Annotated in this window: 58 protein-coding genes and 1 pseudogene (1 of these 59 cut by a window edge); 28 read left to right on the forward strand and 31 right to left on the reverse strand. The window is 71.1% G+C overall.

Annotation, left to right across the window (positions count from 1 at the left end; all coding sequences use genetic code 11):
* A partial coding sequence (locus ABZ934_RS13210; RefSeq protein ID WP_361312205.1) for a biotin/lipoyl-containing protein occupies positions 1–493 on the forward strand: 493 nt, incomplete at its 5' end.
* A 176-nt stretch (positions 494–669) separates the two neighbouring features.
* Here the strand turns inward: ABZ934_RS13210 and ABZ934_RS13215 are convergent.
* Together ABZ934_RS13215 and ABZ934_RS13220 are read right to left on the reverse strand one after the other, a co-directional pair.
* Positions 670–1,620: a DeoR/GlpR family DNA-binding transcription regulator gene (locus ABZ934_RS13215; RefSeq protein ID WP_361312206.1), complete on the reverse strand. Its 951-nt coding sequence runs from the start codon at positions 1,618–1,620 to the stop codon at positions 670–672.
* A gap of 175 nt (positions 1,621–1,795) precedes the next feature.
* Entirely contained in the window at positions 1,796–3,235 is a 1,440-nt protein-coding gene (locus tag ABZ934_RS13220; RefSeq protein ID WP_361312207.1) for an NAD(P)H-quinone dehydrogenase, read from the reverse strand.
* Between the two features lie 219 nt (positions 3,236–3,454).
* Between ABZ934_RS13220 and ABZ934_RS13225 the strand changes: the two genes are divergently transcribed.
* The 3 genes from ABZ934_RS13225 to ABZ934_RS13235 all read left to right on the forward strand — a co-directional run bounded on the left by ABZ934_RS13225 (position 3,455) and on the right by ABZ934_RS13235 (position 6,695).
* Positions 3,455–3,892, forward strand: a complete 438-nt coding sequence (locus tag ABZ934_RS13225; protein ID WP_136217134.1) for a gamma-glutamylcyclotransferase — start codon at positions 3,455–3,457, stop codon at positions 3,890–3,892.
* A gap of 297 nt (positions 3,893–4,189) precedes the next feature.
* A complete protein-coding gene (locus ABZ934_RS13230; protein ID WP_361312208.1) occupies positions 4,190–4,996 on the forward strand; it encodes a purine-nucleoside phosphorylase in 807 nt (268 codons plus the stop codon).
* 46 nt (positions 4,997–5,042) lie between these two features.
* On the forward strand, positions 5,043–6,695 hold the full coding sequence (locus ABZ934_RS13235; protein WP_361312585.1) for a phospho-sugar mutase: 1,653 nt from the start codon (positions 5,043–5,045) through the stop codon (positions 6,693–6,695).
* 428 nt (positions 6,696–7,123) lie between these two features.
* Here the strand turns inward: ABZ934_RS13235 and ABZ934_RS13240 are convergent, their stop codons facing one another.
* Genes ABZ934_RS13240 through afsQ1 form a run of 3 tightly spaced genes read right to left on the reverse strand, consistent with a single transcriptional unit; the run spans position 7,124 to position 9,913 of the window.
* Positions 7,124–7,735, reverse strand: coding sequence for a hypothetical protein (locus ABZ934_RS13240; RefSeq protein ID WP_361312209.1), 612 nt, complete (start codon positions 7,733–7,735; stop codon positions 7,124–7,126).
* Between the two features lie 10 nt (positions 7,736–7,745).
* Positions 7,746–9,239 carry a HAMP domain-containing sensor histidine kinase gene (locus ABZ934_RS13245; RefSeq protein WP_361312211.1) on the reverse strand — a complete coding sequence of 498 codons (1,494 nt, stop codon included), beginning with the start codon at positions 9,237–9,239 and terminating at the stop codon, positions 7,746–7,748.
* Entirely contained in the window at positions 9,236–9,913 is a 678-nt protein-coding gene (gene afsQ1, locus ABZ934_RS13250) for a two-component system response regulator AfsQ1 (protein ID WP_361312213.1), read from the reverse strand. The genes ABZ934_RS13245 and afsQ1 overlap by 4 nt, the downstream gene beginning before the upstream one ends.
* Before the next feature lie 171 nt (positions 9,914–10,084).
* Here afsQ1 and ABZ934_RS13255 point away from each other — a divergent pair, with 171 nt between their 5' ends.
* The gene (locus ABZ934_RS13255) at positions 10,085–10,777 is read left to right on the forward strand and encodes a SigE family RNA polymerase sigma factor (protein ID WP_361312214.1); all 693 of its coding nucleotides are present in this window, start codon (positions 10,085–10,087) and stop codon (positions 10,775–10,777) included.
* A 629-nt stretch (positions 10,778–11,406) separates the two neighbouring features.
* Here the strand turns inward: ABZ934_RS13255 and ABZ934_RS13260 are convergent.
* Entirely contained in the window at positions 11,407–12,039 is a 633-nt protein-coding gene (locus ABZ934_RS13260; RefSeq protein ID WP_361312216.1) for an ATP-binding protein, read from the reverse strand.
* A 159-nt stretch (positions 12,040–12,198) separates the two neighbouring features.
* On the opposite strand from ABZ934_RS13260, the gene ABZ934_RS13265 reads away from it, so the two are divergent.
* Positions 12,199–12,549 (forward strand): hypothetical protein, encoded by a 351-nt coding sequence (locus ABZ934_RS13265; protein ID WP_361312217.1) that lies wholly within the window; start codon positions 12,199–12,201, stop codon positions 12,547–12,549.
* A gap of 73 nt (positions 12,550–12,622) precedes the next feature.
* Here the strand turns inward: ABZ934_RS13265 and ABZ934_RS13270 are convergent, their stop codons facing one another.
* Genes ABZ934_RS13270 through deoC form a run of 3 tightly spaced genes read right to left on the reverse strand, consistent with a single transcriptional unit; the run spans position 12,623 to position 15,916 of the window.
* On the reverse strand, positions 12,623–13,519 hold the full coding sequence (locus ABZ934_RS13270; RefSeq protein WP_361312218.1) for an aldehyde dehydrogenase family protein: 897 nt from the start codon (positions 13,517–13,519) through the stop codon (positions 12,623–12,625).
* The gene (locus tag ABZ934_RS13275; protein WP_361312220.1) at positions 13,512–14,948 is read right to left on the reverse strand and encodes an aldehyde dehydrogenase family protein; all 1,437 of its coding nucleotides are present in this window, start codon (positions 14,946–14,948) and stop codon (positions 13,512–13,514) included. Before ABZ934_RS13275 ends, ABZ934_RS13270 begins: the two co-directional genes overlap by 8 nt.
* A 5-nt stretch (positions 14,949–14,953) precedes the next feature.
* Positions 14,954–15,916, reverse strand: coding sequence for a deoxyribose-phosphate aldolase (gene deoC / locus ABZ934_RS13280; RefSeq protein ID WP_361312586.1), 963 nt, complete (start codon positions 15,914–15,916; stop codon positions 14,954–14,956).
* Between the two features lie 177 nt (positions 15,917–16,093).
* Here deoC and ABZ934_RS13285 point away from each other — a divergent pair, with 177 nt between their 5' ends.
* The 3 genes from ABZ934_RS13285 to ABZ934_RS13295 all read left to right on the forward strand — a co-directional run bounded on the left by ABZ934_RS13285 (position 16,094) and on the right by ABZ934_RS13295 (position 17,643).
* Positions 16,094–16,726, forward strand: coding sequence for a PH domain-containing protein (locus tag ABZ934_RS13285; RefSeq protein ID WP_361312221.1), 633 nt, complete (start codon positions 16,094–16,096; stop codon positions 16,724–16,726).
* 102 nt (positions 16,727–16,828) lie between these two features.
* Positions 16,829–17,389: a VanZ family protein gene (locus tag ABZ934_RS13290; RefSeq protein ID WP_361312223.1), complete on the forward strand. Its 561-nt coding sequence runs from the start codon at positions 16,829–16,831 to the stop codon at positions 17,387–17,389.
* Positions 17,390–17,430: 41 nt separating this feature from the next.
* A complete protein-coding gene (locus tag ABZ934_RS13295) occupies positions 17,431–17,643 on the forward strand; it encodes a PspC domain-containing protein (protein WP_361312224.1) in 213 nt (70 codons plus the stop codon).
* Positions 17,644–17,673: 30 nt separating this feature from the next.
* Here ABZ934_RS13295 and ABZ934_RS13300 read toward each other — a convergent pair whose 3' ends face one another.
* From ABZ934_RS13300 to ABZ934_RS13310, 3 genes are all read right to left on the reverse strand, one after another.
* On the reverse strand, positions 17,674–18,450 hold the full coding sequence (locus ABZ934_RS13300) for a hypothetical protein (protein ID WP_361312225.1): 777 nt from the start codon (positions 18,448–18,450) through the stop codon (positions 17,674–17,676).
* 162 nt (positions 18,451–18,612) lie between these two features.
* A complete protein-coding gene (locus ABZ934_RS13305; protein WP_361312226.1) occupies positions 18,613–18,876 on the reverse strand; it encodes a hypothetical protein in 264 nt (87 codons plus the stop codon).
* A 138-nt stretch (positions 18,877–19,014) separates the two neighbouring features.
* Entirely contained in the window at positions 19,015–20,163 is a 1,149-nt protein-coding gene (locus tag ABZ934_RS13310) for an adenosine deaminase (protein WP_361312228.1), read from the reverse strand.
* A 114-nt stretch (positions 20,164–20,277) separates the two neighbouring features.
* Here ABZ934_RS13310 and ABZ934_RS13315 point away from each other — a divergent pair, with 114 nt between their 5' ends.
* From ABZ934_RS13315 to ABZ934_RS13325, 3 genes and pseudogenes are all read left to right on the forward strand, one after another.
* Positions 20,278–21,027: an alpha/beta hydrolase gene (locus ABZ934_RS13315; RefSeq protein WP_361312229.1), complete on the forward strand. Its 750-nt coding sequence runs from the start codon at positions 20,278–20,280 to the stop codon at positions 21,025–21,027.
* Positions 21,028–21,121: 94 nt separating this feature from the next.
* Positions 21,122–21,490, forward strand: a complete 369-nt coding sequence (locus tag ABZ934_RS13320; protein WP_361312231.1) for a cupin domain-containing protein — start codon at positions 21,122–21,124, stop codon at positions 21,488–21,490.
* 168 nt (positions 21,491–21,658) lie between these two features.
* A pseudogene (locus tag ABZ934_RS13325) lies at positions 21,659–21,784 on the forward strand (LuxR family transcriptional regulator); the annotation flags it as partial.
* Between the two features lie 113 nt (positions 21,785–21,897).
* On the opposite strand, the gene ABZ934_RS13330 reads toward ABZ934_RS13325, so the two are convergent.
* Positions 21,898–22,824 (reverse strand): LysR family transcriptional regulator, encoded by a 927-nt coding sequence (locus tag ABZ934_RS13330; protein ID WP_361312232.1) that lies wholly within the window; start codon positions 22,822–22,824, stop codon positions 21,898–21,900.
* A gap of 99 nt (positions 22,825–22,923) precedes the next feature.
* Between ABZ934_RS13330 and ABZ934_RS13335 the strand changes: the two genes are divergently transcribed.
* From ABZ934_RS13335 to ABZ934_RS13345, 3 genes are all read left to right on the forward strand, one after another.
* On the forward strand, positions 22,924–24,204 hold the full coding sequence (locus ABZ934_RS13335; RefSeq protein WP_361312234.1) for an MFS transporter: 1,281 nt from the start codon (positions 22,924–22,926) through the stop codon (positions 24,202–24,204).
* A gap of 180 nt (positions 24,205–24,384) precedes the next feature.
* The gene (locus ABZ934_RS13340) at positions 24,385–25,050 is read left to right on the forward strand and encodes a L,D-transpeptidase family protein (RefSeq protein ID WP_361312587.1); all 666 of its coding nucleotides are present in this window, start codon (positions 24,385–24,387) and stop codon (positions 25,048–25,050) included.
* Positions 25,051–25,124: 74 nt separating this feature from the next.
* Positions 25,125–26,132, forward strand: a complete 1,008-nt coding sequence (locus ABZ934_RS13345; protein WP_361312235.1) for a sigma-70 family RNA polymerase sigma factor — start codon at positions 25,125–25,127, stop codon at positions 26,130–26,132.
* Here the strand turns inward: ABZ934_RS13345 and ABZ934_RS13350 are convergent.
* From ABZ934_RS13350 to ABZ934_RS13400, 11 genes are all read right to left on the reverse strand, one after another.
* A complete protein-coding gene (locus ABZ934_RS13350) occupies positions 26,019–26,387 on the reverse strand; it encodes a hypothetical protein (protein ID WP_361312237.1) in 369 nt (122 codons plus the stop codon). The two genes, ABZ934_RS13345 and ABZ934_RS13350, sit on opposite strands and share 114 nt — an antisense overlap.
* 134 nt (positions 26,388–26,521) lie before the next feature.
* A complete protein-coding gene (locus ABZ934_RS13355; protein ID WP_361312239.1) occupies positions 26,522–27,799 on the reverse strand; it encodes a thymidine phosphorylase in 1,278 nt (425 codons plus the stop codon).
* Positions 27,800–27,895: 96 nt separating this feature from the next.
* Positions 27,896–28,294 carry a cytidine deaminase gene (locus ABZ934_RS13360; RefSeq protein ID WP_361312240.1) on the reverse strand — a complete coding sequence of 133 codons (399 nt, stop codon included), beginning with the start codon at positions 28,292–28,294 and terminating at the stop codon, positions 27,896–27,898.
* Positions 28,291–29,556, reverse strand: coding sequence for an ABC transporter permease (locus tag ABZ934_RS13365; protein WP_361312242.1), 1,266 nt, complete (start codon positions 29,554–29,556; stop codon positions 28,291–28,293). The genes ABZ934_RS13360 and ABZ934_RS13365 overlap by 4 nt, the downstream gene beginning before the upstream one ends.
* Entirely contained in the window at positions 29,553–30,668 is a 1,116-nt protein-coding gene (locus ABZ934_RS13370; RefSeq protein WP_361312243.1) for an ABC transporter permease, read from the reverse strand. Before ABZ934_RS13370 ends, ABZ934_RS13365 begins: the two co-directional genes overlap by 4 nt.
* Complete coding sequence (locus ABZ934_RS13375; protein WP_361312589.1) at positions 30,665–32,263, reverse strand: ABC transporter ATP-binding protein; 1,599 nt, start codon at positions 32,261–32,263, stop codon at positions 30,665–30,667. Before ABZ934_RS13375 ends, ABZ934_RS13370 begins: the two co-directional genes overlap by 4 nt.
* Positions 32,264–32,468: 205 nt before the next feature.
* Positions 32,469–33,533: a BMP family ABC transporter substrate-binding protein gene (locus ABZ934_RS13380; RefSeq protein WP_361312245.1), complete on the reverse strand. Its 1,065-nt coding sequence runs from the start codon at positions 33,531–33,533 to the stop codon at positions 32,469–32,471.
* Between the two features lie 228 nt (positions 33,534–33,761).
* A complete protein-coding gene (locus ABZ934_RS13385; RefSeq protein ID WP_361312591.1) occupies positions 33,762–35,006 on the reverse strand; it encodes an amidohydrolase in 1,245 nt (414 codons plus the stop codon).
* A gap of 173 nt (positions 35,007–35,179) precedes the next feature.
* Complete coding sequence (gene leuE, locus ABZ934_RS13390) at positions 35,180–35,824, reverse strand: leucine efflux protein LeuE (RefSeq protein WP_361312247.1); 645 nt, start codon at positions 35,822–35,824, stop codon at positions 35,180–35,182.
* Positions 35,825–35,910: 86 nt separating this feature from the next.
* Positions 35,911–37,503 (reverse strand): methylmalonyl-CoA mutase family protein, encoded by a 1,593-nt coding sequence (locus tag ABZ934_RS13395; protein ID WP_361312248.1) that lies wholly within the window; start codon positions 37,501–37,503, stop codon positions 35,911–35,913.
* Positions 37,504–37,671: 168 nt separating this feature from the next.
* Positions 37,672–37,923: a hypothetical protein gene (locus ABZ934_RS13400; protein ID WP_361312250.1), complete on the reverse strand. Its 252-nt coding sequence runs from the start codon at positions 37,921–37,923 to the stop codon at positions 37,672–37,674.
* Here ABZ934_RS13400 and ABZ934_RS13405 point away from each other — a divergent pair.
* Entirely contained in the window at positions 37,922–38,542 is a 621-nt protein-coding gene (locus ABZ934_RS13405) for a L,D-transpeptidase family protein (protein WP_361312251.1), read from the forward strand. The two genes, ABZ934_RS13400 and ABZ934_RS13405, sit on opposite strands and share 2 nt — an antisense overlap.
* 238 nt (positions 38,543–38,780) lie before the next feature.
* On the opposite strand, the gene ABZ934_RS13410 is transcribed toward ABZ934_RS13405, so the two are convergent.
* Both ABZ934_RS13410 and ABZ934_RS13415 read right to left on the reverse strand, forming a co-directional pair.
* On the reverse strand, positions 38,781–39,806 hold the full coding sequence (locus ABZ934_RS13410) for a hypothetical protein (RefSeq protein ID WP_361312253.1): 1,026 nt from the start codon (positions 39,804–39,806) through the stop codon (positions 38,781–38,783).
* The gene (locus tag ABZ934_RS13415; protein WP_361312592.1) at positions 39,806–40,567 is read right to left on the reverse strand and encodes an RNA polymerase sigma factor; all 762 of its coding nucleotides are present in this window, start codon (positions 40,565–40,567) and stop codon (positions 39,806–39,808) included. Before ABZ934_RS13415 ends, ABZ934_RS13410 begins: the two co-directional genes overlap by 1 nt.
* A gap of 329 nt (positions 40,568–40,896) precedes the next feature.
* Between ABZ934_RS13415 and ABZ934_RS13420 the strand changes: the two genes are divergently transcribed.
* The 7 genes from ABZ934_RS13420 (at position 40,897) to ABZ934_RS13450 (ending at position 46,599) form a co-directional block, all read left to right on the forward strand.
* Entirely contained in the window at positions 40,897–41,598 is a 702-nt protein-coding gene (locus tag ABZ934_RS13420) for a 2-oxo-4-hydroxy-4-carboxy-5-ureidoimidazoline decarboxylase (RefSeq protein WP_361312255.1), read from the forward strand.
* A 152-nt stretch (positions 41,599–41,750) separates the two neighbouring features.
* Entirely contained in the window at positions 41,751–42,131 is a 381-nt protein-coding gene (sdhC, locus tag ABZ934_RS13425) for a succinate dehydrogenase, cytochrome b556 subunit (protein ID WP_361312256.1), read from the forward strand.
* 5 nt (positions 42,132–42,136) lie between these two features.
* Entirely contained in the window at positions 42,137–42,619 is a 483-nt protein-coding gene (locus ABZ934_RS13430; protein WP_361312258.1) for a succinate dehydrogenase hydrophobic membrane anchor subunit, read from the forward strand.
* A gap of 24 nt (positions 42,620–42,643) precedes the next feature.
* Positions 42,644–44,398: a succinate dehydrogenase flavoprotein subunit gene (sdhA, locus tag ABZ934_RS13435; RefSeq protein ID WP_361312260.1), complete on the forward strand. Its 1,755-nt coding sequence runs from the start codon at positions 42,644–42,646 to the stop codon at positions 44,396–44,398.
* Entirely contained in the window at positions 44,398–45,165 is a 768-nt protein-coding gene (locus ABZ934_RS13440; protein ID WP_361312262.1) for a succinate dehydrogenase iron-sulfur subunit, read from the forward strand. The genes sdhA and ABZ934_RS13440 overlap by 1 nt, the downstream gene beginning before the upstream one ends.
* Positions 45,166–45,631: 466 nt before the next feature.
* Positions 45,632–46,015 (forward strand): Uma2 family endonuclease, encoded by a 384-nt coding sequence (locus tag ABZ934_RS13445; protein ID WP_361312263.1) that lies wholly within the window; start codon positions 45,632–45,634, stop codon positions 46,013–46,015.
* Positions 46,012–46,599: a Uma2 family endonuclease gene (locus ABZ934_RS13450; protein WP_361312264.1), complete on the forward strand. Its 588-nt coding sequence runs from the start codon at positions 46,012–46,014 to the stop codon at positions 46,597–46,599. The genes ABZ934_RS13445 and ABZ934_RS13450 overlap by 4 nt, the downstream gene beginning before the upstream one ends.
* Here ABZ934_RS13450 and ABZ934_RS13455 read toward each other — a convergent pair.
* Together ABZ934_RS13455 and ABZ934_RS13460 are read right to left on the reverse strand one after the other, a co-directional pair.
* Positions 46,596–46,838, reverse strand: a complete 243-nt coding sequence (locus tag ABZ934_RS13455) for a DUF397 domain-containing protein (RefSeq protein WP_361312265.1) — start codon at positions 46,836–46,838, stop codon at positions 46,596–46,598. The two genes, ABZ934_RS13450 and ABZ934_RS13455, sit on opposite strands and share 4 nt — an antisense overlap.
* Positions 46,835–47,662 (reverse strand): helix-turn-helix transcriptional regulator, encoded by an 828-nt coding sequence (locus ABZ934_RS13460; RefSeq protein WP_361312266.1) that lies wholly within the window; start codon positions 47,660–47,662, stop codon positions 46,835–46,837. Before ABZ934_RS13460 ends, ABZ934_RS13455 begins: the two co-directional genes overlap by 4 nt.
* An 83-nt stretch (positions 47,663–47,745) precedes the next feature.
* Between ABZ934_RS13460 and ABZ934_RS13465 the strand changes: the two genes are divergently transcribed.
* The 4 genes from ABZ934_RS13465 to ABZ934_RS13480 all read left to right on the forward strand — a co-directional run bounded on the left by ABZ934_RS13465 (position 47,746) and on the right by ABZ934_RS13480 (position 49,830).
* Positions 47,746–48,159, forward strand: coding sequence for a hypothetical protein (locus ABZ934_RS13465; protein ID WP_361312268.1), 414 nt, complete (start codon positions 47,746–47,748; stop codon positions 48,157–48,159).
* A gap of 79 nt (positions 48,160–48,238) precedes the next feature.
* The gene (locus ABZ934_RS13470; RefSeq protein ID WP_361312269.1) at positions 48,239–48,643 is read left to right on the forward strand and encodes a hypothetical protein; all 405 of its coding nucleotides are present in this window, start codon (positions 48,239–48,241) and stop codon (positions 48,641–48,643) included.
* Between the two features lie 6 nt (positions 48,644–48,649).
* Positions 48,650–49,084: a DCC1-like thiol-disulfide oxidoreductase family protein gene (locus ABZ934_RS13475; RefSeq protein ID WP_361312272.1), complete on the forward strand. Its 435-nt coding sequence runs from the start codon at positions 48,650–48,652 to the stop codon at positions 49,082–49,084.
* Positions 49,085–49,095: 11 nt separating this feature from the next.
* Complete coding sequence (locus ABZ934_RS13480; RefSeq protein WP_361312274.1) at positions 49,096–49,830, forward strand: TetR family transcriptional regulator; 735 nt, start codon at positions 49,096–49,098, stop codon at positions 49,828–49,830.
* A gap of 22 nt (positions 49,831–49,852) precedes the next feature.
* On the opposite strand, the gene ABZ934_RS13485 is transcribed toward ABZ934_RS13480, so the two are convergent.
* The 3 genes from ABZ934_RS13485 to ABZ934_RS13495 all read right to left on the reverse strand — a co-directional run bounded on the left by ABZ934_RS13485 (position 49,853) and on the right by ABZ934_RS13495 (position 53,014).
* Positions 49,853–51,409 carry an ABC transporter substrate-binding protein gene (locus ABZ934_RS13485; RefSeq protein WP_361312276.1) on the reverse strand — a complete coding sequence of 519 codons (1,557 nt, stop codon included), beginning with the start codon at positions 51,407–51,409 and terminating at the stop codon, positions 49,853–49,855.
* Positions 51,410–51,497: 88 nt separating this feature from the next.
* Entirely contained in the window at positions 51,498–52,772 is a 1,275-nt protein-coding gene (locus ABZ934_RS13490) for a metallophosphoesterase (RefSeq protein ID WP_361312278.1), read from the reverse strand.
* Complete coding sequence (locus tag ABZ934_RS13495) at positions 52,769–53,014, reverse strand: hypothetical protein (RefSeq protein WP_361312280.1); 246 nt, start codon at positions 53,012–53,014, stop codon at positions 52,769–52,771. Before ABZ934_RS13495 ends, ABZ934_RS13490 begins: the two co-directional genes overlap by 4 nt.
* A gap of 121 nt (positions 53,015–53,135) precedes the next feature.
* On the opposite strand from ABZ934_RS13495, the gene ABZ934_RS13500 reads away from it, so the two are divergent.
* Positions 53,136–54,154, forward strand: partial view of a D-alanyl-D-alanine carboxypeptidase gene (locus ABZ934_RS13500; RefSeq protein ID WP_361312282.1) — the 5' portion only. It continues 241 nt past the right edge of the window; the window shows 1,019 of its 1,260 coding nt (coding positions 1–1,019); it begins with the start codon at positions 53,136–53,138; its stop codon lies beyond the right edge, outside the window.

Here is a 54,154-nt window from a genome sequence, read left to right on the forward strand (position 1 = left end):
CGACCCGGCGTTCGCCCCGACCGACGGGACCCCGTTCACGATCCACACCCGCTGGATCGAGACCGAGTTCGTCAACGAGATCCCGGCCTTCACGGCGCCCGCCGCCGAGGACTCCGACGAGGAGCCGGGCCGCGAGACGGTGGTCGTCGAGGTCGGCGGCAAGCGCCTGGAGGTCTCGCTGCCGTCCTCGCTGGGCATGACGCTGGCCCGTACGGCCGCCGCGGGCGGTGCGAAGCCGAAGCGCCGCGCCGCGAAGAAGTCCGGCCCGGCCGCCTCGGGCGACACCCTGGCCTCCCCGATGCAGGGCACGATCGTCAAGGTCGCGGTCGAGGAGGGCCAGCAGGTCAACGAGGGCGACCTGATCGTCGTCCTGGAGGCCATGAAGATGGAGCAGCCGCTGAACGCGCACCGCTCCGGCACCATCGTCGGCCTCACGGCCGAGGTCGGCGCCTCCCTCACCTCCGGCGCCACGATCTGCGAGATCAAGGACTGACTTGACGACCCGAAGGTCCCCGCCCTGGAGGGCGGGGACCTTCGGGTCTTTTCAGCCCCGGCGGGGTTGAGGCGGTCGTTTCAGCCCCGCCGGCGCTTGAGGCGCGGGGTGCGGGGCGCCCCGCGAAGCCCGGCGCAGCCGGGGCCGCGCAGCGCAACGGCGCCGCGGCCGGACACCTAGCGCCGCCGCAGGTCCGCGACCCGCGCCCGCTCCCCCGCCTGCGGCTCCAGCAACCCGCCCGGCGCACTGCGCAACTGCGCCGTCGGCCCGCCGCGCCGCTGCACCGGCAGCGGCGACTCCCGCCGCGGCCGGCGGCCCGCCATCCCGTCCCCGCCGGAGGCCGCCGCGCCGCCCGCGACCGTGATCTGCACGCCCTGGTCGGCCAGCGCCTGCAGCTCGGTGGCGGCTCGGTCGTCGTGCGGCGGCGGCTCGTCGGTCACCAGCCGCGTCATGACGTCCGTCGGCACGGTCTGGAACATGGTGTCGGTGCCCAGCTTGGTGTGGTCGGCGAGGACCACCACCTCCGCCGCCGCCTGCACCAGCGCCCGGTCCACGCTCGCGGAGAGCATGTTGGAGGTGGACAGCCCGCGTTCCGCCGTCAGCCCGCTCCCGCTCAGGAAGGCCCGCGACACCCGCAGCCCCTGGAGGGACTGCTCGGCGCCGCTGCCGACGAGCGCGTAGTTGGAGCCGCGCAGGGTGCCGCCGGTCATCACCACCTCGACCCGGTTGGCATGGGCCAGCGCCTGGGCGACGAGCAGCGAGTTGGTGACCACGGTCAGCCCGGGTACCCGCGCGAGCCGGCGGGCCAGCTCCTGGGTGGTGGTACCCGCGCCGACGACGATGGCCTCGCCCTCTTCGACGAGGCCGGCCGCGACATCGGCGATGGCCGTCTTCTCCGCGGTGGCGAGATGGGACTTTTGCGGAAAGCCGGACTCCCGCGTGAAACCGCCCGGCAAGACCGCACCGCCGTGTCGGCGGTCGAGGAGTCCTTCGGCCTCCAGTGCCCGCACGTCCCGCCGTACGGTCACTTCGGAGGTCTGGACGACGCGGGCGAGCTCCCGGAGCGATACCGCTCCGTTGGCCCGCACCATTTCGAGGATCAATTGGCGACGTTCTGCAGCGAACACGAAACTGACAGTAACCCGGGCGACCGACTGCTTTCAGCTGCTTCCGCCGGAATACCGAAGTTGTCCATAAGGTGGGGCGACAAGTGGTATACGCGGTCGGACAGTTGCGTGAACAGTCCGCCACAACCCCACGCGTCGCCCCAAACCCCTTGTGGAACAGGGCGGTTCGCGGCGGTTACGCCTCCCCGGCGACCTTCCGGGTGTGCAGTTGGCGCGCCACCTCGGCGATCGAACCGGACAGGGAGGGGTACACGGTGAACGCGTTTGCGATCTGCTCGACCGTCAGGTTGTTGTCGACGGCGATCGAGATCGGGTGGATGAGCTCGCTGGCGCGCGGTGCGACGACCACACCACCGACCACGATCCCGGTGCCCGGGCGGCAGAACAGCTTCACGAAGCCGTCGCGGATGCCCTGCATCTTCGCCCGCGCGTTGCGCAGCAGCGGGAGCTTCACGACTCGGGCGTCGATCTTGCCGGCGTCCACGTCGGCCTGGGTGTAGCCGACGGTGGCGATCTCGGGGTCGGTGAAGACGTTCGAGGAGACCGTCTTGAGGTTCAGCGGGGCCACCGCGTCCCCGAGGAAGTGGTACATCGCGATCCGGCCCTGCATGGCGGCGACGGACGCCAGCGCGAAGACGCCGGTCACGTCACCGGCCGCGTACACGCCCGGCGAGGACGTGCGCGACACCTTGTCGGTCCAGATGTGCCCGGACTCCTTGAGCCGGACCCCGGACTCCTCCAGGTTCATGCCCTGCGTGTTGGGGACGGCGCCGACCGCCATCAGGCAGTGCGTGCCGCTGATGACCCGGCCGTCGGAGAGGGTGACCTCGACCCGGTCGCCGACCCGCTTGGCGGACTCGGCGCGGGAGCGGCCGATGACGTTCATGCCGCGGCGGCGGAAGACGTCCTCCAGGACGGCGGCGGCGTCGGGGTCCTCGCCCGGCAGCACCCGGTCGCGGGAGGACACCAGCGTGACGCGGGAGCCGAGGGCCTGGTAGGCGCCCGCGAACTCGGCGCCGGTCACGCCGGAACCGACGACGATGAGCTCCTCGGGGAGCTCGTCGAGGTCGTAGACCTGGGTCCAGTTCAGGATGCGCTCGCCGTCGGGCATCGCGTCGGGGATCTCGCGGGGGTGGCCGCCGGTCGCGATCAGCACCGCGTCGGCGGTCAGGATCGTCTCGGAGCCGTCGGCCGCGGTGACGATGACGTCCCGGGTGCCGTCGGTGCCCTGCGGCCCGCCGAGCTTGCCGCGACCGCGCAGGACGCGTGCGCCCGCCCGGGTGACGGAAGCGGTGATGTCGTGCGACTGGGCGAGCGCGAGGCGCTTGACGCGCCGGTTCACCTTGCCGAGGTCGACGCCGACGACGCGCGCGGCCTGCTCGATGTGCGGGGTGTCGTCCGCGACGACGATGCCGAGCTCCTCGTACGACGAGTCGAAGGTCGTCATGACCTCGGCGGTCGCGATGAGGGTCTTGGAGGGCACGCAGTCGGTCAGTACCGAGGCTCCGCCGAGTCCGTCGCAGTCCACGACGGTCACCTCCGCGCCGAGCTGGGCCCCTACGAGGGCCGCCTCATACCCGCCGGGTCCGCCGCCGATGATCACGATCCGGGTCACGAAAACTCCGCCTCACGTCTACCCGGCCGGCTGCCGCCCCGGCCGGGGCTTCCGGGGGGTCTCCCCGGGGGATGCATTCCGTGCCCCATTGTCCCGCACGCTTCAAGGTGCTTCACGCCCGGTCCCGCCGTCCGCTCCGCCGATCCGGTCGTCCCGGGTCGTCCCCGGTCATCCCTCCGGGCACGCCGCCCGGGCCGCCCCTCCCGTACCCTCGACCTCATGTCGCTCTACGCCGCGTACGCCGGCAACCTCGACCCGCGGCTGATGACGCGCCGCGCTCCGCATTCGCCGCTGCGCGGCACGGGCTGGATCAACGACTGGCGGCTGACTTTCGGCGGCGAGCAGATGGGCTGGGAGGGGGCGCTGGCGACGATCGTCGAAGCGCCGCGCCAGCAGGTCTTCGTGGCTCTGTACGACATCGCGCCGCTCGACGAGGACTCGATGGACCGGTGGGAGGGCGTCGGGCTCGACATCTACCGCCGGATGCGGATCCGGGTGCACACCCTGGACGGCGAGGAGGCCGCCTGGGTGTACGTCCTGAACGGCTACGAGGGCGGCCTGCCCTCCGCGCGCTACCTCGGGGAGATCGCGGACGCGGCCGAGTCCGCGGGCGCCCCGCACGACTACGTGATGGAACTCCGCAAGCGCCCCTGCTGACTCCTTGTGCACGCCCCTCGCACCCCTCGGCGCCGGGGCGCCTCCCGTGCTTCGGGCCGCTGCGGCGGACTCCGTCCTCGCCCTGCGCACCGGTTTCTCCAGCCTCGTGGGGATCCCTCCCAGCGTGGGCCGGGGGAGTTCGAGGCGCGCGGTCCGGGGCGGCCCCGGGAAAAACCCGGCTCCGTCGAGGGACGGGAACCCTCGGGGACGATTCGGCGGAAACGACAAGGCAACGATCCGAACACCGTGAGCTGTGCCATCTACGCGCGTAGGCCGAGAGCGGTTACGCTCGTCGGCGTGAACGCATCTGTTACCGACCCCTTCGCCGACGCCACCGCCGCGGCCGCCCGCCTGCGCGAGCTGACCGGCGCCGAAACCCACGATGTCGCCCTCGTCATGGGCTCCGGCTGGGCCCCCGCCGCAGAGGCGCTCGGTGCGCCCGAGGCCGAGTTCCCCGTCACCGAGCTGCCCGGCTTCCCGCCGCCCGCCGTCGAGGGCCACGGCGGCAAGATCCGCTCGTACAAGATCGGCGACAAGCGCGCGCTGCTCTTCCTCGGCCGGACCCACTACTACGAGGGCCGCGGCGTCGCCGCCGTCGCCCACGGCGTCCGTACCGCCGTCGCCGCCGGCTGCAAGACCATCGTGCTGACCAACGGCTGCGGCGGTCTGCGCGAGGGCATGAAGCCCGGCCAGCCGGTCCTGATCAGCGACCACCTCAACCTGACGGCCACCTCGCCGATCGTCGGCGCGAACTTCGTGGACCTCACCGACCTCTACTCGCCGCGCCTGCGCGCGCTGTGCAAGGAGATCGACGAGACCCTCGAAGAAGGCGTCTACGTCCAGTTCCCCGGCCCGCACTACGAGACCCCGGCCGAGATCAACATGATCCGCGTCATGGGCGCGGACCTGGTCGGCATGTCCACCGTCCTGGAGGCCATCGCCGCCCGTGAGGCCGGCGCCGAGGTGCTCGGCATCTCCCTGGTCACCAACCTGGCGGCCGGCCTGTCCGGCGAGCCGTTGAACCACGAAGAGGTGCTCCAGGCCGGCCGCGACTCGGCCTCGCGCATGGGCAAGCTGCTGACCCAGGTCCTCGCCCGCATCTGAGGACCGTACGAGTCGTACGAGAGGTAAGGCGGAAGTAGTGCAGGAAGTGCAGGACGATCTGATCACCCGGGCCCGCGCCTGGCTGGCCGAGGACCCGGACCCGGAGACGGCGGCCGAACTCGCCGAGCTCATCGAGGCCGGCGACACGGCGTCGCTCGCGGACCGCTTCTCCGGAATGCTGCAGTTCGGCACGGCGGGGCTCCGCGGGGAGCTCGGCGCGGGCCCGATGCGGATGAACCGCGCCGTGGTCATCCGGGCCGCGGCGGGTCTCGCGGCCTACCTCAAGGCCCGCGGCCACGCCGGCGGCCTGGTCGTCGTCGGCTACGACGCGCGCTACAAGTCGGCGGACTTCGCCCGCGACACCGCCGCCGTGATGACCGGCGCCGGGCTGCGCGCGGCCGTCCTGCCCCGCCCCCTGCCGACGCCCGTCCTCGCGTACGCCATAAGGCACCTGGGCGCCGTCGCCGGCGTCGAGGTGACCGCGAGCCACAACCCGCCCCGGGACAACGGCTACAAGGTCTACCTCGGCGACGGCTCCCAGATCGTCTCCCCGGCGGACGCCGAGATCGCGGCGGAGATCGAGCGGATCACCACCCTCGATTCCGTGCCGCGCCCCGAGTCCGGCTGGGAGGACCTCGGCGACGAGGTCCTGGAGGCGTACCTGGCGCGTACGGACGCGGTCCTGACTCCCGGCTCCCCCCGGGGCGTGCGGACCGTCTACACGGCCATGCACGGCGTCGGCAAGGACGTCGTGATGGCCGCCTTCGCCCGGCACGGCTTCCCGACCCCGGTCCTGGTGGCCGAGCAGGCGGAGCCGGACCCGGCCTTCCCCACCGTGGCCTTCCCCAACCCGGAGGAGCCGGGGGCGATGGACCTGGCCTTCGCGACGGCCGCCGAGGCCGGCCCGGACATCGTGATCGCCAACGACCCGGACGCGGACCGCTGCGCGGTGGCCGTGCCGACCGAGGGCGGCGCGGACGGCGGGTGGCGGATGCTGCGCGGCGACGAGGTCGGCGCGCTGCTGGCGGCGCACCTGGTCCACAAGGGCGCGCGGGGCGTCTTCGCCGAGTCGATCGTCTCCTCCAGCCTCCTGGGCCGGATCGCGGACGCGGCGGGCCTGCCGTACGAGGAGACCCTCACCGGATTCAAGTGGATCTCCCGGGTCGAGGGCCTGCGCTACGGGTACGAGGAGGCGCTCGGCTACTGCGTGGACCCCGAGGGCGTCCGCGACAAGGACGGCATCACGGCCGCGCTCCTCGTCGCCGAACTGGCCTCGCAGCTCAAGGAGCAGGGCCGCACCCTGACCGACCTGCTGGACGACCTGGCGATGGCCCACGGCCTGCACGCCACCGACCAGCTGTCGGTCCGGGTCTCGGACCTGTCGGTCATCAGCTCGGCGATGGCGGCGCTGCGGTCGCGGCCGCCGGTGTCACTGGCGGGCCTGCGGGTCGTCTCGGCGGAGGACCTGAACGAGGGCACGGAGTCGCTCCCGCCCACGGACGGCCTGCGCTACTACCTGGAGGGCGACCACAAGGCCCGGGTGATCGTCCGCCCGTCGGGCACGGAGCCGAAGCTGAAGTGCTACCTGGAGGTCGTGGTCCCGGTGGCCGACGCCTCCGACCTCACCTCGGCCCGCACCCGCGGCCAGGAGATCCTGGACGCGATCAAGAAGGACCTCTCGTCGGCCGCCGGCCTCTGATCCATCCCGGCGCCGGGGCGCCTCACCGGCTCCGCGCCGCTCCGGCGGACCTCGTCCGCCGGTCGGCCGGTACCCGTACGGGCCCCACGCCCCCCGAGCCTTCCGGTCCGGGGGGCGTCGCCGTCCCCCGGGCCGGTACCCGTACGCCCCGCCGGCACCCCATCCCCGCCGCCGTTTGAGGCACGGGGTCTGGCACGGCGCCCCAGGAAACGGCGGGCGGCCGGGCCACGGCGACCGGCCGACGGGGCCGACGGGGCCGACGGGGCCGACGGGGCCGACGGACGGAGTCCGGCGCAGCGGCGCGAAGCCCGGGAGGCGCCCCCGCGCCGAACGACGCGAGCGGCGCGTCAGGAAGGAGTCGGACGGAGTCCGGCGCAGCGGCGCGAAGCCCGCGAGGCGCCCCCGCGCCGAACGACGCGAGTGGCGTGTCAGGAAGGGGTCGGGCGGACGACGTCGCCCAGCGTCGGCACCGATTCCGGCCGCGAGCGGACAGCGTCACCGCACTCCCACGCCCGCGGCGGGTCCGCGTCCGGACCGCCCAGGACCACCGGGCCCGGGCCCGCCGACACCGCCTCGCTGTCGGACAGCGTGCACACGATCTGCGACAGCGCGACCGGCGGCAGGTCCTCCGGCTTCCGGCTCAGCCGGACCGTCCCCGTCGGGTCGCCCGCCCGCGTCGGCACCGCCGACAGCCCGGCGGGGACCCCGGTCGTGAACCCGGCGTCCCGCTCCTGCGCCGACGGCTCCCGCTCCAGCGCCTCCAGCAGCGCCTGCGCCGCCAGCACCACCGGGTCCCGCGCCGGTCGCTTCTCCGGCACCGGGACCACCCGCTCCACTCCCACCAGTTGCGACCCGCACACGAGTTCCACCGTCGCCCGGAACCCCGGAACCCCGCTCGGCTGCTGCCCGCTCGGCGCCGCCGGGGTGTCGCACGACACCCGCGAGGGCGCCGCGCCGACGTCCACCGGCACCGTCGTCGCCCGGATCCCGCAACCCGACGTCACCGCCGTCACGGCCGCCAGCACCAGTGCCCCGGCCACGCGCCCCGTCCTACGCCTCACCGGCGATCACCTTTCCCACGTCCACCGGCAGCCGCAGCGTGAACAGCGCCCCGCCCTCGGCCCCGTTGGCGGCCGTGATGTCGCCGCCGTGGATGTGCGCGTTCTCCATCGCGATGGACAGGCCCAACCCGCTGCCGTCCGACTTCGGGCGGGATGCGCTCGCCTTGTAGAACCGGTCGAAGACGTGCGGGAGCACCTCCTCCGGGATGCCCGGACCGTTGTCCTTGACCGCGATCACCAGCCACTCCCCCTCCACCCGCACCGACACCCGCACCGGCGAGCCGCCGTGCTTGAGCGCGTTGCCGATGAGGTTGGCCAGGATCACGTCGAGCCGGCGCGGGTCGAGTCGCACCACGATCCCTCGCTCCGCGTCGAGTTCGACGGCGTCGAGCCACGCCCGCGCGTCGATGCACGCCGTGACCTGGTCGGCGACGTCCACGTCGTCCAGGACCAGCCGCGCCGTCCCCGCGTCGAAGCGGGTGACCTCCATCAGGTTCTCCACCAGGTCGTTCAGCCGCCGGGTCTCGCTCACCACCAGGGCCACCGCCGGTGCGATCATCGGATCGAGATCGTCGACCTCTTCCTCCAGCACCTCGGCGACCGCCGTCAAGGCCGTCAGTGGCGTGCGCAGTTCGTGCGACATGTCCGCGACGAAGCGCCGACTGGCCTCCTCCCGCGCGCTCATGTCCGCGACCTTCTTCTCCAGCGCCTCCGCCGTCTTGTTGAAGGTGTGCGACAGGTCCGCGAGCTCGTCGGTCCCCGACACGTCGAGCCGGTGGTCCAGCTCGCCCTCACCCAGCCGCCGCGCCGCGTCGCCGAGCCGCTGCACGGGCTTGAGCACGGTCCGGGCCGCGGCCTGCGCGAGCAGCGCGGAGCCGAGCAGCGCGAGCCCGGTGGCGATGGTCAGGGACCAGCCGAGGGCGTTGAGGTCGTCACGTTCCTGGGCCAGCGACTTGTACATGTAGCCCGTCGGCCCGCCGCCCACGATCCGCGTCCCGCCCACCAGGTACGGGTTGCCGTGCGGCTTCGTGCGCTGCCAGTACATGTGGTACTCGGCGTCGTTGGCGGCTGTCGTCTTCTGCCGGTCGTTCACGGCGTGCTGGAGTGACTTGGGTACGTCGTTCAACCCGAAGGAGTCGGGGCCCGCAGCGCCGAACACCTTGCGGCCGTCCTTCAGTTCGTCCACCAGCAGCACGCTGTACCCGGGACTGCTGCCCGCCATCAGCTCGGCGGTGCGCTGCAGTTCGTCGGGCGTCGGATCGGCGGGCAGGGCCGCGGCGCGGTTCTGCATCTCCTGGCGGAAGTCGCCGAGCGCCGCGTCCTGGGTACGGGTGAGCACCGCCTCGCGGTTCAGCCAGTAGGCGATCCCGGAGGCGGACACGGCGGCGGTCAGCGCGACGAGGGCGAACACCACGAGGAGCCGCAACCGCAGACTGGTCCAGCGCCGGCCCGCGAACAGCCCTTTGAGGAACTGCTTGGTCACTGCGGGGAGTCCAGGCGGTAGCCGACACCCCGCACGGTACGGATGAGGGTGGGCGACGACGGGACTTCCTCCACCTTGGCGCGCAGCCGCTGTACGCAGGCGTCGACGAGCCGCGAGTCCCCGAGGTAATCGTGCTCCCAGACCAGGCGCAGCAACTGCTGCCGCGACAGCGCCTGGCCGGGCCTGCGGCTGAGTTCCAGCAGCAGGCGCAGCTCCGTCGGGGTGAGCTGGAGGTCCTCGCCGTTCTTCGTCACCGTCATGGCGGCGCGGTCGATGACCAGGGACCCGAACACGGCGGAGTCACTGGCCTCGCGTTCGCCGCGGCGCAGTACGGCGCGGATGCGGGCGTCCAGCACCCGTCCCTGGACGGGTTTGACAACGTAGTCATCGGCTCCGGACTCCAGCCCGACCACCACGTCGATGTCGTCGCTGCGCGCGGTCAGCAGGATGATCGGCAGCTGGTCGGTGCGCCGGATCCGCCGGCACACCTCGAAGCCGTCGATCCCGGGCAGCATCACGTCCAGCACGATCAGGTCCGGCCGCTGCTCGCGCAGCAGTTTCAGGCCGTCCTCGCCCGTCGCCGCGGTGGCCACACGGTGGCCCTGGCGTGACAGGGAGATTTCGAGGGCCGTGCGGATGGCGTCGTCGTCCTCGATCAGCAACAGGAAGGGCACGGGCTCATTCTGTCCCATCGGCCGTCGGGACTCGACCGTCCGTCGTGCGGGGTTGCGGCGGCGGGCCGCTGTGACAGGGCTGTGACAGTCGCAGGACACCCCGGTTAAGTCGGCGGGGCAGGCTTCTACCAACGAACGGACCGAAGCAGACTCCACGACGGGGGGCGCGAGATGAACACGCTGCACAGCACCACGACCAGCGCGGTTGTCACGCGGCTGCACGATGCGAACCGCCGGGCGGCTGCCCGTACGGCGACGGTCGCCCGTCAGCGGCCGACGCATCCTGTAGCCATTGACGCGAACACGTACCAGGCGGTTCCCACTCCGCGTCTTCCTTCCTCCTCGGAGGCGGAATTCACGGCGTACGTACGGGAACGCCGGGCGGCGCTGTTCGCGACGGCGTTCCACCTCACCGGCGACCGGTACGAGGCGGAGGACCTGCTCCAGAGCGCGCTGTTCTCGACCTACCGGGCGTGGGACCGGATCAGCGACAAGGCGGCGGTCGGCGGTTACCTGCGCCGCACGATGACGAACCTGCACATCAGCGCGTGGCGTCGGCGGAAGCTGAACGAGTACCCGACGGAGGAGCTGCCGGAGACGGCCTCGGACACGGACGCGATGCGCGGTACGGAGCTGCGGGCGGTGTTGTGGCAGGCGCTGGCCCGGATTCCGGAGCCGCAGCGGACGATGCTGGTCCTGCGGTACTACGAGGGCCGTACGGATCCGGAGATCGCGGAGATCCTGGGCATCAGCGTCGGCACGGTGAAGTCCAGCATCTGGCGGTCGCTGCGGCGGCTGCGCGAGGACGACGTCCTGAGCTTCGGCCGGGACGAGGCGGAGTCCTTCGGGGAACTCGTCGCCTGACGTCGGCGCGTGACGAAGACCATCGGGCCGAGGGGGTCCGTCCTACGGGGGTAGGGCGGGGGCCGCGGGGGGAAAAGGCGGGATCAAGCGGTCGGGGGTCCGCATGATCCCGCCTTTTCGCATGCGCGGCGTTACCCATCCCCCGGGCGAGCCACCCCCGGGCTACCGGGCAGGTTCAGCCTCGCCGGACAGCGAGCCGACGCGGCGGATGGGCGCGGCACGGCCGCAAGCCGAGGCCGGCAGGCCGGGGTTGCCCCGCCTGCGTTTTGAGGCGCGGGGACGCACTTCCAGCCCCGCCGGCGTTCGAGGCGCGGGGTCTGGGGCGGCGCCCCAGGAAACCCGGCTCCGCCGGGCACCGGGCTTCCCCCGGACCCTCCCCCCCGGACCCCGTCCGGGGAGCCCCACTCAAACCCCGGCGACGCTGAATCTGCCCACCCCGCCGGCCGGACGGCGCGCGGACGCGCGGATAGGCGCGGCACGGCCGCAAGCCGAGGCCGCAGGCCGGGGTTGTCCCGGCCCGGCCGGAAGCGAGGCGGCTCAGCCGCAGACGTGGCCCGGCCCCGCCGGACGGGACCGTGGCGTGGCCGCAGGGGTGGCCCGGTGAAAGGGTGGCGCGGCCCCCGGAGGGGTCAGGCCGGGGTGGGGGTGCGGTGGCGGCCGGCCGCGCAGGCGGCGAGGCGGCCGAGGGCTTCGTCCCGCGCACACGGCACCGCGCCCAGCGCCGCGTGCCGCGCCACGATCCCCCGCTCCGCCCGCATCAGCCGCCAGCCCCTGCGCAGCAGGAACGGAACCGACTTGCGCCCCTCGCGCAGATCCCGCGCCAACCTCCGGCGGAACGTGGTCGACGGCCGCCCCCGCAGGCAGATCGCGTCCGCCAGCAGCCCCAGCTCCCGGCAGCGGGCCACGATGTCGGCCGCGAAGATCCCCTCCGCGATGAACAGCGGCGTACGCGCTATGTCCAGCGTCTCCGCACCCGTCCGCGACGACGTCGCGATGGAGTACACCGGCACCTCGGTCCGCCCCGCCGCGCACAGTTCCGCGATCGCGGCGACCGCCGCCTCGGCGTCCCACGACAGCGGCGAGTCCCAGTCGATGTCCGAGCTGCCCTCGACCAGCGGCAGCGTCGGGTCGTCGCCCTCCTTGTAGAAGTCGTCCAGGCGCAGCACGGGCAGGCCCGAGCGGGCCGCGAGCGACGACTTGCCGGAGCCCGAGGGCCCGGTCAGCAGGACGACGCGCGTGGGGAGGGGAGAGGAGGAGCTCACGGGTCACCAGTGTGAGGCATGACCTCCCGTATGGGTACATCGGTGACGCGTCCTGCGAGCACTCTCACATCCGTCCGCGCCGCACGGCCGGTTGGAAACCGGAGCCGCACCTCCACTACGCTGCGTGCGCACGCGACTACGACCACAGGCGGGAACCTCATGGCACGTCACGCAGCCCCCGGCAACGGCGCACTCCGTACCGCCGGCCTCACCCTCTCGATGGCCGGTGCGGCCCTGGCGATGGCCGCCGGCGGCGCGCAGGCCGGCGAGCTCTCCGTCCCGGCGGCCCTGTCCGGCGTCACCGACCCGATCACGAACCTCAAGGTGAACCCGCTGGCCCACACCGGCGTGGACCCCCTCGACAACGGGGTGGGGACGAAGGTCGCGGACTTCCCGGCGGTCGGCACCACCATGGTCACCGGCGTCCTGACCCAGGGCCCCTCGGTCGGCGAACTGCCCACCGCCACCGCGGGTTCGCTGCTCGGCCCGCTGCTGCCGGGACGGAAGTAGCGGCGAGAACGCCGAAGGCCCCGACAGCGCGGGGGTCGCTGCCGGGGCCGGTTTCGAGGGCCGCTCTACGGGATCAGTAGGACGAGCCGGACGCGCCCAGCGACCCCGTGGGGTGCCAGACCGTCTTGGTCTCCAGGAACGCCGTCATGCGCGACGTGCCCGGGTCGGCGGTCCAGTCGTCCACAGGCTGTGGACGCAGGACGCGCTTGAGGTTGTCGGCCGCGGCGATCTCCAGTTCCTTGGCCAGCGCCGCGTCGGCGCCCGCCAGGTCGATCGCGTTGACGTCCTGGTGGGATGCCAGGTGCGGGCCCATCTCGGCGGCCTTGCCGGACAGGATGTTGACCACGCCGCCCGGCAGGTCGGAGGTGGCCAGCACCTCGCCCAGGGACAGGGCGGGCAGCGGTGACTTCTCCGAGGCGATCACCACCGCCGTGTTGCCCGTCGCGATGACCGGGGCGATGACGGAGACCAGGCCCAGGAAGGACGACTCCTGGGGGGCGACGACGGTGACGACGCCGGTCGGCTCCGGGGTGGAGAGGTTGAAGAACGGGCCCGCCACCGGGTTGGCCGCGCCCACGACCTGGCCGATCTTGTCGGTCCAGCCCGCGTACCAGACCCAGCGGTCGACGGCCGCGTCCACGACGGCCGCCGCCTTGGACTTGGACAGCCCCTCGGCCTCGCCGACCTCGCGGACGAACTGCTCCCGGCGACCCTCCAGCATCTCGGCGACGCGGTAGAGGACCTGCCCGCGGTTGTACGCGGTCGCGCCCGCCCAGCCGCCGAACGCCTTGCGGGCGGCGACGACCGCGTCACGCGCGTCCTTGCGGGAGGACAGCGGCGCGTTGGCCAGCCAGTTGCCCTTCGAGTCGCTCACCTCGTACACCCGGCCGCTCTCGGAGCGGGGGAACTTGCCCCCGACGTACAGCTTGTAGGTCTTGAAGACGTTCAGACGCACAGAGGACTCAGACATCGAGGTAGGACTCCAGACCGTGGCGGCCGCCCTCGCGGCCGAAGCCCGACTCCTTGTAGCCGCCGAAGGGCGAGGTCGGGTCGAACTTGTTGAACGTGTTGGCCCACACCACACCCGCCCGGAGCTTGCCCGCGACCGCGAGGATGCGCGAGCCCTTCTCCGTCCAGATACCGGCGGACAGGCCGTACTGGCTGTTGTTGGCCTTCGCGACGGCCTCGTCGGGCGTGCGGAAGGTCAGAACGGACAGCACCGGACCGAAGATCTCGTCGCGGGCGACGGTGTGCGCCTGGGTGACGTTGGTGAAGAGCGTCGGCGCGAACCAGTAGCCGGCGGACGGCAGCTCGCACGCCGGGGACCAGCGCTCGGCGCCCTCGGCCTCGCCGGTCTCGGCCAGCGCGGTGATCCGGGCCAGTTGCTCCGCGGAGTTGATCGCGCCGATGTCGGTGTTCTTGTCGAGCGGGTCACCGAGGCGCAGCGTGGACAGCCGGCGCTTGAGTGAGTCCAGCAGCTCGTCGTGGATCGACTCCTGGACCAGCAGGCGCGAGCCCGCGCAGCAGACCTGGCCCTGGTTGAAGAAGATGCCGGTGACGATGCCCTCGACGGCCTGGTCGATGGGGGCATCGTCGAAGACGATGTTGGCGCCCTTGCCGCCCAGTTCCAGGGTGGCCTTCTTGTCCGTGCCCGCGATCTGGCGGGCGATGGCCTTGCCGACCGCGGTGGAGCCGGTGAAGGCGACCTTGTTCACGTCGGGGTGCTCGACGAGGGCCGCGCCCGCGTCCCCGTAGCCCGGGAGGATGTTGACGACGCCCTTGGGCAGGCCGGCCTGGCGGCAGATGTCCGCGAAGAACAGGGCGGACAGCGGGGTGGTCTCAGCGGGCTTGAGGACGACGGTGTTGCCGGTGGCGAGCGCCGGGGCGATCTTCCATGCCAGCATCAGCAGCGGGAAGTTCCACGGGATGACCTGACCGGCCACGCCCAGCGGACGCGGGTTCGCGCCGTAGCCGGCGTGGTCGAGCTTGTCGGCCCAGCCCGCGTAGTAGAAGAAGTGCGCGGCGACGAGCGGGAGGTCCGCGTCGCGGGTCTCCCTGATCGGCTTGCCGTTGTCCAGGGTCTCCAGGACGGCCAGCTCGCGGCTGCGCTCCTGGATGATCCGGGCGATGCGGAAGAGGTACTTGGCGCGCTCGGAGCCGGGCAGCGCGGACCACTTCTCGAACGCCTTGCGGGCGGCCTTGACGGCGCGGTCGACGTCGGCGGCGCCGGCCTGGGCGACCTCGGAGAGGACTTCCTCGGACGACGGCGAGACGGTCTTGAAGACCCTCCCGTCGGCGGCGTCGGTGAACTCGCCGTCGATGAAGAGCCCGTAGGAGGGGGCGATGTCGACGACCGAGCGGGACTCGGGAGCCGGTGCGTACTCGAAGAGGGATGCCATGGTGATCAGTCCACCGTCACGTAGTCGGGACCGGAGTAACGGCCGGTGCTCAGCTTCTGGCGCTGCATCAGCAGGTCGTTGAGCAGGCTGGAGGCGCCGAAGCGGAACCAGTGGTTGCTCAGCCAGTCCTCGCCCGCGGTCTCGTTGACCAGGACCAGGAACTTGATCGCGTCCTTGGTGGTGCGGATGCCGCCGGCCGGCTTCACGCCGATCTGGATTCCAGTCTGCTCCTTGAAGTCGCGGACGGCTTCGAGCATCAGGAGGGTGTTGGCGGGGGTGGCGTTGACGCCGACCTTGCCGGTGGAGGTCTTGATGAAGTCGGCGCCCGCGAGCATGCCGATCCAGGAGGCGCGGCGGATGTTGTCGTACGTGGACAGCTCGCCGGTTTCGAAGATCACCTTCAGGCGGGCCTCGGTCCCGTCGGGCCGTACGCACGCCTCCTTGACGGCTTTGATCAGCTCGTACGTGTCCAGGTAGCGGCCGGCGAGGAAGGCGCCACGGTCGATGACCATGTCGATCTCGTCGGCGCCGGCGGCGACGGCGTCGCGGGTGTCCGCGAGCTTGACGGGCAGCGCGGCGCGGCCGGCCGGGAAGGCGGTCGCGACGGAGGCCACCTTGACGTCGGCGCCGTTCAGGGCGGCCTTGGCGGTGGCCACCATGTCCGGGTAGACGCAGACCGCGGCGGTCGTGGGCGTCGTACGGTCGGTCGGGTCGGGGTTGACGGCCTTGGCGGAGAGCGCCCGCACCTTGCCCGGGGTGTCCGCACCCTCAAGCGTGGTCAGGTCGATCATCGAGATGGCCAGGTCGATGGCGTACGCCTTGGCCGTCGTCTTGATCGAGCGGGTGCCGAGGGAGGCCGCGCGGGCCTCCAGTCCGACTGCGTCTACGCCGGGCAGCCCGTGCAGGAAGCGGCGCAGCGCGCTGTCGGACGTCGTCACGTCAGCGAATGCGGTGAGGGTGGTGGGCATGGTCACAAGATGAGCATATCTACGCGCGTAGCGACCTGTCACCCCCCTGTCCTCATCCGCTATGGAATCGACACCTCCGCCTCCCCAGCCCCCTGTCCCCGTCCTCGGCGGTCCCGTGAGCCGGATCTCCTGGGCCGAACCTCGTGACCCGGGACGGCGTGAGGCAGAATCGGGCGCATGAGCAGCCAGCAGCCCGCCGCCGAGCCGGTATACGCCGATCGCGTCTACCGCTCGTCCATGGGCATCGCAACCGGCGTACTGATCCTCGCGATGATCGTCTGGCTGTGCGCGGACGCCGTGGTCTACGGGGACGGCAGCACGCGCTGGATCGGGCTGGCCGTGGCACTGTGCGCCGTACCGCTGACCGTCGCGTTCACCATCCGGCCGGCCGTCTTCGCCAACGAGGATCGGATGCGGGTCCGCAACCCCTTCCGGGTCATCGAGCTGCCCTGGGCCTCCGTGGACGCGGTGCGCGCCGGGTATTCGGCGGAGGTGCTGGCGGAGGGCGAGAAGTACCAGCTCTGGTCGGTCCCCGTGTCGCTGCGCGAGCGCAAGAAGGCGCAGCGCCGGCAGGGCCGGGACGTCGGGGCGGTGGCCAAGGGCCAGGAGCGGGCGGCGGGCCCGGTGGCGTCCCAGGGATCGCCGCGGGCGCTCGCCGACAAGGTCGTGGACGAACTGCAGGAGCTGGCCGAACGCGGGGCGGCGCGCGCGAGCGCCCGGGGCGCCGTCACGGTCCGGTGGTCGTACGAGGTCATCGCGCCGGCCGCGGCGGGCGCGGTGCTCCTGATCGTGCTGCTCGCCCTGGGGTAGTCGGTGTCACGCCGCTGCGGGTACGGGTGGTGCCCGTCACACCGTCCCGGCCCACCGGAATCGGGCGGAACCGCCGCTACCGGGTGCTGCGTCCTCGCAGGTGTGCAGCGTCATGAGGCCGGCGACACCGCCGCCACAGCCATCCACGTCCGGCTCCGACTCCTCGGCGGGGCCCTGCTGGCCGCCCACCTCCTCCTCGTCGGCTGGCTGACCCTACGGCCGCTGGACGTGCCCTGGGCCGCCGCCGCGAATCTGACTCCGCTGGAGGGCATCCGGGCCGACCTCGCCTACGGGCCGCTGGAGGCGGCCCGCCGGCTCGGCGGGGACCTGGCCCTGCTGGCCCCGCTCGGGGTGCTGTTGCCGCTGGCCGGCGGGCGGCTCGCACGGTCGCCGCTGGCCGCGTGGTCCTCGCTGGCCCGGACGGGGGCCGCGGCCGCGCTGCTCTCGCTGAGCATCGCGATGCTGCAGAGCGGGGTGCCGGGGCAGGTCGTCGACGTCGACTCGGTGCTGCTGAACACGGCCGGTGTGCTGCTCGTCCACGCGGCGGTGGTGCCGGCCCTGAGGTCCAGGCTGCGGCGCTCTCAGGGGCCCACCCCGAGAATTACCAGGGTCGACGTGCGCCCTTGGACCGAGGTTCTGTCGGCGGTTCCCCGCGAGTATTGAGGCATCGCAGGAAAGCGGTTCCGAGATACGAGGAGAAACCCATGAGCGCGATTACCCGCCCCCGTGACGGACGGCTGATCGGTGGCGTCTGCGCCGGTCTCGCGCGACGGTTCGGGATGAAGGCACGGACGATGCGGATCATTTTCGTCCTGTCGTGCCTGCTGCCCGGTCCGCAGTTCCTCATCTACCTGGCGCTGTGGCTGCTGCTGCCGAACGAGAAGCCGGGCGCCGGTTCCGCCCGGACCGCCTGGTAGTCGCGGACCGGGCCCAGTGGCCCGGGGCCCTCAGCCGACCTTGCGGATCTTGTCCAGTTGCTTGTCCGCCACCTCTTGCGGCACCTGCGCCTTCTTCGCGGCGTCGGCCACGTTGAGGGCCATCAGGCGCACGACGGTGGCGCCGTGGCGGACGACGACCAGGTGGACCTGCGCCGAGACGCCCGCGGCGGTGGCCGTGGTGGTCCAGCTGACGTTCTCGTCCCCGCCGGTCTTGTACGCGAGGGGCTTCACGTCGCGGTAGCTGCCGGTCTGCTTCTGGACGGTGGCGGAGAAGCCCGTGCCGCATTCGGCGACGGCGTCGCGCAGCCGGGCCATGAGGCGTTCGGCGTCGGCCTCGGCGTAGGAGCTGACGGAGGCGGAGACGGCGAGACCGACCTGCTTCTGCGAGCCGACGCCCCGGTTGACGGTCTCCCGGGCGGCCGGGTCGGGCTTGTCGCCCATGACGTCGGCGAGGGGCTGGCACGCCTTGCGGTCGGCCTGGGGTTGGCCGGAGGGGGCGTTGGGGTTCTTGTTCTGCGCGGAGATCTGGTAGCCGTCGAGGTCGCCCGGTTCCAGGGCGGACCGCTCCAGCTTGCTCGCGGCGTTCTTGGGGGAGGCCGGTGCGGCCGGGGCCGCCGAGCCGGCGGAGGGCGTGGCCGTCGGGCGCGGCGACGCCGGCGCCTTCGCGTCGGGGGCCGCGGGGCCGTCGGGGGCGCCACCGCATCCCGTGGTGGCGAGGAGGAGGGCGGGGAGCAGGGCGACGCTCGCCTTCCGTGTCCACGTCCGTGCCGTGGACCGTGCCTTCATGCGCATGACCGAGACCCCAAACACCTTGCTTCGGCGGGCAGTTGCCGGTGATCGTGGCACACCGCGCGACGTGGCGCACACCCGTCGAAAGGGTGTGCGCCACGGGTGCGCGCGTGCGGGTGACGCGTGCGGCTCACGCCGTGCGAACGGGCGCGATACCGATCAGTTGCCGAGGTTGTTGAGCGGCACGCCGCCGAGCAGACCGGTCACCGCACCGAGCGCCTCGCCCGGGTCGCTGGCGTCCTGGCCCTCGTGCCCGCTCATCTTCTGCTGGCTGGTGAGCCCCTGGACGGCGCCGGTGGCGGTGCCCAGCGCGTCGGTCAGACCGACGGCCGGTACGGCGGCGGACGCGGAACCGGCGGCGACGGCGGCGAAGGCGGCACCCAGGGCGGCGACACCGAGCGTCTTGGCAGCTGACTTCTTCATCAAAATCGTCCTTGCGACGGGGAATTGAGCGGCTCCGCAAACTAGTCACTTCAAACCCCGACCCGCAAACATCCTTCAATATGAGAAAGCGCCCGGGAATGACTCTTCCCGGGCGCCGCCTTCATGTCATGCCATGGCCTATGCCGAGACAGAACCGCTGGTCGAAGCGGTCTGACGGAAGAGCCACTCGGACTTCAGCTCCGCGTAACCCGGCTTGATCACGTCGTTGATCATCGCCAGTCGTTCATCGAAAGGAATGAACGCGGACTTCATCGCATTGACGGTGAACCACTGCATGTCTTCCAGCGTGTAGCCGAACGTCTCGACCAGGTGCTCGAACTCGCGGCTCATGCTCGTCCCGCTCATCAGCCGGTTGTCGGTGTTGACGGTCAGCCGGAAGTGCAGCTTGCGCAGCAGGCCGATCGGGTGCTCGGCGTACGAGGCGGCGGCGGCCGTCTGGAGGTTCGAGGTCGGGCACATCTCCAGGGGGATGCGCTTGTCCCGGACGTAGGAGGCCAGGCGCCCCAGCTTCACCGAGCCGTCGGCGGCGACCTCGATGTCATCGATGATCTTCACCCCGTGACCGAGGCGGTCGGCGCCGCACCACTGCAGGGCCTGCCAGATCGAGGGCAGGCCGAATGCCTCGCCCGCGTGGATGGTGAAGTGGTTGTTCTCGCGCTTGAGGTACTCGAAGGCGTCGAGGTGGCGGGTGGGGGGGAACCCGGCCTCGGCGCCGGCGATGTCGAAGCCGACCACGCCGTTGTCGCGGTAGCGGTTGGCCAGCTCGGCGATCTCCAGCGCGCGGGCGGCGTGGCGCATCGCGGTCAGCAGGGCCCCGATCCGGATGCGGTGGCCGTTGGCCTTCGCGCGGCGCTCGCCCTCGCGGAACCCGTCGTTCACCGCCTCGACGACCTCTTCGAGGGTCAGGCCGGTTTCCAGGTGCTGCTCGGGGGCGTAGCGGATCTCGGCGTACACGACGCCGTCCTCGGCCAGGTCCTCGGCGCACTCGGCGGCGACGCGGAAGAGCGCCGCCTTCGTCTGCATGACGGCGCAGGTGTGCGCGAACGTCTCCAGGTAGCGCGGCAGGGAGCCGGAGTCGGCGGCTTCCCGGAACCAGACGCCCAGCTTGTCGGCGTCGGTCTCGGGGAGGTTCTCGTAGCCGACCTCGCGGGCCAGCTCGATGATGGTGCCGGGGCGCAGGCCACCGTCGAGGTGGTCGTGGAGGAGCACCTTGGGGGCACGGCGGATCTGATCCGGGGTGGGCAGGTTCGGGGTGTCGCTCGTCATCTGGGCACTCTAGCTCCTACGCGCGTAGAGCGCGGGGTCGGCGTGAGGCGTCGATACGTAACAGTGACCGTACGGACGGGTGGCGTACACCTGTCGGTCTGAGACTGTTCCGCCATGGCACAACATGCGCCGCCGGCGCGCGGGGCCCGCCTGGGGCGGGCGGCCGGCGCGAACGGCTCGGTCTCGACGGTCAGTGGTGTGGTGCTCCTGCTCCCCGGGGCGTCCAGATTCTCCCCGGGTCCCGTGCGTCCGCTCGCCCGGGCGCTGGCCCGGGCGGGCGGGGCGCAGGGACTGGTCGCGCACCCCGTGCTGCACGGGGCGGGCGTTCGCGAGGACGAGGCCCGGTGGGCGGTGGACGAGGTGGTGCGCCGGTACGGCGACGTGCCCGTCTGCCTGGCCGGCTACGACGCCGGCGGCCGGGCGGCGCTGCGGGCGGCGGGGCACGAGGCCGTCCAGGCGGTGCTGGCGCTGGCCCCCCGCCTCGACGGGGGCGGGGCGGACGGGAAAGGCTCCCCGGAATCGGAATCGGAGCCGGCGTCGGAGCCCGTCAAGCAGTTGGCGGGCCGGCAGGTGCTGATCGTGCACGGGACCGACGACGGGCGCTGCGACCCGGAGTCGTCGTTCCGGCTGGCGGCGCGGGCGAAGAAGGCGAATCGTTCCACGTGCCGGTTCGAGGTGCACTCGGACGGGCACGCACTGCGCGAGCACCAGCGGGAAGTCGTCGCCCTCGGGGTGGACTTCGTACTCGGCGCCATGTTCTCGGGCCGGTACTCGCGGCCGGTGACGGACGCGCTCGCCGCGCCCCCGCCGCTGGGCCTGCGGATGCCGCTGGCCTCCGGATTCGGGCGCTCGCCGCGACGGTGAAACACCCCGGGGCGGGGGCGCCGTCCGCGCGTAAAGTGGGAAGTGGACTCGGGTGGTTGTCCTCGGGGGCTTCTTCCACGGGAGGCGATCAGGCATGGCTCAGATCGTGCGCAAGAACTTCGACGACGCGGACGAGACGCGCCCGTTCCAGGACGACAAGGGCCGGCTCGACGTGATCCAAACGTCGGGCGGGGCCGTCGGCCGCGCGGTGTTCGAGCCGGGCTGGCGCTGGTCGGAGCACGTCAAGCCGCTGGCCGGCACGGACAGCTGCGAGGCGGCGCACACCGGATACATGGTGAGCGGTCGGATGAACGTCGTCATGGACGACGGCACGAGCGAGGAGTACGGCCCCGGCGACTTCATGCAGATCGAGCCCGGACACGACGCCTGGGTGGTGGGCGACGAGCGGGTCGTGGTCGTCGACTGGACCGGTTTCGGGGCCTACGCCAAGTCGTCCGGCTGACGCCTTCACCACACCCGGCGGCCCGACGGGCGGCGCGCCGGACCGACCGGGCCGGCCGATCCGCCCCCTCACGGTCGGACGACCGGCCGATCCGGCGCGCCCTCGTCCGGCCTTCCCCCTCGGGCACTGCACCACTGTGCCGGTTCGGCATATGCCATGGGGGATGGGGGGCTGGAGGACAAGGTGATCGCGCGCCGGCTGGGCATGTCGCAGCGGACCTGCCGGCGGCACATCGCGGGGATCATGCGGGCGGCGGGTGCCACGTCGCGTTTCCAGGCCGGGTACCTCCTGTCGGCGGGGGCGGGGGAAACCTCGGGCGCGGGAGGAGGGGGCGCGGGAGTCGAGTCCGCGCAAGCCGGGCCGGCCTGGGCCGGGGGCGGCGCGAGCCCGGCTCGGAGGGCCACCGCTCACAGGTCGGGGATCAGCCGGCCCCGCCGGGACAGCAGGAACCGCTTGAACTCCGCCACCGGCGGCGTGTCGGGGTGTCCGTCGAGCCAGGCGACGCCGATCTCGCGGACCGCGCGGGGCGCCGTCACCGTCAGCTCCACCACGCCGGGCCGGGCCACGGCGGGCGGCGGCAGTAGGGCCACTCCCAGGCCCGCGGCGACGAGGCCGCGCAGGGTCTCCGCCTCCTCGCCCTCGAAGGCGACCCTCGGGGTGAACCCGGCTTCCGCGCACAGGTCGTCGGTGATGCGGCGCAGGCCGTAGCCGGGCTCCAGCGTGACGAAGGTTTCCTCGGCGGCCTCGGCGAGGCGGACCCGCTTGCGGCCCGCCAGGCGGTGGTCGTCGGGCACGACCAGGCGCAGCCGCTGTTCGTCGAGGCGGCGGGCCACCAGGTCGGGGGCGTCGGGGAGCGGGGAGGTCAGGCAGAGGTCGAGTTCCCCGGCCCGCAGCCGCTCCAACATGGCCTCGCCGTAGTTCTGGACGAGGGAGAAACGGATTCTCGGGTGGTCGGCGCGGAAGGCCCGGATGAGGCCGGGTACGGTCTCGGAGCCCAGGGTGTGCAGGAAGCCGAAGGCGACCTTCCCGGAGGCCGGGTCGGCGTCCTGCTGTACGGATTCGGCGGCGCGGGCGATCTCGCCGAGGGCCCGCTGGGCGGAGGCGAGGAAGGTGCGCCCGGCGGTGGTGAGGGCGACGGTGCGGCCCTTGCGGGCGAACAGCGTGACGGACAGGTCCTGTTCGAGGCGGACCATGGCCCGGGAGAGCGTGGACTGCGGTACGCCCAGCTCGTGCGCGGCGCGGGTGACGTGCTCGTGCCGGGCGACCGCGACGAAGTAGGCGAGCCGGGGGGCCAGCAGACTTGTCACGGGGATGTCTTCTTCGTAACGGCTCATTGACATGCACCTCTCTGAGCTGGGCTGATGCATGAGTGGATTGATTATCGCGAATCTGTGCATTGGACGCATGAAACGACCCGGGTCTACCGTCGAAGCATGCCTCCCGCTCATACCGGGGCACCCTCCATCCCGGGTGCCTCCACCCCGTCGTCCCCCGCACCGGAACCCCTCTCCCCCGGCCGCCCCGGCTACCGCCGGATGAGCCTCGCGCTCTTCGCCGCCGGACTGGCGACCTTCGCCCTGCTCTACTCCACCCAGGCGTTGCTGCCCGCGATCTCCGCCGACTTCGGCGTGACGGCCGGTCAGGCCAGTTGGACGGTGTCGGCGGCCACCGGAGCGCTCGCGCTGTTCGTCCTGCCGCTGAGCGCGCTGTCGGAACGGTTCGGGCGGACCCGGATGATGACCTGCGCCATGGTCTTGGCCGTCGGCGTCGGACTGCTCGTCCCGTTGGCGCCGAACCTGGAGTGGCTGGTGGCGCTGCGCGCGCTCCAGGGCGCGGCGATCGCCGGCATCCCCGCCTCCGCGATGGCGTACCTGGCGGAGGAGGTCCGGCCGAAGGCGCTGGTCGGCGCGATCGGCCTGTTCGTGGCGGGCAATTCGATCGGCGGGATGAGCGGGCGCATCGTCACCGGCTGGGCGGCGCAGTTGTGGGGCTGGCGGGCCGGGCTGCTGACGGTCGGGCTGATGGCGCTGGCGTGCGCGGTGGCGTTCCTGGTGCTGCTGCCCCGGGCGCGGTTCTTCCGGCCGGCGTCGCTGGAGCCGCGCGCGGTGGGCCGTACCGTCGCCGGGCACCTGCGGAATCCGCTGCTGCTGCGGCTGTACGGGATCGGCGCGCTGTTCATGACGGTGTTCGGGGCGGTCTACACGGTCATCGGTTACCGCCTGGTGGACGAGCCGTTCTCGCTGGGGCAGGGCGTCGTCGGATCGGTGTTCCTGGTGTACCTGGTCGGCACGGTCTCCTCGGCGGCGGCCGGGCAGTTGGTGGCCCGGATCGGACGGCGCGGCGCGCTGTACCTGGCGGTGACCACGACCGCGCTCGGGCTGCTGCTGTCCCTGGCGGACGCGCTGGTCGCCGTCCTGGCGGGCCTGGTGCTGATCACGGCCGGTTTCTTCGCGGGGCACGCGGTGGCCTCGGCGGCGGTGAGCCGGACCGCGACGACCGGCCGGGCGCAGGCGTCGGCGCTGTACCAGTCGGCGTACTACCTCGGTTCGAGCGCGGGCGGCACCCTCGGGGCGCTGGCCTACCACGCCTCGGGGTGGGCGGCCACGGTCGGGATCGCGCTGGTGGCGGTGGTGGGCGTCGCGTCGATCACCTTGTACGGGTCGCGCGTGGCGCGCGCCGAACGCCGGCTGACCTCCCTGGCCGCGCTGCGCTGATACGACGGCGCGCGCACCCGCCCGTACGACATCGGTACGAGGTGATTTACGGAGCCCGGAGCCGAACACGCTCCGGGCTCCGGCACGTTCGGCCTCCGGGCGGGGAAGGGATGCGGTGGGGAGGCGGATGTGACATCCACACGGAAACGACGGATTCGTACGAGGGGTCGGGCGGCGGCACTGGTGGCCGCGGCGGTGGCGCTGGCGGCGCCGCTGGTGATCGTCGGGGGCGGGTCGGCGCAAGCCGCTTCCTGCACCGCGACCACCGGGCCCTACCAGCGGCAGGTCGAGCAGTTCCTGGGGCGGCCGGTGGACGGCGTGCAATCACCGGCCGACTGCACCGCCATCAGGTCGTTCCAGGCGACGTACGGCATAACCCCGACCGCGGGGTACGCCGGGCCGCTCACCTGGCAGACGATGAGCGTGATGCTGGCGCAGCGGGCGGCGGGCACCACGCCCAACCGGGACGGCGCGTGCCCGGTCGACCTGGGGCGGGTCGCCTGCGTGGACCTGACGCGCCAGCTCAGTTGGGTCCAGGACGGCACGAAAGCGGTCTACGGGCCGGTGCCGGTGCGCACGGGCAAGGACGGGACCGAGACGCGGACCGGTCGGAAGCAGATCTACTACCGCAACATCAACCACTGGTCGACGCTCTACGACGTCGCGATGCCGTACGCGCAGTTCTTCGACGGCGGTATCGCCTTCCACTCGGTCGAGAAGAGCATGTGGAGCCCGCCCGGCTCGGGCGGCTGCGTGAACATGCGCCCGGCGGACGCCAAGGCGTACTGGAACCTGCTGCGCAATGGTGACGACGTGTACGTGTACGGGCGCAAGCCCGGTACGTGAGTCCCGTCCGGGCTGCCGTTGTCAGACCCCTCCGGTAGTTTTCGACGTAGTGGAACTACTGGGGGACGGCAGCCATGAGTGACCTCGCGACCAGCCCGGACCTCGACTCGGCGATGGACCGCTACCGGGTCGAGCTCACCGGTTACTGCTACCGGATGCTCGGCTCGTCCTTCGACGCCGAAGACGCGGTGCAGGACACGTACCTGCGCGCCTGGCGCGCCTACGACAAGTTCGAGGGCCGGTCCTCGCTGCGGTCCTGGCTGTACCGGATCGCCACGAACGTCTGCCTGGACGTGCTGAACGCGGGGAGCAAGCGGGCCCGGCCGATGGATTTCGGGGCGCCCCAGCATCAGGCGTCGGCCGTGCTCAACGAGCGGCCCGAGGTGACCTGGCTGGAACCGGTGCCGGACGGGCGGGTGCTGCCGCACACCGCGGATCCCGCGGAGATGGCGTTGGCGAAGGAGTCCGTCCGGTTGGCCTTCGTCGCCGCGCTCCAGCACCTGCCGGCGAAGCAGCGGGCCGTGTTGATCCTGCGCGAGGTCCTGGCCTGGAAGGCGGACGAGGTCGCGACGCTGCTGGAGACGACGGTGGCGTCGGTGAACAGCGCCCTCCAGCGGGCGCGGGCCACCCTGGCCGGGCAGGCGGTCCGCGCGAGCGACCCGGCGGACCCGCTGGACGCGGACCAGGTGAAGTTGCTGGAGCGTTACCTGAGCGCCTTCGAGGCGTACGACATCTCGCGGCTCACCGCCCTGCTGCACGAGGACGCGGTGCTGTCGATGCCGCCGTTCGACCTGTGGCTGCGGGGCCACGCCGACATCGCGGCGTGGCACCTGAACCAGGGCATCGGCTGCAAGGGGTCCCGGCTCGTCCCCACGACGGCGAACGGCCTGCCGGCCTTCGGGCAGTACCGTCCGCGGGCGGACGGCCGGCCCGGGCACGAGCCGTGGGCGCTCCAGGTGTTGGAGATATCAGAGGGGGAGATCGTCGGGCTGAACGCCTTCCTGGACACCGCCAGGTGGTTTCCGCTGTTCGGGCTGCCCGAGCAGCTCGACGAGTCCTACGAGGTCCAGCAGGACGCGTAGCGGCGGCGCGGCACCCTCCAGGCTGAGGCGGACCCCGGCCCGGCGGGCGGCGAGGGCGAGGCGGGCGAGCCCGTCCACCTCGGCGAGCCCGGCGCCGGCCAGGCCGCCGGCGGCGCACACCACCCACAGCGGGCGGGGGCCGTCCCGGCACAGTGCGTCGAGCCGTTCGGCGTCCTCGGGGGTCACGGCGGGGCCGGGCAGCACCAGTCTTCTGATCTCCACGAGGGGTTGACCGGGCCGGGCCCCCGAAGTCATCGCGCCGCGCCCCCTCATGTCCCCTTCACGGGCCCGGGGCGCGTGGAAAAGCCGTCGGCGCGGCTCCGGACGGGGAGCCGCGCCGACGGGGTCAGGGGGCGCTGGTCAGGGGTGTGGCGGCCAGGGTGTGGCGGTCAGGCGATGCGGTCGAGCACGATCGGGTTCGCGGTGAACGCGGTGCCCGCCGGGGCGATGTCGTACGAGCCCTCCAAGGCGGCCAGCGCGTACTCGAACTTCTCCGGGGTGTCGGTGTGCAGGGTCATCAGGGCCTGGCCGGCGGTGACCGCCTCGCCCGGCTTGGCGTGCAGTTCGATGCCCGCGCCCGCCTGCACGGGGTCCTCCTTGCGGGCGCGGCCCGCGCCCAGGCGCCAGGCGCCGACACCCACCGCGTAGGCGTCCAGCCGGGTCAGCACACCGGAGGCGGGGGCGGTGACGACGTGGTGCTCGCGGGCGACGGGCAGCTTCGCGTCCGGGTCGCCGCCCTGGGCCGCGATCATGCGGCGCCAGACGTCCATCGCGGAACCGTCGGCGAGGGCCTTGGCCGGGTCGGCGTCCTTGATGCCCGCCGCGTCCAGCATCTCCCGGGCCAGGGCCAGCGTCAGCTCGACGACGTCGGCGGGACCGCCACCGGCGAGGACCTCGACCGACTCGCGGACCTCCAGCGCGTTGCCGGCGGTCAGGCCGAGCGGGGTGGACATGTCGGTGAGCAGGGCGATCGTCTTGACGCCGCTGTCGGTGCCGAGGGCGACCATGGTGGAGGCAAGTTCGCGCGCGTCCTCGATGTTCTTCATGAAGGCGCCGGAGCCGACCTTGACGTCCAGGACCAGCGAGCCGGTGCCTTCCGCGATCTTCTTCGACATGATGGAGGAGGCGATGAGCGGGATCGCCTCGACCGTGCCGGTCACGTCGCGCAGCGCGTACAGCTTCTTGTCGGCAGGGGCCAGGCCGTCGCCGGCCGCGCAGATGACCGCGCCGGTGGTGTCGAGGACGTTCAGCATCTGCTCGTTGGAAAGCAGCGCGCGCCAGCCGGGGATGGACTCCAGCTTGTCCAGGGTGCCGCCGGTGTGGCCGAGGCCGCGCCCCGAGAGCTGCGGCACGGCCGCGCCACAGGCGGCGACGAGCGGCGCCAACGGCAGGGTGATCTTGTCGCCGACGCCGCCGGTGGAGTGCTTGTCGGCGGTCGGGCGGGAGAGGGAGTCGAAGTTCATCCGCTCGCCGGAGGCGATCATCGCGGCGGTCCAGCGGGCGATCTCGGCCCGGTTCATGCCGTTCAGCAGGATGGCCATGGCCAGCGCCGACATCTGCTCGTCCGCGACGACGCCGCGCGTGTACGCGTCGATGACCCAGTCGATCTGTTCGGGGCTCAGTTCGCCACGGTCGCGCTTGGTGCGGATGACGGAGATGACGTCCATGGAGTGCTTCCTTCTACGCGCATAGAGAGAGGGGGGAAGGATAAGAGGAAACACGACGGTCCTTCGCCCGGGAGGGACGAAGGACCGTCGCTACGGCTATCTGAGGTGGTCGGGTCCGAAAGCCTGCGGCAGCATCGCCGCGAGCGGCAGGACGCCCTCGGGTGTCTCCACCTGGAGCTCGGGGCCGCCGAACTCGAACAGCAACTGCCGGCAGCGACCGCACGGGACGAGGATCTCGCCCTTGCCGTCCACGCAGGTGAAGTGCGTGAGCCGGCCGCCTCCCGTGGCCTGGAGGGCGGACACCAGTCCGCACTCGGCGCACAGGCCCAGTCCGTAGCTGGCGTTCTCCACGTTGCAGCCCACGACCGTGCGGCCGTCGTCGACCAGCGCGGCCACACCGACCGGGAAGCCCGAGTACGGGGCGTACGCCCGCGTCATCGCCTCCCGGGCGGCCGCCCGCAGGGCCTCCCAGTCCACGGCCTTGTGCGGGCTCACTTGCCCTGGCCCTTTTGGTACGGCAGGCCGTCCGCCTTGGGCATCCGCAGCCGCTGCGCCGACAGGGCGAGCACGAGCAGCGTCGTGACGTAGGGGGCGGCGTCCACGAACTGGCTCGGGACCGCGTCGGTGAGCGCGTACCAGAGGAAGAGTCCGGCGGAGCAGACGGCCGCGATGCCCGCCTGCAGGTACTTCTTCTTGTAGAGCTGCCAGGCGACGACGATCACGAGCAGGATCGCGAGGAGCAGGAGCATCGCGTGGACGTTCTCGGAGCCACCGCGCAGCCGGAGGCTGTAGGTGAAGCCGAACAGGCCCGAGCCGAGGGCCATGCCGCCCGGCATCCAGTTGCCGAAGATCATCGCGGCGAGACCGATGTAGCCGCGGCCGCCGGTCTGGCCCTCCTGGTAGATGCCGGTGGAGACGATCGCGAGGAACGCGCCGCCGAGACCGGCCATCGCGCCGGAGACGACCACGGCGATGTACTTGTACTTGTAGACGTTGACGCCGAGCGACTCGGCGGCGATCGGGTTCTCACCGCAGGAGCGCAGGCGCAGGCCGAAGGAGGTCCGCCACAGCACCCACCAGGTGGCCGGGACCAGCAGGACCGCCACGATGGTCAGCAGCGAGAGGTTCGTGACCAGCCCGCCGAGCACGCCGGCGACGTCGGAGACCAGGAACCAGTGTTTGCCCTGGAGCGTCGCCAACCAGTGCGAGACCCCGGGAATGGTGATCTCGGTGATCGGGTCGATGCGCGGGGACTGCTTGGAGGAGCCGCCCGGGGCCTTGTCGAAGGTGAAGTTCGACAGGTACTGGGTGAAGCCGACGGCCAGGATGTTGACCGCCACGCCGGAGACGATGTGGTTGACGTTGAACGTCACGGTGATGATCGCGTGCAGCAGGCCGCCGAGCGCGCCGCCGACGATGCCCATGAGGACACCGGTCCACGGACCCCACTGGTAGCCGGCCCAGGCGCCGAACCAGGTGCCCAGGATCATCATGCCTTCGAGGCCGATGTTGACCACGCCCGCGCGCTCGGCCCACAGGCCGCCGAGGCCCGCGAGGGCGATGGGCACGGCGAGCTGGAGGGCGCCGGAGACCTGGCCGACGGAGGTCAGGTCGTCGGCCCCGGAGATGATCCTGACGACGGAGATCAGGGCGAGTCCGCCCGCGATCAGCAGCAGGATCCAGGGCAGGGTGAGCTTGCGGCGGCCGCCGCCCTTCTTGGGCGCGGCGCTCGTCGCGGAAACGGTGCTGGTGCTCACGCCGCGACCTCCTTGTTGTCGGTCTTGAGGGCGTGGCCGGCGGCCAGCTCTTCGCCGACCTTCTGCTGCTGGCGGCGGATGCCGTAGCGGCGGACGAGCTCGTAGCTGACGACGACGGCGATGACGATCAGGCCCTGCAGGATCGTGCCGATCTCCTTGGCGTAGCCGTTCTGGTCGAGACCGGCGGACGCCTTGTCGATGAAGGCGATCAGGAGTGCCGAGAAGAAGATGCCGAGCGGGTTGTTGCGGCCGAGGAGGGCGATGGTGATGCCGGTGAAGCCGATGCCCAGCGGGAAGGACAGGTTGTAGGTGTGCGATTCGCCGAGCAGCAACGGCATGCCGGTCAGACCGGCGACCGCGCCCGAGATGAGCATCGACGTCATGATCATCTTCTTGGCGTCCACACCGGACGCCTGCGCCGCGGATTCGCTGGCGCCGGTGGCGCGCAGGTCGAAGCCGAAGCGGGTCCGGTTGAGCACGAACCAGTAGACGATGCCCAGGGCGAAGGCGACGAAGGTGAAGCCGTAGATGTCGCCGCCGGAGAGGGACAGGGACGGGAACCAGCCGGACTCCGGGATGTCGCCGGTGGTGAGGTCGTTGGACCCGGCCGGCTGGACGCCGAAGTTCTTCGGCAGGATCAGCCAGGCGATCAGCGAGGTGGCGATGGCATTGAGCATGATCGTGGAGACGACCTCGCTCACGCCGCGGCGGGCCTTGAGGATGCCCGCGATACCTGCCCAGAAGGCGCCCGTGCACATGGCCACGACCACGATCAGCAGGATGTGCAGCGGACCGGGCAGCGAGACCGCCGTACCGACGACCGCGGAGAACATCGCCGCGAGGCGGTACTGGCCGTCGACGCCGATGTTGAAGAGGTTCATCCGGAAGCCGATGGCGACGGCCAGGGCGGCCAGGTAGTAGATGCCGGCCTGGTTGATGATCAGGACCTGGATGTCCTCGTAACCGGCCTGCTCGATCATGATGCGCAGCGGGTCGATCGGGTCGACCCCCGAGGCGGCCAGCACGATCACGGTCAGCACCAGGGCGCTGACCAGTGCGAGCAGCGGCCCGGCGACCGAGAGCAGCAGCCGGTCCTTGTCGAATTTCTTCATCGGGCCTCGTCCTCCGTCGTCCCGTCGGCAGCGGCGGAGCCTTCAACGTGGTCGTTCGTTGCTTCCAGGTGCCCGCTCGCGGCACCCGTCATGGCGGTGCCCAGCTCCTCGGGCGTGATGGTCGCCGGATCGGCGTCCGCGACCAGCCGGCCGCGGTAGATGACGCGCAGGGTGTCGGACAGGCCGATCAGCTCGTCGAGGTCGGCGGAGATGAGCAGCACGGCCAGGCCCTCGCGCCGGGCCTCGCGGATGGCGTCCCAGATCTGCGCCTGCGCACCGACGTCCACACCGCGGGTGGGGTGGGCGGCGATGAGGAACTTGGGGTTGTGGCTCATCTCGCGGCCGACGATCAGCTTCTGCTGGTTGCCGCCGGAGAGGGAGGCCGCGGTGACGTCGATGCCCGGGGTGCGGACGTCGTACTCGCGCACGATGCGCTCGGTGTCCTTGCGGGCGGCCTTGGGGTCGAGGACACCGCGCTTGGAGTTGGGCGCCTCGGTGACGTGGCCGAGGATGCGGTTCTCCCAGAGCGGGGAGTCCAGCAGCAGGCCGTGCCGGTGGCGGTCCTCGGGGATGTAGCCGATGCCGCCCTCGCGGCGCTTGCGCGTCGGGGTGGTGGAGATGTCCCGGCCGTCGAGGGTGATGACGCCGCCGTCGGGGATGCTCATGCCCATGAGGGCGTCGATGAGCTCCGTCTGACCGTTGCCCTCGACACCGGCGATGCCGAGGACCTCGCCCTTGTGGATGGTGAAGTCGATGCCGGCCAGCACCTCGCGGACGATCCCGTCCGGGTCGACGGCGGCCAGGCGCAGGTCCTGGACCCGGAGCATCGGGGTCGCGGTCACGGTGGACTCGCGGGTCTCCGGCGAGGGGAGCTCGCTGCCGACCATGAGCTCGGCGAGCTGCTTGGTGGTGGCGGTGCGGGGGTCGGCGGTGCCGACCGTGGTGCCGCGCCGGATGACGGTGATGTCGTCGGCGACCTTCAGCACCTCGCCCAGCTTGTGCGAGATGAAGATGACGGTCAGGCCCTCGGCCTTGAGCTCGCGCAGGTTGTCGAAGAGCGCGTCCACTTCCTGCGGCACGAGCACGGCGGTCGGCTCGTCGAGGATGAGCGTGCGGGCGCCGCGGTAGAGGACCTTCAGGATCTCCACGCGCTGGCGGTCGGCGACACCGAGCTCCTCGACGAGGGCGTCGGGGCGGACCCCGAGGCCGTACGCGTCCGAGATCTCCATGATCTTCTTGCGGGCCTTGCCGCCGATCCCGTGCAGCTTCTCGCCGCCGAGGACGACGTTCTCCAGGACGGTGAGGTTGTCGGCGAGCATGAAGTGCTGGTGCACCATGCCGATGCCGCGGGCGATGGCGTCGCCCGGGTTGGCGAAGGAGACCTGCTCCCCGTCGACGGCGATGGTGCCCTCGTCCGGCTTCTGCATGCCGTAGAGGATCTTCATCAGGGTCGACTTGCCGGCACCGTTCTCACCGATGAGGGCGTGGACCGTGCCCTTGCGAACGGTGATGTCGATGTCCTTGTTGGCGACGACGCCAGGGAAACGCTTGGTGATGCCGTGCAGTTCTACGGCGGGGGGGCTGGACGCGTTGATGACGCACTCTCCTTGGCGCGAAGGAGCGGAAGGCAGGGGGGACAGGGCGGTGAGAGAAGGTACCGCGTCCACGGTTCCTCTACGCGCGTAGCACTGTCGGAAGTGAAAAGTAGTGACCGGGGGGCCACTACGACGCGGTTCGGGGCCCGGGAGGCGGCAGAGCCGCTACCCGGACCCCGGCAACCGTTCGACTGTCAGGACGTCCTTACGGGGCGGTCTTGACGGTGATCTTCTTGGCGATGATGTCGGCCTTGGCCTTCTCCACCGCGGCGATGACGTCGGCCATCTTCTTGTACTCGGGGTTGGAGTCGGCCAGGCCGACGCCGTTCTTGTCCAGGCCGTAACGGACCTCACCGGTCTGCGGCTTGCCGTCCTCGACCGACTTGATCAGGTTGAACACGGCGGAGGAGACGTCCTTGGTGACCGAGGTCAGGATGTGCTCCTTGTACTTCGACAGACCGGCCTGGTTGTACTGGTCGGAGTCGACACCGATCGCCCACTTGCCGGCGGTGGCGGTGGCCTCGATCGCACCCGAGCCGGCGAGACCGGCGGCGGCGTAGATCACGTCGGCGCCGCCGTCGAGCTGGCCCTTGGCGGTGGCCTTGCCGAGGTCCGGCTTGGCGAAACCGGAGAAGTCCGGCGGCTGCGTCAGGTAGGCCGACAGCACCTTGGCGTTCGGGTTGGTGTCCTTGACGCCCTGGGTGAAGCCCGCCTCGAACTTCTTGATGAGCGGGACCTCGACACCGCCGATGAAGCCGACCGTGCCGGTCTTCGACGTCTTGGCGGCGGCGACGCCGGCCAGGTACGAGCCCTGCTCCTCGTTGAAGACGAGGTTGGCGATGTTCTTGTCGGTCACCGAGGTGTCGTCGATGATGCCGAACGTGGTGTTCGGGAACTTCGGCGCGACCTTCTTGATGGCCGGCGCGTAGGAGAAACCGACGCCGATGACCGGGTTGTTGCCCTTGCGCGCGAGCTCGGTCAGGCGCTGGACCTTGTCGGCCTCGGACTCGCCCTCGGTCGGTTCCGCCTCGGCGGTCTTGATCTTGAGTTCGGTCTTGGCCTTTTCGAGGCCGGCGTAGGCGGCGTCGTTGAACGACTGGTCGCCGCGGCCACCGATGTCGTACGCGATGGCGGCGCTCTTCTCCTGCGTCCCCGAGGACGAGCTGGAGGAGGTGGCGTCCGACGACTTCTTTCCGCCACAGGCGGTGGCCGAGAGGGCCAGCGCCGCGGACGCGATGCCCACGGTGGCGATCCTGGTGATCCGGCGCAAGGGGAGGCTCCTTCAAAACCTGACCGAAGCGCCACGACCGGCGCTGGTTTCGCGGCGATCGTAACGCGCGTAGATGTCAGTTAAGGGCCCGTTCAGGAGTCGTTATCGGATCGTCGCGAACCGGACAGTGACCGATTGGTAACCGCCGAGCGTCCGGCCCTTGCGTATCAAGGGCCGGACAGGTGCGCCGGGTGCCGCTCAGATGTTGTACAGATTTTGCCCTGACTTTTACCTGGAGGGCCTGGCGCGGCGCCCGTCGAGCAAGGCGGCGGCCGTGAAGAACTCGACTCCGACGGTGATCGCGGACTCGTCGACGTCGAAGTCGCCCCGGTGGAGGTCCCGCTTGGCCGGGTCGCCGGGCTTGTGCACCCCGAGACGGGCCATGGCTCCCGGGACGTGCTCCAGGTACCAGGAGAAGTCCTCGCCGCCCAGGCTCTGCTCGGTGTCCTCGATCGCCCCGGGACCGCGCCGGGCCGCCATCGCCTCGCGCAGCAGTTCGGTGACCATCGGGTCGTTGACCACCGGCGGCACGCCCCGGACGTAGGTGATCTCGGACTTGGCCCCGTGCAGGGCCGCTACCTCGTCGATCGCCGCGTGGATCTGGTCGGGGGCCTCGTGCCAGGCGTTGAGGTCCAGGCACCGCACGGTTCCGGACAGCTCCGCGTGCATCGGGATGACGTTGCAGGCGTGCCCCGCCTCGATCCGGCCCCAGGTGACCGACATGCCCGAGCGGGCGTCCATCCGCCGGGCCAGCACCGCCGGCACGTCGACCGCGACGCGGGCGGCGGCCGTGACGAGGTCGGTGGTCAGGTGCGGGCGGGCGGTGTGGCCGCCGGGGCCCGCGAGGGCGACTTCCAGCCGGTCGCAGGCGGAGGTGATGGCCCCGGGGCGCAGCCCGATCTTCCCGGCGTCGACCCGGGGATCGCAGTGCACCGCGATGATCTTGCCCACGCCGTCCAGGACCCCGTCCTCGATGGCATCGCTCGCACCGCCGGGCAGGACCTCCTCGGCGGGCTGGAACAGCAGCCGGACCGGCTGCGGCAACAGCCCCTGCCGGTCGAGTTCGGCGAGCACCAGGCCGGCGCCGAGCACGGTCACGGTGTGGACGTCGTGGCCGCAGGCGTGCGCCCGGTCGGGGAAGGACGAGCGGTACGGGACGTGGGTCTTGGTGTCCGGGATGGGCAGGGCGTCGATGTCCGCGCGCAGGGCGAGCACGGGCTGTACCCCGTCCCAGGTGCCGACGTCACAGATCAGGCCGGTGCCGGTGCTCAGCACCCGTGGGCGCAGGCCGGCTTTCTCCAGCCGGGCCTTGATCGCCGCCGTGGTGCGGAACTCCTGGTGACCGAGCTCGGGATGCATGTGCAGATCCCGGCGGAAGGCGATCAGTTCGGCGCGCAGGTGGTCCGGAAGCGTGCCGGGCAGCTCGGGCCGGTCGGGCGTGCCGGGCAGGGCGGTCTGGGACTCGCGGGACATCAACTGGTTCACCCGTTGAAGGTTAGGCGCACGGATGGGTCAACTGGCCGGAGATCACAAAAAGTTCATGCCGTTAGGGGAAAGAAACCCGGCCTCCGGACGCATGACCGGTTGCGTCGGGGGGTAAACTCGCGCGCCCATCCGGCCGCCGGCGCCGCCGGGGCGGGGAGCCGTCAGCCCGTCGCGAGCTTCGCGGCGAAGCCGAGGAAGAGGACGCCCGCCGCCGAGGTGGCCCCCGCCGAGAGCCGCCTGCGGCGGCGGAAGGCGGCCGACAGCCGGGTCCCGGTGAGTATCAGCGTCGACAGGTACAGGAAGCTCGCCAACTGCGACAGCGTCCCCAGCAGCAGGAACGACAGCGCGGGATAGGCGTAGCCCGGGTCCACGAACTGCACGAAGAACGAGAGCAGGAACAAGATCGCCTTCGGGTTGAACAGGCTCACCACCAGCGCCCTGCGGTACGGCCGCTCGTCCCGCACCTCCGGCTCGGCCAAGGCCTCCTCCTGCCGGGCCGCCCGGTGGCGCCACATGCCCCACGCCGACCGCATCATGCCCACCGCGAGCCACGCCAGGTATCCGGCCCCGAGGAGCTTGACCAGCGTGAACACCACCGGGCTCGCCTTGAGCAGCGCCCCGGCCCCGGCGGCGGTGAGGAACATCAGGACGGTGTCCCCGGTGAACACCCCGCAGGCGGCCTTGTACCCCTCGCGGACGCCCTTGCGCGCGGAGACGGACAGCACGTAGAGGGAGTTCGGCCCCGGCAGGAGGACGATGAGGACGAGGCCGGCGAGATAGGTCGGCAGATCGGTGACACCCAGCATGGGAGGGAGTCTCGCATGCCGGTCGGACCGTCCGGTATTCATTTCGCGGCCCCCGGGCCGGGGCCGGGGGCCGCCGGGCGGCGAGGTCAGAACGCGTCCGCCGGCACATACGTGCCCCACACCTCCCGCAGCGCCCCGCACACCTCCCCCACCGTGGCCCGGGCCCGCAGTGCCTCCTTCATCGGGTAGAGCACGTTCGCCGAGTCGTCGGCCGCCACCGCCCGCAGCGCGTCCAGCGCCGCCGCCACCGCGGCCCCGTCGCGCCGTGCGCGCAGCCGGGCCAGCGCCTCGCACTGGCGGGCCTCGATCGCCGGGTCCACGCGCAGCGGCTCGTACCGTTCCTCCTCCGCGAGCGCGAACCGGTTGACGCCGACCACGACCCGCTCGCCCGCCTCCTGCTCGCGCGCCAGGCGGTACGCGTTCCGCTCGATCTCGCCCTTCTGGAAACCGGCCTCGATCGCGGCGACCGCCCCGCCCAGGTCCTCCACCCGCCGCATGAGCCCGAGCACCGCCGCCTCCAGCTCGTCCGTCATCCGCTCCACCGCGTACGACCCCGCGAAGGGGTCCGCGGTGTGCGGCACGTCCGTCTCGTGCGCGAGCACCTGCTGGGTGCGCAGCGCGAGCCGCGCCGACTTCTCCGTGGGCAGCGCGATCGCCTCGTCGAAGGCGTTGGTGTGCAGGGACTGCGTGCCGCCCAGCACCGCGGCCAGCGCCTGGACCGCGACCCGTACGAGGTTCAGCTCGGGCTGCTGCGCCGTCAGTTGGACCCCGGCCGTCTGGGTGTGGAAGCGCAACATCAGCGACTTCGGGTCCCGGGCGCCGAACTCCTCGCGCATCACCCGGGCCCAGATCCGCCGGGCGGCCCGGAACTTGGCGACCTCCTCCAGCAGGGTGGTCCGGGCGACGAAGAAGAACGAGAGCCGGGGGGCGAAGTCGTCGACGGGCATGCCCGCGGCGAGGGCGGTACGGACGTAGGCGACCGCGTCGGCCAAGGTGAAGGCGATCTCCTGCGCGGGCGAGGCCCCTGCCTCGGCCATGTGGTAGCCGGAGATGGAGATGGTGTTCCACTTGGGGATCTCGGCCCGGCAGTACCGGAAGATGTCCGCCGTCAGCCGCAGGGAGGGCCCGGGCGGGAAGATGTAGGTCCCGCGCGCGATGTACTCCTTGAGCACGTCGTTCTGGATCGTCCCGGTGAGCCGGTCGGCCGCGATGCCCTCCTCCTCGGCCACGAGCTGGTACATCAACAGCAGCAGCGCCGCCGGGGCATTGATGGTCATGGAGGTGGAGACCCGGTCCAAGGGGATCCCGTGGAAGAGCAGCCGCATGTCCTCGACGGAGTCGACGGCCACGCCGACCTTCCCGACCTCGCCGTGGGCGAGGGGTGCGTCGGAGTCGTGGCCCATCTGGGTCGGCAGGTCGAAGGCGACCGACAGGCCGGTGCCGCCGCCCTCGATCAGGGCGCGGTAGCGGGCGTTGGACTCGGCGGCGGTGCCGAAGCCCGCGTACTGGCGCATCGTCCAGGGCCGTCCGGTGTACATCGTGGGATAGACCCCCCGGGTGTAGGGATAGTCCCCGGGTACCCCCAGGCTGACGGCGGGGTCCCAGTCCGCCAGGGCCTCTGGTCCGTAGACCGGTTCGATGGGGATTCCGCTCTCGGTACGTGCTGGGGGACGAACCATGACCCACTCCTCCGTGGTGTCGGCCGGCTCGGGGTCACCGCCCGGACCCCGCCGCGACGGCCGCTGGTCACAATGGCGCAACAAGGCGGAGGCGTCCGCAACTGTCCACGCCCGCCACGCATCACCTCCTTACACAACGGAGAACAAACGGGGGGCCGCCATGCACCGTCAGAAGGCAATAATCCGCACGCTGGGAGTCGCCACCGCCGTCGCGCTCGCCGCGACCGCCTGCGGGCCGCAGAAGTCGGGGGCCTCGGGCTCCCCTTCCCCGGCCACGTCCGCGCCCACGGCGGTTTCGTCCCCCTCCGCGTCCGCCCCGGACGACGGCAAGAACGCCTCGCCGTCACCGTCGTCCTCGTCCTCCGCGCCCGCTTCCCCCTCCGCGTCGGCCCCGCAGTCGCCCACCGTGAAGCCGATCATGGCCAACGGTGACGAGAGCGACCAGATCCGCGAGCTCCAGGCGCGGCTGCGCCGGCTCAAGCTGATGTCGGTGGCGCCGACCGGCTTCTACGGGTCGAAGACGACGGCCGCCGTCCGCGCCTACCAGTCCGGGCACGGGCTGCCCGCGACGGGTTCGGTGGACGAGGCGACCTGGAAGAGCATCGAGGGCGCCGGCAAGAAGCCCACCGAGGAAGAGCTGCGCCCGCCGACCACCAACGAGGTGGACGCGCCGGACCCGCGCTGCATGCACGGCCGGGTCATGTGCATCAGCAAGGAGAGCCGCACCCTCGCCTGGATGATCGACGGCAAGATCGTCTCCACGATGGACGTGCGCTTCGGGTCGGAGAACACGCCGACGCGCGAGGGCGAGTTCCAGGTGGAGTGGAAGGCCAAGGACTGGGTCTCGACGATCTACCACACGCCGATGCCGTACTCGATGTTCTTCAGCGAGGGCCAGGCGGTGCACTACTCGTCGGACTTCGCGGCACGCGGCTACGCCGGCGCCTCGCACGGCTGCGTGAACGTCCGGGACAAGGGGAAGCTGTCGTCCCTGTTCGACCAGGTCCAGGTCGGCGACAAGGTCGTCGTCTACTGGTGAATCACCCACCCGTGGGTCGTCCATCGGTGGGCGACCCACCGGTGGGACCGGCGGCTTCCGCCGGGGTCGAGGTAGAGGGCGCGGGCGGGACCGGGGGAACGTGCCCCGCCCGCGCCGGTTGCGCAGAGCCCAGGGGTACGGGGGGAACCCCGGCTCATGCGCGGCCGATGACCAGTCGGCTCGTTATGTACTGCGCCGCCGGGTCGAAAAGTGTTACAGCCAGGTGTGACGGTCCCCGTCAGGCCGGCGTGCGGAAGCGCAGCGAGCCGCCCGGGAGCTGCGTCGGGGCCGGGAGTACGCCCCCCGTGTCACGGCCGGGGGTGCCCGCGCCGGAGCCGTCCGCCCCGGTCTTGGTGGTGCCGCCCGGCCCGTCGAGGAGGCCCTCGCAGAAGTGCGGGATCTGCGCCGCCGTCTTCGCGAGCTTGATCAGCTTCTCGCGCCGGTCGCCCGTGAGTCGGCCCGCGCGGTAGTCGCCGCACAGGTCCTTCCCCTGGAGCCGCAGCTCCTTGTCGGTGTCCTTGTTCTTGTCCTTGCCGCCGTCGGCGGCGCCGGACGAGCCGTCGGTGACGGTGTCGTGGCCGTCGGAGCCGCCCGTGCCGGTGGTGGCGGAGCCGGTGCCCGCCGGTCCCGAGGTGAATCCGGAGACACCTCCGGCGTCCTTGCGTCCGTCCGTGCCGGGCAGCCGCGAGGCGCCGGGGGAGGCGGACGCGCCGTCCCGGTCGCGCAGCGGGCTCGGCCACAGCGGCGGGGCGGCCGTCGGGCCGGAGGCGTCACCGGACGGCGCCGGGTCGGCGTCGGCGCTGACCGAGACGGCCGGCCCCGGGGCCGCGGAGTCGTGTGTGTTCCCGTCCAGCAGTCCGCCGGCCGCGGCCGCCAGGCCGCCGACCGCGACGCTCGCCAGCGCGGCCGCGAGCCCGAGGCGCAGGGGTGTGCCCCGGCGCCGCTGCGCGGGAATCCGTACGAGCGGAGCGGATGACAGCTCGACCAGGGGTTCGTCGGCGCCGCCGACCGGGAACGCCCGCACGGGCCGGGCGCCGCCGGACCGCGCGCCCGCGGGGTGGGCCGCGCGGAAGGCGGCCAGCGCGGCGGCCTCGCCGGGCAGCTCCCGCCCGGCGGACGGCGGCTGCGCCAGCGCCCCGAGGGCGGCGCGCAGCGCCACCTCGGCCCGGGTCTGCTGGTCAGCGTCCGGCCCGACTGGTGGTTCGCCGCGCAGCAATCGTTCCGCCGCGGCTCTGTCCAGCCACCTGTTGCGCTCGTCGGCCATCACATGTCCTTCTGCGTCCGCCAACGTGAATGCGTCACACCGGTTTGTTCCACGAGGCCCGCGCCCCGACCGCGCTGCGCCGGTACGGCGTCGAGATCCCGCACGCCCGCGCCGCCCCGTGGCGGGCCCCCGGCATTATGACCGAACGGCAGGGTCGGCTCGCCGTCGGGTACGTCCCTGCCGGCGCCGTTCCCGTCGGCGGTCGCCGCGAGTTCCGTGCCCAGCATTTCCGCGAGCTTCTTGAGTCCCCGGTGGGCGGCGGTGCGTACGGCGCCGGGCCGTTTGCCGAGCGTCTCGGCGGCGGTCTTCGCGTCCAGGCCCACGACCACGCGCAGGACGACGGCCTCGGCCTGGTCCTGTGGGAGCTGCGCTATCAGCGCCATGGTGGAGCTGGTGGAGAGCGCCTCGATCGCCGCGCCGGCGGTGTCGCTGTCGGCGGCGTGGCCGGTGAGCTCGCTGTCGTCCCCGCCGATGGCGGGACGGCGGCCGCGCATGCGGATGTGGTCGAGGGCCCGGTTACGGGCGATCCGGGCCGCCCAGCCGCGGAACCGGTCGGCGTCGCCGGTGAACGAGTCGAGGTCGCGGGCGATCTGCAGCCATGCCTCGGACGTGACGTCCTCCGCGTCGCCGTCGCCGACGAGCGTGCGTACGTATCCGAGCAGGCGCGGGTGCACGGCGCGGTACACAGTACGGAACGCGTTCTCGTCGCCGTCTTGTGCCGCGAGCACCGCGGCGGTCAGCTCCGCGTCGTCCCCCAGCAAAGTCCCCAACCCGATCAATGTCCTGTACGTGTGGCGCAAATCCGCACGTTACGGCTTTCGAGTACGTCTCGTCCACGAGTTGTACAACCAGCAACCAACCCTGCGCGGAGCGGGGTGTGACAGAAAACGCATCCGGGGCGCTGACATGAATACGGGCTTGTCGCACGAGTCCGTGTCGGATGGCGACCGGGGCCTCTCCTGTGGGGGGTGGCGGCCTCGGTCGTCTTCCCCTCTTCGCTCTGGTCATGCATGCCCGGCGTCATCCTTTCGGCTCACTTCCGGGTGAAATCCTCGAATCGGTACGCCACACGCTGCCCGGCATCGCTAGCGTGGCGGTACACCCGCGCCGCGCCCCGAGGAGCCCCCCGCTGTCCAGCCACTTTCCGGCACAGGTCCAAGGGGACACCGGAGCCCCTCCCGGACGTGGTCCGGGGAAGAAGTCTGGGGCAAGCCCCGGCGCTCCGGTACCCGGGGGCGACCACGGCTCCGGTCTCGCGCGGTTCAACGCCCTGCCCCACGACACCGCCCGAGCGGCCCTGCTGCGGTGCTGCGGCAGCGGGCGCTGGGCCCACCGGCTGGCCGCCCACCGCCCCTACCCCGACCTCGCCGCGCTGCTGGCCGCGGCCGACGAGGCGTCGTACGACCTCTCCCAGGGCGACCTGACGGGCGCGTTGGCCCGCGAGTGCTCCGCGGAGCTGGCGCACGGCGCCTCGTACGCCGCGCTCCTCGCCCTGGACGCGGCCCGGGCGGAGTACGAGCGGACCTTCGGCCACGCCTTCGTGATCTGCCTGGACGGACATCCGCCGGAGGAACGGGTGGACGCGCTCCTGGCGGCGATCCGGCGACGGATGGCCCACGAGACGGACGAGGAACGCGCGATCTCCGCGGACGAGCTGCGGCGCCTCGCCCAGGCCCGGCTCGTCCGGCTGCTGGAGCGGTTGCCGACCGCCTCCGCCGGGCCGATCACGCCCGGCGGCCCGTCCGATGGTCCGTCCGCTGCCGATTTCGGGCTATTTGCCCCTGTGGGATAGCCCGTCCGTGCCTGTTTGATCACACCGATGGACCCGGCGCAAGGGAACCGACAAAGCGTCGCTACGATGTCCGGGGCCGGTGGACCGTACCCGGCCGGGCCCGACCGACAAAGAAGCCGGCTGGCCCCCGCCCCGCTTCCGGAGGGTTTTCCGTGCCGGCTGGAACGTTGTACCGCGGCCGGGAAGGAATGTGGTCCTGGGTGGCTCATCGAGTCACCGGCGTCCTCATCTTTTTCTTCCTGTTCGTACACGTCCTCGACACCGCTCTCGTCCGCGTCTCCCCCGAGGCGTACGACGGTGTCGTGGCTACCTACAAGACCCCGATCGTCGCGCTGCTGGAGTACGGCCTCGTGGCCGCCATCCTCTTCCACGCGCTCAACGGTCTGCGTGTGATCGCCGTGGACTTCTGGTCCAAGGGCCCGCGTCTCCAGAAGCAGATGCTCTGGACCGTGATGGTCGTCTGGATCGTGCTGATGGCCGGGGCCGTGTACCCCGTCCTGCACCACGCCTACCTTGAACTGTTCGGGAAGTGACACGCATGTCCTCTGACACTTCTTCCGCCCAGGGCATCGGCGCCGTAGAGGGCGTCTCCCTCTACGACGTCGACAACCCGGCGCCGTACATCGAGGCCCCGCGCAAGCGCACCGGCAAGACGCCGCGCTCGACCCGCGGCAACTTCGAGATGGCCGCGTGGCTCTTCATGCGCCTCTCGGGCATCGTCCTGGTGGTGCTGGTCATCGGCCACCTGCTCATCCAGCTGGTGCTGGACGGCGGCGTCACCAAGATCGGCTTCGCCTTCGTGGCCGGCCGCTGGGCGTCCCCGTTCTGGCAGGTCTGGGACCTGCTGATGCTGTGGCTGGCCATGCTGCACGGCTCCAACGGTCTGCGTACGGTCATCAACGACTACGCGGAGCGCCCCGGCACGCGGCTGTGGCTGAAGGGCCTGCTCTACACCGCCACGGTGTTCACCATCCTTCTGGGCACGCTGGTGATCTTCACCTTCGACCCGAACATCCGCTAGGCACGGGCTGAGGCGAATCGACTCATGAAGATCCACAAGTACGACACCGTCATCGTCGGAGCCGGCGGCGCCGGCATGCGCGCCGCCATCGAGGCGACGAAGCGCAGCCGCACCGCCGTGCTGACGAAGCTCTACCCCACCCGCTCCCACACGGGTGCCGCGCAGGGCGGCATGGCCGCCGCGCTCGCCAACGTGGAGGACGACAACTGGGAGTGGCACACCTTCGACACGGTCAAGGGCGGTGACTACCTGGTCGACCAGGACGCCGCCGAGATCCTGGCGAAGGAGGCCATCGACGCGGTCCTCGACCTGGAGAAGATGGGCCTGCCGTTCAACCGCACCCCGGACGGCACCATCGACCAGCGCCGCTTCGGCGGTCACTCCCGCAACCACGGCGAGGCGCCGGTCCGCCGGTCCTGCTACGCCGCGGACCGCACCGGCCACATGATCCTCCAGACGCTGTACCAGAACTGCGTCAAGGAGGGCGTGGAGTTCTTCAACGAGTTCTACGTCCTGGACCAGCTGCTGGTCGAGGTCGACGGAGTGAAGAAGTCCGCGGGCGTCGTCGCGTACGAGCTCGCCACCGGCGAGATCCACGTCTTCCAGGCGAAGTCCGTGATCTACGCCTCGGGCGGCACCGGCAAGTTCTTCAAGGTGACCTCCAACGCGCACACCCTCACCGGTGACGGCCAGGCGGCCTGCTACCGGCGCGGTCTGCCGCTGGAGGACATGGAGTTCTTCCAGTTCCACCCGACGGGCATCTGGCGCATGGGCATCCTGCTGACGGAGGGCGCCCGCGGTGAGGGCGGCATCCTCCGCAACAAGGACGGCGAGCGCTTCATGGAGAAGTACGCGCCGGTCATGAAGGACCTCGCGTCCCGTGACGTCGTCTCGCGCTCCATCTACACCGAGATCCGCGAGGGCCGCGGCTGCGGTCCCGCCGGTGACCACGTGTACCTGGACCTGACGCACCTGCCGCCGGAGCAGCTCGACGCCAAGCTCCCGGACATCACCGAGTTCGCCCGTACGTACCTCGGCATCGAGCCGTACACGGACCCGATCCCGATCCAGCCCACCGCGCACTACGCCATGGGCGGCATCCCGACCAACGTCGAGGGTGAGGTCCTCGCGGACAACACCACCGTCGTCCCGGGCCTGTACGCGGCCGGCGAGGTCGCCTGCGTCTCCGTGCACGGCGCGAACCGTCTGGGCACCAACTCGCTGCTGGACATCAACGTCTTCGGCAAGCGCTCGGGCATCGCAGCCGCCGAGTACGCGCACCGGAACGACTACGTCGAGCTGCCCGAGAACCCGGCGCAGCAGGTCATCGACCTGGTCGAGCGGCTGCGCGACTCCACGGGCACCGAGCGGGTCGCCGAACTGCGCCTGGAGCTCCAGGAGACGATGGACGCGTGTGTGATGGTCTTCCGTACGGAGCAGACCATCAAGACCGCGGTCGAGAAGATCGCGGAACTGCGCGAGCGCTACAAGAACGTGTCCGTGCAGGACAAGGGCAAGCGCTTCAACACGGACCTGCTGGAAGCCATCGAGCTGGGCAACCTGCTCGACCTGGCCGAGGTCATGGCCGTGTCCGCGCTGGCGCGCAAGGAGTCCCGCGGCGGTCACTACCGCGAGGACTACCCGAACCGCGACGACGTCAACTTCATGCGCCACACCATGGCGTACCGCGAGGTCGGCGACGACGGTAAGGACACCGTCCGGCTGGACTACAAGCCCGTCGTCGTCACCCGCTACCAGCCGATGGAGCGTAAGTACTGATGGCCACCCCCACCCTCTCCAAGACGGACGCGATGGAGGCCGCGGCCGCGGCCTCGCCCTTCATCACGGTCACGTTCCGGATCCGCCGCTACAACCCCGAGATCTCGGACGAGGCGCAGTGGCAGGACTACCAGATCGAGATCGACCCGAAGGAGCGCGTGCTCGACGGTCTCCACAAGATCAAGTGGGACCTCGACGGCACGCTGACCTTCCGCCGCTCGTGCGCGCACGGCATCTGCGGCTCCGACGCGATGCGGATCAACGGCAAGAACAGGCTCGCCTGCAAGACGCTGATCAAGGACATCAACCCGGAGAAGCCGATCACCGTCGAGGCCATAAAGGGCCTCACGGTGATGAAGGACCTCGTGGTCGACATGGAGCCCTTCTTCCAGGCGTACCGCGACGTCATGCCGTTCCTGGTGACGACGGGCAACGAGCCGACGCGCGAGCGCCTGCAGTCCGCCGAGGACCGCGAGCGCTTCGACGACACCACCAAGTGCATCCTGTGCGCCGCGTGCACGTCCTCGTGCCCGGTGTTCTGGAACGACGGCCAGTACTTCGGCCCGGCGGCGATCGTCAACGCGCACCGCTTCATCTTCGACTCGCGTGACGAGGCCGGTGAGCAGCGGCTGGAGATCCTGAACGACAAGGACGGCGTGTGGCGCTGCCGCACGACCTTCAACTGCACCGACGCGTGCCCGCGCGGCATCGAGGTCACGAAGGCGATCCAGGAAGTCAAGCGGGCCCTCATCACCCGCCGCTTCTGATCCTTTGACGCGCCGCTCGCACGGTTCGGCCCTGGCGGGCCTCACCGGCTTCGCGGCGCTGCGCCGGACTCCGTCCGGCGGCCTTGGCCGAGGCCCGTACCCCTTGGGGTGCGGGCCTCAGTCGTTGCCCCGGCATCACCCCGAGGGGTGACGGGCGAGCGGAAAAACCTTTCGTCGGACGGAGGGGCCCCACGGGCGGCGGTACCGTCACCGACGTCGCTTGCTGAGCGGAGAAGGTGCTTCCCATGCCTGCCGTGTACGACGAATTGCCGTGCGACCCGGGTCTCGATGAAGTCCTCTGGCATGCCTGGAAGGCGATGGTCCTTCCGGAGGGCTACCGGGCCGAGGTCATCGAGGGTTCCATCGGTGTGTCCCGCGCCGGCCGTCGCCGCCACGGCGTTCTCGTCCACCGTCTGCGGAGGGCAGTAGAACCGCGGCTGACGGGCACCGGTCTCGCCGTCCATCAGTGCGTCGACATCATCCGTGGACGGAAGGTCTGCGTTCCCGACCTGTTCGTGGCACCCGAGGACCTGACGAGATCCCCGACGAAGAAGGGTTCGGCGTCGACGCCACCCGCGTCGCCCTGGTCGCCGAGGTCGTCTCGCCCGGCAAGGAGGTCCACCGCCAACACCACAGCCGCAAGCGCCGCTGGTATGCGCAGTCCGGCATCGCCGTGTACCTCGTCGTGGACGACTTCGAAGACCAGGGCACGGTGACGGTCTTCAGCGGACCCGACCCAGGCAGGGGCACGTACGCCACCCGGACCAAGGTCTCTTACGGCACGCCCGTCACGATCCCCGAGGGGCCTGCAAAGGGTGTGGAGATCGACGGGGCTCTGACTGCCCCGTGAGGACATGGACCCTGCTCGAACAGGCCGACTTCCTCACGGACCGGGTACCTGGTCTGCGGGTGGAGATGATCGGGGGCATCCTCACGGTGTCCCCGGTGCGGGACCTGGGCCACGCCCGGGTACTGACCGATCTCACGGTCGCGTTTCTGCACGCGGGCCTCGGTGACGGCGAAGCCGTAGTGGTGCAAGGCGTCGGCCTCTGGCTGCCCACCGGATCCGAGGACTACGCGATTCCCGACCTGTCGGTGGTCAGCGCAGGCATCGAGGACCATCTGGTCGAGTTCAACTGCTACGACCCGGTGGCCTTCCGCTTGGTCCTGGAGGTGACCTCGGCCAACTACAACAACGACCTGAACCTCAAGGCCGTCGCGTACGCGCAGGCCCGTGTACCGGTCTACGTGGTGGTGAACCGCGGGGACCAGCAGTTGCACGTACTGAGCGACCCCGTCGAGGGCGAGTACACGAACCACCGTATCCACGCCGCAGGCGAACTGGCGCCCCTGCCCGTCAGCCTGGGAGCCGAGGTCACCCTAGACGTGGCCGAACTCCTGGAGGCGGGCCGGCCGCCGAAGCCGGAGGCTTAGGACTCCGCCGCGAAGTCGGTGAACGCCGCCCAGGCCGACGGGGTGAGCGTCAGGGCGGGGCGGGTGGTGTCCTTGGAGTCGCGGACGTGCACGGCGGACGGGCAGGCCGCGACCTCGACGCACTGACCGCCGTCGCCTCCGCTGTACGTGCTCTTCTGCCACGTCATGGCTACCTCGACGCACTCGCCGCCGGTGCCGTCGCTGTAGCTGCTCTTGAACCAGGCCAGTTCGGTGTTCATCGCTCTCCCAGCAGCCGCTCGATCCGCTGCGCCGAAGCCTTCGGGCTCAACGCCACTCCTCGAATGTTCGCATGCCGCTGCACCATGTCGCTGACCACCAACCGGTCTGAGAGCACCCAGCTTTGTCCCTGACCTTCCAAGTAACCCAACATGCGGCGCTCAGGCGTCTCCGCGATCGTCATGGGTCCCGTCGCACCCACGACCTCCTCGCATTCGAGCGGAACGAGCTGGATGCGCACGTGGGGCAGACGGCCGCATGCGAGCAGGTGTCGGAGCTGCTCCCGCCAGACTGTGTCTCCTCCCACTTTGCGCCGCAGGAAGGTCTCCTCCAGTACGAAGCACAGCACCGGCGGTGGGTCCCGGTACAGAAGCGCTTGGCGGTCCAAACGGGCAGTCAGCCGACTCTCTATTTCCGCGGCGGCGACGGGCGGCCAGTGGTCCACAAACACCTGGCGTGCGTACGCCTCGGTTTGGAGCAGCCCGTGTAGGACGTGGGTGGAGTAGACCCACAGGCTGACCGCCTTCGCCTCGATCGGCGCGAAGTTCCTGAACTGTGGCGCGTACCGCTCCTCCTCCAGGTACGGCACCGTCGCCTTCAGCAGGCCCTCCCCGCCCAGGACGTCGTCCACCTTCTCGATCGTCTCGGCGTCCATCACCCGCTCGCCACGCTCGAACGCCCCGATGGTCGACGGGGAGAAGTTGGTGTCGCCGCCCAACTGCTGCCGCGACACCCCGCGTTTCTCACGGAGCGTGCGCATCTGGGCGCCCAGCCCGCGCCGGAGCGCCGACGGCAGGGGTTCACTCGGGTTCACAGGCTCGGTCATCGGCTTCACGGCCCTTCACAGATCGCCGTCTGTGACGGCGCGACCACTGTTCAGGCTAGCTCCGGGCCGTCACCCTCTGTGGTGTGAACGAGGAAATCTCCCCCCGCGCGTGGGCCCCGGATTGGGTCCCCGAGTCCGGCTTCCGACTCCGGCTCGCCGGCGTGCACTTCGATGCCGTCCGCGTCCAGGGTCAGCTCGGCGAGGACATCGCCAAGCAGCTCAGCCGACTCACCGACCACGACCCCGGGCCCATCGTCTACGAGCTCAACGGCTTCCGCTGGATGTACTTCCTGATCCCGCCCGGTACCGCGCGGGAGCGGAGCTGGCCCTCGTACGCCCAGCGGTACAGCTCGCGCACCCGCCCCGCCGCCGCCTACGTGGGGGTGCCCGCGCTGTACGGGACGACCTGGCCGCTGGCCTGGCGGTCCTTGCCGACGCCCGAGGCTCCGCACGTCGATCCGGAATCGCTGGAGAAGGCCATCGGAACGATGCCCTGAACCAAACGCTTGAACCTGTTCAAAAAGAGGTCTACAGTCGGCCTCGTCAGCAGTTGAACACGTTCAAAGGGGCTGGGGCATGGACCTCACCGTGGTCGCGTACGTCATCTACCTGGTCATCAGCATCGGGCTCACCGTTTGGGTCGCCCGCACCCTCACCCGCAACGGCCGCATCTTCATCGCCGACGTCCTCCAGGGCAACGAGAAGCTCGCGGACGCCGTCAACCACCTCCTGGTCGTCGGCTTCTACCTGGTGAACATCGGCTTCGTGACCCTCTTCCTGCGCTCGGCCGAGACCATCACCGAGGCGCGCGGTCTCTTCGAGGCGCTCTCGGTGAAGCTCGGCGTCGTCCTGCTCGTGCTCGGCGTGATGCACCTCGGCAACGTATGGGTGCTCAACAAGATGCGCCGGCGCGGCATCATGGAGCGCCGGCAGACCCCGCCGGTCGCTCCCCAGGGGTGGACCGCCCCGGCCGGGGCCTGAGCCCCGATGACCGCGGCCACCACGCCGACCGCGCCGATCCGGCACCTGACCGTCCTCTACGACGCCAACTGCCCGCTCTGCGTGCACATCCGGCACTGGCTCCTCGGACAGCGGTGGCTCGTACCGCTACGGCTCGTCCCGGCAGGATCGTACGAGGCGCGGCAGCGGTTCCCCGGCCTGGACCACGCGGCGACGCTGCGTCGGATCACCGTGGTCGGGGACCGGGGCCAGCTCTGGACCGACACCGATGCCTTCATCGTGTGCCTGTGGGCCCTGGCCGAGCACCGGCCGAAGGCCAACTGGCTCGCCACCCCGGCGGGCCGGCCCTTCGCCAGGGCCGCCATGCACACCGCCTCCGTCTGGCGGGCCGCGGTCCGTACCAACGGCGAGGCCGGGGCGGAAGGAGCGGCCTGTGACGATGCCTGCGCCGCACCCCGATAGGGTCGTACACCGTGACCGATCAGAAGGCTCCGAAGAGCGAGCAGACCCGCACTCTCATCCTCGAAACCGCCCTCCGCCTGTTCCAGGAGCGCGGGTTCGACAAGACGACCATGCGGGCCATCGCCAAGGAGGCGGGCGTTTCGGTCGGCAACGCCTATTACTACTACGCTTCGAAGGAACACCTGGTCCAGGGGTTCTACGACCGGATCTGCGCCGCACACCAGGCGGCGGTCCGGCCGATCCTGGAGAAGGAGACCGATCTCCAGAAGCGCCTCGCCGGCGTCCTGACGAGCTGGCTGGACATCGCGGCGCCGTACCACGAGTTCGCTTCCCAGTTCTTCAAGAACGCGGCCGACCCGGAGAGCCCGCTCAGCCCCTTCTCGCCCGAATCGGAGCCCGCGCGCGAGGCGGCGATCGACATGCACCGCGAGGTGCTGGCGGGCGCGAAGACGAAGGTGCCGGAGGAACTGGCCGACGCACTGCCCGAGCTGATGTGGCTCTCGCAGATGGGGCTCGTCCTGTACTGGGTCTTCGACCGCTCGCCCGACAGCGAGAAGACCCGCCGGCTCGCCGAGCGCGGCGCGCAGCTCACGACGCGGGGTATCGTCCTCGCCCGGTTCCGGGTGCTGCGGCCGCTGGTGCGGGAGGTCCACGAACTGTTCGCGGACTTCCTGCCGGGCATGGCCCAGACGGCGGTCTCCCGCAAGAAGCGCGCCTCCGACCCGTACCCGGAGGAGAAGGCGTAGGAACCGGTGGCGCGCCGCCGCGTCACAGCCAGTTGAGTTCCGACAGGCGCCAGACGCCCGTGCCGTCGGAGAGGTACTGCGCTCCGCCGACGGCGTCGCGGGACATCACGTAGTCCTTCTTCTGCCAGATCGGCAGGATCGGGATCTGCTGGGAGATCAGCTTCTGGAGCTCGCGGAAGTCGGTGGCCGCCTCGCCGCGGTCGGAGTGGGTCCGGGTGCGGGCGATCAGGTCGTCGACGGCCTTGTCGGAGTAGCCGTTGTTCATGCTGGAGCCGGTGGCGACGAGCGGGGCGAGGAAGTTGTCCGCGTCCGGGAAATCGGCGATCCAGCCCAGGGTGTAGGCGTCGAATTCACCCGCCGCGTACTCCTTCTGGTAGTCCTGGAACGTGGCGACCATCTTGATCTTCAGCTGGAACAGGCCGGTGGCGGTGAGCTGCTTGGCGATCGCGTCGGCTTCCTCGACGTTGGCGCCCCGATCGTTGACCCCCAGGGTCAGCGACACCGGAGCGTCGATCCCGGCGTCCTTGAGGATCTTCTTGGCCACCGCCTCGTCGGGCTTGGGGTAGGTGTCGAAGAACGGCGTGCTGTGGCCGGCGACCCCGGCCGGGACCAAGGAGTAGAGCGGGGTGACCGTGCCCTTGTGGACGTCGGCGGCCAGCTTGGAGCGGTCCAGGACGGCGGCGATGGCCTGGCGCACGGCGGGCTTGGCGACGGTCGACCCGGGCCGCACGTTGAAGATCATGATGCGGGTCTCGGTGCCGCCGGAGACCGCGTAGCGGGTGTCCGTCAGGCCGGGGCCGAGGCCCGCGAGCACCCCGGGCGGCATGTCGCGGTGGGCGACGTCGATCTTGCGGTCCGTCCAAGCCTTTTCGAGTTCGGCGGAGCCCTTGAAGTACTTGACGCTGATCGACGCCGCCGCCGGTTTGGCCTGGCCCTTGTAGGTCGGGTTGGGCTTGAGGTCGGCACTGGCGCCGGCCTCGTACCCGGTGAGGGTGAAGGGGCCCGAGCCGTCGACCTTCGTGCCCTGGCGCAGGGCCTTGGCCGGGTACACGTCCTTGTCGACGATCGAGGCCGCGCCCGTGGCGATCTTGAAGGGGAAGGTGGCGTCGGGGGCCGAGAGGTTGAAGGTGACGGTGTTGCCGCTCGCCTTGACCGATTCCAGGGTGTCGAAGAGCGAGGCCGGACCCTGCTCCGCCTTGATCGCCTTGATCCGGTCGAAGGAGAACTTCACGTCGTCCGCGGTGACCGCGCGCCCGTTGGAGAACTTCACCTCCGGGCGCAGCCGGCACTGGTAGGTGGTGAGCTTCTGCCCCACGAACTCACACTCGGAGGCGGCGTCCGGGACCGGTGTGTCGGAGCCGGGCTTGATGGTCAGCAGAGACTGGTAGACGTTGCTGAACAGCGCCCAGGAGCCGGCGTCGTACGCCCCGGCCGGGTCGAGGCTGGAGACGGAGTCGCTGGTGCCGACCCTGATGGCGCCCCCGCCCTCGCCGTCCGGCAGCAGTTGCCACGCCGCCACGCCGCCGGCCGCCGCGAGGACGAGACCCGCGGCGATGACCTTCAGTCGGGCAGAACTCATCCCCTGACCCCGCTATTCACACTAGGCACTCCGATTATCGGTCAGCCAATCACGGAACATCAGCCACCGGAAGGCCCGTTATGCCTGGTCAGGCCTGGTATGAGGCCAGTTCGACCACAGTGATGTCCGACGGCGCGCCGACCCGGACGGGCGGCCCCCAGGCACCCGCTCCCCTCGACACGTAGAGCTGCGTGTCCCCGTAGCGCTCCAGTCCGGCGACGGTCGGGTTGGCGAGTTCGGCGATGTAGTTGCCGGGCCAGAGCTGGCCTCCGTGGGTGTGGCCGGAGAGCTGGAGGTCGACGCCGTGCCGGACGGCGTCGTGGATGACGATCGGCTGGTGCGCGAGGAGCACGGCGGTCCGGCCGCGGTCGCGGTCACCGAGGGCCTTATCGAAGTCGGGGCCTTGGCCCTCGCTCTGCCCCTGGACGTCGTTGACGCCGGCGAGGTCGAAGTACGGCAGGGCGCGGCGGGCGTTCTCCAGGGGCTCGATGCCGAGTTCCCGGACGTGGTCGACCCACTGCCGGGCGCCGGAGAAGTACTCGTGGTTTCCGGTGACGAAGAAGGAACCGTGCCGGGCCCTGAGCCCGCGCAGCGGCTCGGCGGCCGGGCCGAGGTCGTGTACCGTCCCGTCGACGAGGTCGCCCACGATGGCGATGAGGTCGGGCTGGGTGCGGTTGACGGTCTCGACGATCCGGGTGGTGTGGGCACGGCCGAGGATCGGGCCGAGGTGGATGTCGCTGACGACGGCGATCCGGAAACCGTGCGCGGCGCGGGGCAGCTTGGCCAGTGGCACCCGCACCCGCTTGACGCGGGGGCCGCGCAGTACGCCGTACGTCCCGACGCCCACGGTGCCGAGGGCCGCGGCGGCCGCGACCCCGCCGAGGGTGCGCGAGACGAACAGCCGCCGGGTGAGGTCGGCGGGGGTGGGGGTGGGTTCGGGCGCGGCGGCGGGCGTGGGGTCGGGCGTCTCCGGCGCGGGGGGCGCGGAGGCCCGTACGGGAGTGGTCACGGGCGCGGCCACCGGGACGGGCTCGGGTACCCGCGCGGCGGAGCGGCGCAGCCACAGCCGGCGCACCGGCTCGGCCACCAGCATCACCAACGTCAGGTACAGGAGCACGGCCAGCCACATGAACCCGGGCCAGGCCACCGCCCGCTGGAGCCAGAACGGCGCACCCGCGTGCCCGGCCACCAGCGCGGCGACCGCGAGCACGGGCAGCGCGAAGGCCAGGACCGTGCCCACGCGGCGTGCCGGTCCACCCGCGCGGGTGGTGTCACGGACCAGCCGGATCCACAGCCACCGGTGCACCAGAGCCAACAGGAGCAGTACCGCGAGCGCGGCCACCGCGAAGACGAATACGGTCATCGTGATGCACGCCGCAGCGCCCGCACCCCGCGCAACCCGATCACCCCAACGGCCGTCCCCAGGAGAAAGGACGTGACCGCGAGGAGAAGGTGGACCCAGAAGTACGCCGTAGGGTCACCGGCCGCGTCGAAGGACAGGCCGCTTCCGTTCTTCCACAAATTCCGGACGAAGGTCACCCAGATGAACCAGCTCCACACTCCGAAGGCGAGCAGGAACCAGGAGGCGGCGCGGCTGAGTTTCATGCCCTCAGTATCGGTTTCGTCGTCAGGACGGACACGCCGGGGTGGGCTGTACCGGCGGTGGTTGCGGCGGGTTGACCTGCCCGCTGCTGCGGGCAGCCCATCGGGATGTACGTTCACCTGCGTGTCTGCCAAGAAGACCGCGCTGACGGTCCTTTCCGCCGCGCTGCTGGTCCCCGCCATCCTCTCGGCCCCCGCACACGCCGACCCGGCGGCGCCGCCGTCGGTGCCGGCCGACGGCAAGGGCAAACCTCCCAAGGCGCCCGCGCCGCCGTCGTCGATGTCCAGCGTCGGCGGCGCCGCTCTCGGGCAGCCCGGCACCCAGGTGAACCTGCTGCCCGGGGCCCCGGCGCTGCCGGCGAACCTCACGGGACGGTCCTGGATCGTGGCGGACGCAGACACCGGCGAGGTGCTGGCCGCCCACAACGCGCACTGGCGGCTCCCGCCCGCCTCCACGATGAAGATGCTGTTCGCGGACACGGTGCTGCCGACCCTCCCCAAGGACCAGGTGCACAAGGTCACCGAGCAGGAGATGGCCGACGTCGGCGCGGGCAGCAGCCTGGTCGGGGTCAAGGAGGACACCGAGTACACCGTCCACGACCTGTGGCTCGGCGTCTTCCTGCGCTCGGGCAACGACGCGGTGCACGTGCTGTCCGCCATGAACGGCGGCATCGAGAAGACCGTCAAGGACATGCAGGCGCACGCCGAGGAGCTCCAGGCCCTCGACACCCACGTGGTCTCGCCCGACGGGTACGACGCCCCCGGTCAGGTGTCGAGCGCGTACGACCTCACCCTCATCGCCCGCTCCGGACTGCAGAAGCAGGACTTCCGGGAGTACTGCGGCACGGCGAGCGCCCAGTTCCCGGGCCGGCAGGAGTCGGGCAAGCCGCGCGACTTCTTCGAGATCCAGAACACCAACCGGCTGATGACGGGCGCGGGTGGCATCTCCCCGTACAAGGGCATCGCCGGGGTGAAGAACGGCAACACCAGCATGGCCGGCTCGACCTTCACCGGGGTGGCGCAGCGCGGGAACAAGAAGCTGCTGGTCACCGTGATGAACCCGGACGCCGGCGGGATCAATCCGGTGTACGAGGAGACGGCCGAGCTGTTCGACTGGGGCTTCGCGGCGACCGGGAAGGTCAA

Origin of the sequence: Streptomyces sp. NPDC046557 (assembly GCF_040645975.1) — a bacterium.
Lineage (GTDB): Bacteria > Actinomycetota > Actinomycetes > Streptomycetales > Streptomycetaceae > Streptomyces.

What these genes read in the sequence shown, in the direction of transcription:
- ABZ934_RS13225 (WP_136217134.1), top strand. Translation starts at nt 3,455, where the DNA reads ATGTCGCTCTACGCCGCGTACGCCGGCAACCTCGACCCGCGGCTGATG.
- ABZ934_RS13255 (WP_361312214.1), top strand. Translation starts at nt 10,085, where the DNA reads ATGAACACGCTGCACAGCACCACGACCAGCGCGGTTGTCACGCGGCTG.
- ABZ934_RS13265 (WP_361312217.1), top strand. Translation starts at nt 12,199, where the DNA reads ATGGCACGTCACGCAGCCCCCGGCAACGGCGCACTCCGTACCGCCGGC.
- ABZ934_RS13270 (WP_361312218.1), bottom strand. Translation starts at nt 13,519, where the DNA reads ATGTCTGAGTCCTCTGTGCGTCTGAACGTCTTCAAGACCTACAAGCTG.
- ABZ934_RS13275 (WP_361312220.1), bottom strand. Translation starts at nt 14,948, where the DNA reads ATGGCATCCCTCTTCGAGTACGCACCGGCTCCCGAGTCCCGCTCGGTC.
- deoC (WP_361312586.1), bottom strand. Translation starts at nt 15,916, where the DNA reads ATGCCCACCACCCTCACCGCATTCGCTGACGTGACGACGTCCGACAGC.
- ABZ934_RS13285 (WP_361312221.1), top strand. Translation starts at nt 16,094, where the DNA reads ATGAGCAGCCAGCAGCCCGCCGCCGAGCCGGTATACGCCGATCGCGTC.
- ABZ934_RS13295 (WP_361312224.1), top strand. Translation starts at nt 17,431, where the DNA reads ATGAGCGCGATTACCCGCCCCCGTGACGGACGGCTGATCGGTGGCGTC.
- ABZ934_RS13300 (WP_361312225.1), bottom strand. Translation starts at nt 18,450, where the DNA reads ATGAAGGCACGGTCCACGGCACGGACGTGGACACGGAAGGCGAGCGTC.
- ABZ934_RS13305 (WP_361312226.1), bottom strand. Translation starts at nt 18,876, where the DNA reads ATGAAGAAGTCAGCTGCCAAGACGCTCGGTGTCGCCGCCCTGGGTGCC.
- ABZ934_RS13310 (WP_361312228.1), bottom strand. Translation starts at nt 20,163, where the DNA reads ATGACGAGCGACACCCCGAACCTGCCCACCCCGGATCAGATCCGCCGT.
- ABZ934_RS13315 (WP_361312229.1), top strand. Translation starts at nt 20,278, where the DNA reads ATGGCACAACATGCGCCGCCGGCGCGCGGGGCCCGCCTGGGGCGGGCG.
- ABZ934_RS13320 (WP_361312231.1), top strand. Translation starts at nt 21,122, where the DNA reads ATGGCTCAGATCGTGCGCAAGAACTTCGACGACGCGGACGAGACGCGC.
- ABZ934_RS13330 (WP_361312232.1), bottom strand. Translation starts at nt 22,824, where the DNA reads ATGAGCCGTTACGAAGAAGACATCCCCGTGACAAGTCTGCTGGCCCCC.
- ABZ934_RS13335 (WP_361312234.1), top strand. Translation starts at nt 22,924, where the DNA reads ATGCCTCCCGCTCATACCGGGGCACCCTCCATCCCGGGTGCCTCCACC.
- ABZ934_RS13345 (WP_361312235.1), top strand. Translation starts at nt 25,125, where the DNA reads ATGAGTGACCTCGCGACCAGCCCGGACCTCGACTCGGCGATGGACCGC.
- ABZ934_RS13350 (WP_361312237.1), bottom strand. Translation starts at nt 26,387, where the DNA reads ATGACTTCGGGGGCCCGGCCCGGTCAACCCCTCGTGGAGATCAGAAGA.
- ABZ934_RS13355 (WP_361312239.1), bottom strand. Translation starts at nt 27,799, where the DNA reads ATGGACGTCATCTCCGTCATCCGCACCAAGCGCGACCGTGGCGAACTG.
- ABZ934_RS13370 (WP_361312243.1), bottom strand. Translation starts at nt 30,668, where the DNA reads ATGAAGAAATTCGACAAGGACCGGCTGCTGCTCTCGGTCGCCGGGCCG.
- ABZ934_RS13385 (WP_361312591.1), bottom strand. Translation starts at nt 35,006, where the DNA reads ATGTCCCGCGAGTCCCAGACCGCCCTGCCCGGCACGCCCGACCGGCCC.
- leuE (WP_361312247.1), bottom strand. Translation starts at nt 35,824, where the DNA reads ATGCTGGGTGTCACCGATCTGCCGACCTATCTCGCCGGCCTCGTCCTC.
- ABZ934_RS13395 (WP_361312248.1), bottom strand. Translation starts at nt 37,503, where the DNA reads ATGGTTCGTCCCCCAGCACGTACCGAGAGCGGAATCCCCATCGAACCG.
- ABZ934_RS13405 (WP_361312251.1), top strand. Translation starts at nt 37,922, where the DNA reads ATGGCCAACGGTGACGAGAGCGACCAGATCCGCGAGCTCCAGGCGCGG.
- ABZ934_RS13400 (WP_361312250.1), bottom strand. Translation starts at nt 37,923, where the DNA reads ATGATCGGCTTCACGGTGGGCGACTGCGGGGCCGACGCGGAGGGGGAA.
- ABZ934_RS13410 (WP_361312253.1), bottom strand. Translation starts at nt 39,806, where the DNA reads ATGGCCGACGAGCGCAACAGGTGGCTGGACAGAGCCGCGGCGGAACGA.
- ABZ934_RS13430 (WP_361312258.1), top strand. Translation starts at nt 42,137, where the DNA reads ATGTCCTCTGACACTTCTTCCGCCCAGGGCATCGGCGCCGTAGAGGGC.
- sdhA (WP_361312260.1), top strand. Translation starts at nt 42,644, where the DNA reads ATGAAGATCCACAAGTACGACACCGTCATCGTCGGAGCCGGCGGCGCC.
- ABZ934_RS13440 (WP_361312262.1), top strand. Translation starts at nt 44,398, where the DNA reads ATGGCCACCCCCACCCTCTCCAAGACGGACGCGATGGAGGCCGCGGCC.
- ABZ934_RS13455 (WP_361312265.1), bottom strand. Translation starts at nt 46,838, where the DNA reads ATGAACACCGAACTGGCCTGGTTCAAGAGCAGCTACAGCGACGGCACC.
- ABZ934_RS13460 (WP_361312266.1), bottom strand. Translation starts at nt 47,662, where the DNA reads ATGACCGAGCCTGTGAACCCGAGTGAACCCCTGCCGTCGGCGCTCCGG.
- ABZ934_RS13470 (WP_361312269.1), top strand. Translation starts at nt 48,239, where the DNA reads ATGGACCTCACCGTGGTCGCGTACGTCATCTACCTGGTCATCAGCATC.
- ABZ934_RS13475 (WP_361312272.1), top strand. Translation starts at nt 48,650, where the DNA reads ATGACCGCGGCCACCACGCCGACCGCGCCGATCCGGCACCTGACCGTC.
- ABZ934_RS13485 (WP_361312276.1), bottom strand. Translation starts at nt 51,409, where the DNA reads ATGAGTTCTGCCCGACTGAAGGTCATCGCCGCGGGTCTCGTCCTCGCG.
- ABZ934_RS13490 (WP_361312278.1), bottom strand. Translation starts at nt 52,772, where the DNA reads ATGACCGTATTCGTCTTCGCGGTGGCCGCGCTCGCGGTACTGCTCCTG.
- ABZ934_RS13495 (WP_361312280.1), bottom strand. Translation starts at nt 53,014, where the DNA reads ATGAAACTCAGCCGCGCCGCCTCCTGGTTCCTGCTCGCCTTCGGAGTG.